Source organism: Pantoea phytostimulans, assembly GCF_046118715.1.
In the GTDB taxonomy this organism is placed as follows: Bacteria; Pseudomonadota; Gammaproteobacteria; order Enterobacterales; family Enterobacteriaceae; genus Pantoea; species Pantoea phytostimulans.
The window spans coordinates 2536334-2591886 of record NZ_CP173698.1 but is presented as its reverse complement, the minus strand read 5'-3'; the positions used below and the strand labels follow the sequence as shown (position 1 = coordinate 2591886).

Below are 55553 nucleotides of genomic sequence, written 5' to 3'. Positions count from 1 at the left end.
ACGAAACTTTAATCGCCGACATAGTGTTGACCGAGCGCACCACTGTTTTGCTGCCGTGATTCACCATGCTGGTGGCTTCCGATACCAGCGACATCGCCTGGCGTAAACTGTCCGCCGTGTGTTCCACCGTCGCGCCAAACTGTTCCATGCTGGCCGAGGTTTCTTCAACGCTGCTGGCCTGACGGCTTATCTGGGCGCTGATATCCTGGCTACTGGCGGCGATAGTGTCAGTACCATCGCTGATCTCTTGCGCCGCGCCGCGCACCTGCGCCACAATTTTTTCTAAACCGTCACCAATGCCGTTAATGGCCGTGATCAACTGACCCACTTCATCACGTCGCGACGTATCAAGATGAACCTGCAGATTGCCCGCAGCGTATTGCTCTGCAAGATGGATAACCTGTTGTAATGGGCGAGTAATGGCGCGTCGGCTGTACCAGGCAAAACCAAGCGCGAAGATCACCACCAGAACCAGACCGGTGATCATAAACAGATTGCGGCTATGGGTGATAGGAGCCAGCAGGCTGGCGCGGTTGACTTCACCCACAATCACCCAATTCCAACCAGGCAACTGCTGCCAGGCAAGCATCTTATTCTCGCCCGCAATTTCTGCTTCACGGATACCTTGTGGTTGAGTGACCAGCTGCTGCAGAAGCGCTTTATCCCAAGCGGGCTGCTGGCCTTCACGCTGCTTATCAAACAGGTATTGGCCCTGCAATTTGCCTGACGTGCCATTTAGCACGTAAAAGTGGCCGCTTTCGCCGAGTCGACGCGCCAGTATTTTTTCACGCATTAAGGCGTATTCTTTATCAATCTGTACGCCGACAAACAGAATGGCAACGACCGTACCGCTGCTATCTTTCACCGGCTGATACTGCGTGATATAGCGATGACCAAACAGCGTGGCGAGACCGCGATAAACCTCACTCTGATTCACACTTTTCCACGCGGCGCTGGTGCGATCCAGCTGAGTACCGATTGCGCGACTGCCATCTTCCTTTTTCAGTGAGGTCGAAATACGCACGAAGTCATCGCCATCACGCACAAAGATGGTGGAAACCGCAGCAGTGCGCTCGGTGAAATCATCCACTGCCGTTTGATCAAGGTTAAGCGTCTTCAGTCCGGCTCTCAGCGTCGGGGTCGAGAAGTTACCCACCTGAATACGAGCACTGTCGTCGCGGCTAAAATTTTTAGGCAGGAAACTGGCGAAAAGTTGGGTGTAGCTGCTGACCTCTTCGGTCAGTGTGGCGTTAAACATCGTCGCCATTTCGCTGATGCCTTGTACCTGGTTATGCATATCGTCCATTGCCAGACTTTCCAGCTGACGAGATGCGTTATGACTTTGCGTGAGAGTCAGGACAAATAACAGCAGCGCTACACTAAGAGACGTCAGTACAGACAGCTTTATTCCAAGGCTCAGGCTGCTGAGAGAGAGACGCTTCATAAATTACCTTTGATTATGATAGGAGGGTACAAGATCAACGGCAGGTAAGAAGAAAAGTTTAGGACGCATTGATCTAGATCAAGGGTGGGCTGATTAATATTTTTATTGGCAGAATGTACACGTCAAAGCAGGTTTTGCCCCTTACTCAGGAGAGCACATGATTGAACTCACCACGGAAACATTGGCCGGTATTGAATGCCTACACGCAGCACCCGCAGGGCAGCGCCACGCCAGGCTGCCGACCGTGCTGTTTTACCACGGCTTTACGTCGTCTAAAGAGGTCTATGCCTATTTCGCCGTAGCGCTGGCTCAGGCTGGTTTTCGTGCGGTAATGCCAGATGCGGATATGCATGGGGCGCGCTACCACGGTGATGCCGAGTCTCGAATGAGCCACTTCTGGGACATCCTGAAACAGAACATTGATGAAGTCCCTCAACTGGAAGCCGCGCTGCGCGAGAATGACTTGATTAGTCATGATCGCTTTGCGGTCGCAGGGGCATCGATGGGAGGAATGACAGCATTAGGTGCAATGGCGCGTTATCCGCAGATTCACAGCGTCGCCTGTATGATGGGGTCGGGCTATTTTATGCAGCTCAGCAATACGCTGTTCCCGCCGCTGGTGGCGCGCACGACAGAACAAAAGGCGCAGTTTGCCGAACGCATGGCTCCGCTAGCGGGTTACGATCCTTGCGGACAGTTGGATAAGCTGGCTAATCGGCCGTTGCTGTTGTGGCATGGTGAAGCTGATGAAGTGGTGCCTTTTGCTGAAACCACAAGGCTTGACACGGCCCTGCGCGAACAAGGCCTGGACGCTAATTTGACCTCGCTGTCCGAAAAACATATCGGCCACAAAATCACGCCCTCAGGCCTGACCGCGCTAGTGAGTTTCTTTAAACACCGGCTGTAAATGAAATTGGGCTGGTAGCACGCTGCCAGCCCGTTACGTTACAGGGCATTAGTACGAATTCGATAACCGCTCCGCTGCGCTGATGGTGACGTTGGCATTGCTATTGCCTGGCGTATCCAATCGATTAACGTAAACATAGCCTGAAGCCGCTTTGCTACTGTTACTTCTCATCTGCTGCGCACAGTCAGCACTGCTGGCAAGGGCGGGTGGAGACAGGAAGAGACCCAGTAAGGTGGCGATGACGAACGTTTTCATGCTCGACTCCTCACTACAGGGAAAACACTCTGGCAGGACGCCGACAAAAAGGCCGCGACGTCTGAATAAAGTTTAGTGGCTGGTCATTATGTCGCCAGTCGGCCTTTTGATGCTCTTCTTCAGCTAATTTGAACAATTCTTATACAACCCGTTGTATTAGCAGAGATAGCACAAAAGGTATCGGTATTTGGCACGCTCTGTACGATTTGTTGAAATGTGCTCTTGAGTTTAGTGGGGGACATCAGTATGATTACGCGTCAATTTTTCAGCCGCATTCTCAGGCTGTGACCCATGAAAATTGGGGCACGGTCTATAACGTTCCTTGCTTCCACGGGCCGCGGTTGACCCAGACAGGAGGCTGAATAATCCGTAAGGAGCAATTTCGATGCGTCATTACGAAATCGTATTTATGGTCCATCCTGACCAGAGCGAACAGGTTCCAGGCATGATCGAGCGTTACACTGGTGCTATCACTGGTGCAGAAGGCACGATCCACCGTTTGGAAGACTGGGGCCGCCGTCAGCTGGCTTACCCGATCAACAAACTGCACAAAGCACATTACGTTCTGCTGAACGTAGAAGCTCCGCAGGAAGTGATCGACGAGCTGGAAACGAACTTCCGCTTCAACGACGCCGTTATCCGTAGCATGGTTATGCGCGTTAAAAACGCGGTAACTGAAGCATCACCGATGGTTAAAGCGAAAGATGAGCGTCGTGATCGTCGCGAAGATTTTGCTAACGAATCCGCTGATGACTCAGATGCTGGGGATTCTGAAGAGTAATCCATCGTGACGGCTAATCGACTGCGTTTGTCTGGCACCGTGTGCAAGACACCGGTTCGAAAAATAAGTCCGTCAGGAATCCCGCATTGTCAGTTTGTGCTTGAGCACAACTCAGTGCAGGAGGAAGCCGGGTTTCACCGGCAAGCCTGGTGTCGGATGCCGGTGATTATCAGCGGCAGCACCCATCAGGTGATTACTCAACATATAACGGTCGGCACGCAACTCATTCTCGAAGGTTTCATTAGCTGCCATCAGGCGCGAAATGGCCAGAGTAAAATGGTGTTACATGCCGAGCAGATTGAATTGATAGATTCTGGAGACTAGCCAAATGGCACGTTATTTCCGTCGTCGCAAGTTCTGCCGTTTCACCGCGGAAGGCGTTCAAGAGATCGATTATAAAGATATCGCAACGCTGAAAAACTACATCACTGAAAGCGGCAAGATTGTCCCAAGCCGTATCACTGGTACTCGCGCTAAATACCAGCGTCAGCTGGCTCGTGCTATCAAGCGCGCGCGTTACCTGTCCCTGCTGCCGTACACTGATCGTCATCAGTAATCGGCAACTGTCCATTAACGACTTTAAGAGGATAAGGTAATGCAAGTTATTCTGCTTGATAAAGTAGCAAACCTGGGTAACCTGGGTGATCAGGTTAACGTTAAAGCGGGCTACGCTCGTAACTTCCTGGTTCCTAAGGGCAAAGCTGTCCCTGCTACCAAGAAAAACGTTGAATTCTTCGAAGCACGCCGCGCAGAACTGGAAGCGAAACAAGCTGACGTTCTGTCTGCAGCGACTGCACGCGCTGAGAAAATCAACGCACTGGACACCGTTACCATCGCGTCTAAAGCAGGCGACGAAGGTAAACTGTTCGGTTCCATCGGTACCCGCGACGTTGCAGATGCAGTAACTGCAGCTGGCGTTGAAGTGTCTAAGAGCGAAGTTCGTTTACCGAACGGCGTTCTGCGCACCACCGGTGAGCACGAAGTGGACTTCCAGGTTCACAGCGATGTATTCGCGAAACTGATCGTGAAAGTAGTGGCTGCGTAATTTATTACCCAGCAACGCAAAACGCCGGCCTTGTGCCGGCGTTTTTGTTTATTGCGCGCGAAGAAAGCTGCCATCTGGCTGACGCGTAAACAGCACCGGGCCATTTGCACTCTCAACCGTCAATCCTGTCACTGCGCCTTGCGCATCTTGTCTTATCTTCACTTGTTGTCCACTTTGTAAAGCGCTCAGCGGCTGATCGTTGCCCTCGACACGCGCCATGGCAAAGACATCATTCACCGGCAAATTATTATCGCGAAACAGCTGCGCCAGCGTCTGGCCTGATGCCACGGTATAGCTGCGCCACGCACCTTGTGAATCACTTTTCGGTGGAGTTTGCTGCTGTGAAGGTGCTGCCTTGTTTTCGTAGATATCCGCCTGCATCGGCGTCTCTTGCTCAGAGGATGAGGTCACAGGACGTTCCACCGGATATTTTGGCGTACTGCTCGGCCAGAGAAACGCCAGCAGCATTAGCAGCAGGGCAATAACAATGCCACGGCGATGCGGGGCAGGTAGTGGGTCCATCCAGCGAATCGTGTCTGTCAGGTGCCAAATACGATGCAGCCAGTTAGGTAAGCGGGATGACGCGTCTGAAGCCATTCGTGGTTCCTCCTCTCCGGCGGATTGCTGTGGCTTGCGTTGATGCAGCCAGGTTTGCAGCCGGGATAAAATACGCGGTGCGTGCGTCCTGCGGCGTCGTGGGGCGATCTGGCCCATGTTCTCTCTCTTCATTATGTGCCACAGACAAGAGAAGCCTTGTCTGTTGTGATATACCTTTCATCTTTTCAACTTGCATATGCAGTGGATCGAATACCCAGGCTGCTTGCTCCCGGATATTCTCTGCTTGCTGCTTTCCTGCAATTCGAACGTTCTGAGATACAGTATGGGCAATGTGGACGCGAAGTGCCCGCCAGCATTGATAAATTTGACCTGCGTATTGTTTCTCTTTCATCGCGAAAAGTCATCCGCGATGCAGGGCATTTTACGCCAGCGGCCTGCGCTGCTATGCTGCCCGCTCGAATTTTTTACCAGAGTGAAAGGAACGAAGATGACAACCCCTTCTTTCGACAGCGTCGAAGCACAAGCAAGTTATGGTATTGGTTTACAGGTTGGCCAGCAGTTGCTGGAATCTGGTCTGCAAGGGTTGCAACCAGAAGCACTGCTCGCGGGCCTGCGCGACGCGCTGGAAGGGAATTCACCGGCGGTCCCGGTAGATGTGGTACATCGCGCGCTGCGTGAAGTGCATGAGCGTGCGGAAGGCGTACGTCGTGAGCGTACAGAAGCAATGGCAGCACAAGGTCAGACGTTCCTGGCTGACTACGCACAGCGTGAAGGCGTGAGCAGCACCGAATCAGGTCTGCAGTTCAGCGTAATCACTCAAGGTGAAGGCCCAATCCCATCTCGTCAGGATCGCGTACGCGTTCACTACACCGGTAAACTGATTGACGGCACCGTGTTTGACAGCTCAGTCGCACGTGGCGAGCCAGCGGAATTCCCGGTTAGCGGCGTGATTGCAGGCTGGATTGAAGCATTGACCCTGATGCCGGTCGGCTCAAAATGGGAACTGGTTATTCCTCACAACCTCGCTTACGGCGAGCGCGGTGCGGGCGCATCCATCCCACCTTTCAGCACGTTAGTGTTTGAAGTCGAGCTGCTCGAAATCCTGTAATACCCAAGGGCGGCAATCATGCCGCCCTCTCTGTTTTACTTCTTCTGCTGCTGCAAATTCACCTGCCAAATCGCAAAGCCAATCTCATCACTGCCTTTCTGCTGCATCGGATATTGCGCATGCTGTTTGATAAAGCCGTTGGCTTTTTCTCCCGGCGCAGTCTCAAAACGGATATCGACGGACGCAGTGGAAGCAATCGGTGCCAAATGCCAATTGTTATCGGCCTGTGGCTTAACCTCTCCATGCTTCTTGGTCTCTGCGCTGATATAAGCCGCCACCACTGAACGGTTCTCATCCGGTGAAGCAAAAGCGATGTACTTATCGCCGGTTCCGGCAAATTTGCCACCATACGCACGGTAATTGTTGGTCGCTACAAGGAAAGTCGCCTTCGGATCAACCGGTTTGCCATGCCAGCTAAGCTGCTTGATACGCGAAGCCTCAGGGTGAATCATCTGGCACTCCGCGTCATATCGCGCAGGTTGCGTCACATCAATCTGATATTCCACGCCATCGATCACATCAAAATTGTAGGTGCGGAAATCCCAGTTGATCAGTGATTGTGGCTTGCTGCTGGCGGGATCAATTTGATTGAACTGGCCAGCTGAGCACTCCAGCCACTCTTTTACCTGCGCGCCGCTGACCTTCATCACCACTAACGTGTTGGGATAAAGATACAAATCCGCGGCATTGCGGAAGGTTAGCGCTCCTTTTTCAACTTCAACATAGCTTGCCGGATCGTTTTTACGTCCACCCGCTTTAAACGGTGCAGCAGCAGAAAGCACCGGCAGACGTTCTAAGTCAGGATCGCCCTGAATAAAATGTTCTACATAGGCGCGCTGTGCATTGTTAACGATCTGCACGGTGGGATCGTCCTGCACCAACGACAAATAGCTGTACATCACATCTGCTGATTTACCGATCGGCTTGGCAACAAACTCTCGTGTAGCACGGTGCGCATCCGCCAGCACGCTAACCAGCGCCGGATCTTCAGCCACCAGCGATTTTTTCTGCGCGATGTCGTAAATGGGACGCGCCTGCGCTTTACCGCTGCTCACCTGCCAACGCCCATCGTCATTGTTCAGCACCAGATCGACCACACCAAGATGATCGCCCCACATGCCCGGCATCACCGCAGGAATGCCGTTCAGGGTTCCGTTAGCGATATCGGCGCCTTTAATGTTGGCGAAATCTTTGTCTGGGAATACGGCATGTGCGTGCCCAAACAGAATGGCGTCTATGCCTTCGACCTGGCTGAGATAGTAAACCGAGTTTTCCGCCATGGCATGATAAGGCTCGCTACTCAGGCCAGAATGCGGAATGGCAATAATCACTTCCGCGCCTTGCTTACGCATTTCAGGAATGTAACGACGAGCCGTTTCGGTAATGTCGTCTACCCGCACTTTGCCTTGAAGATTCGCTTTATCCCACACCATGATTTGCGGCGGAACAAAGCCGATATAACCTATTTTCACTGTTTGCCGTTTTCCATCGCGATCGACGACATCAGTGGATTTGATCAGATAAGGCGTAAACAGTGGCTTGCCGCTCTTACTATCGATCACATTGGCGTTAACGTAAGGAAAGCGGGCACCAGCAAGGGCTTTTTTCAAATAGGGCAAACCGTAGTTGAACTCGTGATTACCCAGGTTACCCACGCTGTAGTCCAGCGTATTGAGCGCTTGATAAACGGGATGGATCTCGCCCGCTTTAAGCCCTTTCGCGGCCATGTAATCGCCAAGCGGGCTGCCCTGAATAATATCGCCATTATCAACCAGCACGCTGTTTTTAACTTCCTGACGTGCAGCATGAATCAGCGATGCGGTACGTACCAAGCCAAACTTCTCGGTGGGCGTATCTTTGTAGTAATCGAAGTCCATCATATTACTGTGCAAATCGGTGGTTTCCAGTACGCGCAAATCCACGGTTGCTGCCGATAATGCGCTGGAAATTCCAAGCGCCAGTAACGTTATGCCAGGCTTAAACATGTAGGCTCCTGCTCCCAAAAGATCGAAGCTCTCAAAATAATGTAAAAGCTTGATCAAGGGTCATTTTAAAACGTGATGGATGTAACGCTTTCAGGCTTTGGAAGGCGGCTCGCAGAATTCAGATTTTGCCGCCACGTGGCAAGCATAGCGATGCTGTATGAACTATGATATTGATATATCTATGAAATGCTCCGCTGCATGCCGAAAAGTCGGCGCAGATAGCGGAACTGTTGACATGTAATCGGTCTGGCGTTGAGTCATACGCGCAGCAGCCGCATAAAACGAGGTGAAAAATGTTAGAGCAAATCTGCCAACTGGCGCGTGAAGCGGGCGATGCCATCATGCACGTTTATAATGGCGCGGCACCGCTTGACGTTTCTCACAAATCCGATGACTCGCCTGTGACGGCGGCAGACATCGCCGCACACAACGTCATTATTCAGGGTTTAAAACAGCTCTCTCCTGATGTGCCGGTATTATCAGAAGAAGATCCGCAAGGTTGGGATGTTCGCCAGCATTGGCAGCATTACTGGCTGGTCGATCCGCTGGATGGCACCAAAGAGTTTATCAAACGCAACGGCGAGTTCACCGTCAACATTGCACTGATTGAGCAAGGTAAACCGGTGATGGGGGTGGTATATGCGCCCGCGCTGGGCGTGATGTATTCCGCCGCAGAAGGTAAAGCCTGGAAAGAAGAGGGCGGTCAGCATGTGCAAATTCAGGCGCAGGATGCACGTCCGCCGCTGGTGGTGGTCAGTCGCTCACATGGCGATGATGATGAGATGAAACAATACCTGAAACAGCTGGGCGAGCACCAAACAGTTGCTACCGGTTCTTCATTGAAATTCTGTTTGGTCGCAGAAGGTAAAGCTCAGCTTTACCCGCGTTTTGGGCCAACCAATATCTGGGATACCGCAGCGGGTCACGCAGTAGCGATGGCGGCGGGTGCGCATGTTCACGACTGGCAGGGTAAAACACTGGATTACGCGCCACGTGAATCTTTCCTCAATCCGGGTTTCCGTGTGTCCCTGTTCTGATAGGCAAAACGGGAGGTTTTCCTCCCGTTTATTAACACTGCTTATTCTTTTAACAACGTTTTCAGCAATATCATTACCTGCCGCAACTCTTGCTGCGTGAGCGCTCCATCTTTTACAAATCGAACCTGTCCCGTCTTATCTACGACCACAATCGCCGAACTGCTTTCTTCAAGCTGCCAGGCTTTTTGAATATTACCTTTACTATCAATAATAAACTGCGACCACGGATACTGCTGTTTGTTGCTGTGAATGCTGCTGCGCACAAACATGCCGGTGCCCGGAATTGCATCATCGGTATTGACGATGGTGGTGGTTTGATAACGATCGTGCGGAAATTTCGCGGCTTTGATCGCTTCTATCAGCGCAGCATTCTTTTCCTTTGCTGATGAACGACCGGCAATATGCTGAATCACGCGTACTTTGCCGATCAGCTGTGCACTGTTCCAACTTTTATAGCTAAACTCATTTTGATGCCAAAGCAGTTCGCCTTTGTCGTTAATGCCTACTGCGGGAACGCGCTCGCCCTGTTTGATATCGTGAGCAAGTGCGCTAACCGGCATTATCAGGGTTAAAAATATCGCCGCCCATGTTGTCCGCATAAACACATCCTTAAGTGATCAGACCAGTTAGTCATTTTATTGCAATAGTAGGCAGTGATGATGCAGCTGTCGCGGCAAAGTGTCAGGTTTGTTATCAACGCCACAATTCCTTAACGACTGAAGGTTTATACTGGGTTGTGTCACGGCAGTAACAGAGTGTTCTGTAATGGTGTGTCAACTCAGTAAATAAATTCAATTTTCGGAACACGAGTAACGCACAGTGTTCTATAGTTTATTCGCAATTTGCGCTTCAAGGGCTCGTACCGATTTTGGCAACGGCGAAGCGTGTTTATAAAAATTTAGGAGTTAGACAGAATGAAGATCTTCCAGCGCTATAATCCGCTGCAAATAGCGAAATACGTAAAAACGCTGTTCCGAGGAAGGTTGTATATCAAGGACGTTGGCGCGTTCGAGTTCGACAAGGGAAAAGTGTTGATTCCCCGCGTCAAAGACAAACAGCATCTGAGCGTAATGTCAGAAATTAACCGTCAGGTTGTTCGTCTGAAGCTTGAGTTCAACTAATCAAAAAAAATAGCAGTAAGCAGTATGCAAAAGAAAGGGCGCCAACGGCGCCCTTAATATTTTTACTCTTCAGTGGTTTTTGTGAGGTTCAAGACCGGCGGGCGTTCCTCTATCCGCGTCACTAATAGCTGATCGATGCGATAGCTATCGATATCCACCACTTCAAACTTGAAGCCAGCAAATTTCACGAAATCGGTACGTTTCGGGATTTTGCGCAGCATGAACATCATGAAGCCGCCAATGGTTTCGTAGTTACCGGACTGCGGAAAATCGTCGATATGCAGCACACGCATCACATCATCAATTGGCGTACCACCCTCAACCAGCCATGAATTCTCATCACGCGCCACAATTTGCTCTTCCATGCCTTGGCCAACCAAATCGCCCATCAGCGTGGTCATAACGTCGTTTAACGTGATGATACCGACGACTAACGCGTATTCATTCATGATCACGGCAAAATCGTCACCAGCGGTTTTGAAGCTTTCCAGCGCCTCCGAAAGCGTCAGCGTGTCTGGCACAATCAACGCCGAACGAATTTGCAGCCCGCTGTTCAGCGTCATGCTTTGGTTGCCCAACACGCGTAGCAGCAGTTCTTTGGAGTCGACGTAGCCAACGATGTGGTCAATGTCGCCGCTACAGACTAAAAACTTAGAATGTGGATGTTCCGCGATTTTGGTTTTCAGGCTGTTCTCTTCTTCATTCAAATCAAACCAGACGATATTTTCGCGTGAGGTCATTGAAGAAGGAACGGTACGTGATTCCAGTTCAAACACGTTTTCAATCAGTTCGTGTTCTTGCTTACGCAACACGCCCGCCAGTGCACCGGCTTCAACTACCGCATAAATATCATCAGAGGTGATGTCATCTTTGCGCACCATCGGTAGCTTGAAGATGCGAAAGAAGACGTTAGCCAAACCGTTAAATAAAAACACCAGCGGGCGCAGGATCATTAAACAGAAGCGCATGGGGTTGATGATACGCAAGGCAACGGCTTCCGGCGCAATCATGCCGACGCGTTTTGGCGTCAGGTCGGCGAACAAAATAAACAGGCTGGTGACAATGGTGAAGGAGCAGATAAAGCTGAGCTGCTCGGCGAGATCCGGGGCAACAAAACGGCTAAACAAACTGTTGAAAGCGGGAGAAAAAGCCGCGTCACCGACGATACCGCCGAGAATAGCCACCGCATTCAGACCAATTTGCACTACGGTGAAGAACATTCCGGGCGTTTCCTGCATCTTTAACACACGTTGTGCATTAATGTTGCCTTCATCGGCGAGCAGTTTCAGTTTGATCTTACGGGCGGCGGCCAGCGAGATTTCCGAGAGGGAGAAAAAAGCACTGATTACGATCAGCAAAAGAATGACAAGCAAGCTATCTAACATATGAGATCCAAAGGGTTATCCACTTGTCATTTTTGGCCTGGGCAGCGCGAGGTAAGATCGTACTTCATGTACTTACCCATCGATCTGGGCTATCCGTGCCAAAAATGTCTGCGCCAATTCGACAAAGAAAATCACTGTCGGGGCAGAAATGAAAACAGGCGATATGCCTGTGGTGGCTGATTATAGCAGCAGCCACAATGTTGCCGCCAGAGGGCGAATAGCAGCATAAGCGGGAAGTGTCAGGCGAAACCGGGAACAGAACCGTAAGATTAATCTGAGTGAGGCACCTGAACAAGCCGATCGGCCGCACGGTTGTTGTATCGATCCCGGCATTTACCGACAATAGTCGGCGATTTGACTTAGATGTCGCCTTTACGCCACCGTTAGCAAAAAAGTGTGGCTATGATGATGGTGTTGCCTTGCCGTAAGAGCAGGCAAAGAAGATTAATGAGTGCCCTGCGGAAAAGGGGCCGGCATGATTAACAGGAGTACCCGTGCCACGATTTCATATTTATTGTATGGCCAGCCTGCTGCTTGCCGCGCCTTCCCTTGGGGCTGCGACAGTACGATTGCAGGTAGAAGGGTTAACCGGGGATTTGCAAAAAAATGTCAGAGCGCGCTTGTCCACCATTGGCAGCGATGAGGTCTCAAATGATGGCCGTTTCCGCGCGCGCGTTTCGGAAGCGGTAAAAGAAGGGCTGCGTGCACTGGGTTATTATGAACCCGATATCGATTTTGAATCACGTCCGGCACCTGCACAGGGCGGCCGCCCAGTATTGATTGCCCATGTGAAGCCGGGAGAGCCGGTAAGAATCGGCGGCAGCACCATTGTGGTTGAAGGCGATGCCAGAAACGATGCCGATTACAAAGCCTGGGTTGAACAAGGCCGCCCGAAAGTCGGCACCCAGCTGAATCACGGCCAGTATGACAAATTCAAAAGCGGTTTTTCCAACCTTGCTCTTCGTAACGGTTACTTCGACGGTGATTTCAAACAGAGCCAGCTCGGCATATCTGTAGAACGGCGTGAAGCCTTTTGGGATATCGATTACGACAGCGGCCCGCGCTATCGTTTTGGCGACGTGACGTTCGAAAAATCGCAAATCCGTGACGAATACCTGCGCAATCTGGTGCCCTTCAAAAAGGGCGATTACTACAGCTCACGTGATTTAGCCGAACTCAACCGTCGTCTTTCTGCAACCGGTTGGTTTAATTCCGTGGTGGTGGCGCCAGAATTTAATGAAGGCCGAAAAACCAAAGTGCTGCCGCTGAGCGCGGTGGTGTCGCCACGTACCGAAAATACCATTGAAACCGGTGTTGGCTATTCCACTGACGTCGGTCCCCGTCTGAAAGGCACCTGGAGAAAACCCTGGATAAACGATCGGGGTCATAGCCTGGTAGCCAGCGCCTATGTGTCTGCACCGGAGCAGCAGCTCGATCTCAGCTATAAAGTTCCCCTGCTGAAAAGTCCGCTGGAGCAGTATTACACCTTCTCGGGCGGGTTGAAGCGTACCGATCTCAACGACACGCAATCTGATACATCAACGTTAGCCGTTTCGCGTAACTGGGACAGCAGTTCCGGTTGGCAAAGAGCGGTTAACTTGCGCTGGAGCCTCGATCACTTTACCCAAGGCAGCGTCACTAACACCACAATGTTGCTCTATCCGGGCGTTAGCGTGAACCGCACCCGTTCGCGTGGCGGCCTGATGCCAACCTGGGGCGATTCACAGCGCTATTCCGTGGACGTCTCTGACACAACCTGGGGCTCAGACGTAGATTTCCTGATCCTTCAGGCACAAAACGTCTGGATCCGTACCTTGGGCGATAATCACCGCTTTGTCGCACGCGGTAATGTTGGCTGGATTGAAACCAACGATTTCGAAAAAGTGCCGCCCGATCTGCGTTTCTTTGCGGGGGGCGATCGCAGTATTCGCGGTTACAAATACAAAGATATCTCTCCGCGTGATGATGACGGCAAGCTAACGGGCGCATCAAAAATGGCGACAGGATCGCTGGAGTATCAATACAACGTGACAGGAAAATGGTGGGGTGCGGTCTTCGTCGATTCTGGTGAAGCCGTTAACGACATCAAACAGAGTAATTTCAAAACTGGCGCAGGTGTTGGCGTGCGCTGGTCATCGCCGGTAGGGCCGATTAAGTTCGACATTGCCCGACCGATTGGCGATCGCGAGGAACATGGTTTGCAATTTTACGTAGGACTGGGGCCTGAACTATGAAGCTGTGGAAAAAGGTCCTGATAGGTATTCTGATCTTTCTGGTGCTGTTAGTGGGTGGTGTGGCATTTCTGATTGGCACCACACCAGGTTTACATCTGGTGCTAAATGGCGCATCACGCTGGGTGCCGGGCTTGTCGATCAAACAGGTCGAAGGCGGCTGGCGTAATCTGTCGATTAACGGTCTGCGTTATGAAATGCCCGGCGTCAGCGTTGATGCTGGCAATATCCATTTAGCGGTGGATTTAAATTGCCTGCTGCACTCGTCGGTGTGCGTTAATGACGTCACGCTCAAAGATATTAGCGTGGTGGTCGACAGCAAAAAAATGACGCCATCCAGCGCGCCACCGCCAGAAGAAGAGGGCGGTAGCACCAATCTCAGCACGCCTTATCCGATCACCTTGCGCCATCTTGGCCTGCACAACGTCAATGTCAAAGTGGATGATACAGCGATTTCGCTGATGGATTTCACCACCGGCTTGCAGTGGCAGGATCGGGCGTTAACGTTGAGTCCAACCCATATTCAAAGCCTGCTGATCGCCTTACCAAAAGCGGCGAAAGTGGCTAATGAGCAGGTGATTCAGCCCAAAGTTCAGCAACCGCAGCCAGATGAGAAACCGCTGGGTGAAACGCTGCAGGCGATGTTTGCCAAACCGCTACTGCCAGAGCTACCCGATTTTCAGCTGCCGCTGGATATTGATGTGCAGACGATCCTGGGCGAACAGCTGCGCATTACTGGCGACACCGATATTTCCGTTAAACGCCTGCTGGTAAAAGCGAAAACCACCGATCGCCAGATGCAGCTGCACACGCTGGAGGTTGATTCTAATCTGGGGCAGCTCAACGGCAGCGGTCAGGCTACGTTAGCGGATAACTGGCCGGTGGATTTCTCGCTCAACGGCACGGCAAACGTGGATCCGCTTAAAGGCGAAAACATCGTATTGAAGCTAAACGGGGCGATGCGTGATGAATTGACGTTAGCGCTGAATTTATCCGGCCCGGTGCGTGCGCAACTTGATGCGACCACGCAACCAGCGGTAGCGGGTTTACCCCTTTCGCTGAAACTTACCAGCCCACAGTTGCGTTGGCCGTTAACCGGTCCGGTGTTGTATCAGGCTGACAATCTTGATTATCAATTCAAAGGCAAAGCCACTGATTACGTGATGTCGCTGCGTACCGCAGTGAAAGGCGAAGCGGTGCCACCAGCAACGATCTCGCTCGACGGCAAAGGCAACGTGCAGCAGTTTAGTCTGGATAAATTGCGTGTCGCCGCGCTGCAAGGCAACGTCGATCTCACCGCGCTGGTGGATTGGAGCAAAGCGATCAGCTGGCGCAGTGAATTGACCTTGTCAGGAATTGATACTGCAAAACAGTATCCCGATTGGCCGGCGAAGCTGGATGGTAAGATCGCTACGCGCGGCAGCCTGTATGGCGGAACCTGGCAAGTCAGCGTGCCGCAGTTGCAGTTGAAAGGAAACGTGAAGCAAAACGCAGTAACCGCAGACGGCTCACTGAGCGGCAACAGCTACAATCAATGGACGGTGCCCGGTATCAAGCTGGCATTAGGCCGCAACCATTTAGACGTAAAAGGTGCGCTAGGCGATACGGTAAACCTTGACGCAACCATTGATGCGCCACAGCTCAATAATGCCTTGCCGGGCTTAGGCGGCGTGGTGAAAGGCACCCTTAAAGCACGCGGAACATTGCAGGCGCCACAGGTATTGGCTGACCTCAATGCCACCGGTTTGCGTTGGCAACAGTTGCAAATCAACCGCGTTACGCTGAATGGCGACGTGCGTTCCAGCGATCAAATCGCGGGTAAGCTGCAATTACGCGTTGAACAGCTTAAACAGGATGCCTTGAGCATTAACCTGTTGACGCTGAACGCCGACGGTAACGAAAAGCAGCATCAGCTCAAACTCGATGTTCAGGGTAAACCGGTTTCCGGTCAGCTGGCGTTGAGCGGCAGCTTTGATCGCCAGCAGCAGCGTTGGAAAGGCTCACTGAACAACACGCACTTCGACACGCCAGTAGGCGAATGGCGACTGACACGGGCGATGGCGATCGATTATCTCAACGCCAAACAAACCGCCACCATTGGCGCGCATTGCTGGCAGAACCCCAATGCGCAGTTGTGCGTGCCGGAGCCGATTGAAGCGGGCCCGAGCGGAAAAGCGCATGTGGTGCTTAATCGCTTTGATCTGGCCATGATCAAACCGTTTATGCCCGATGCGACCAAACTCAACGGCGTGTTCAGCGGTGATGTGCGCGTAAACTGGAGTGCTGACGGTAGCTTGCCAACCGGCACAGTGGCATTGAAGGGTAATGGCGTCAAAGTTGAGCAGGATGTGCAGGGCAACACGCTGCCAATTGCCTTCGATACGCTTAATCTAAATGCCGCACTGCGCAACGGTCGCGCGCAGCTTGACTGGCTGATTCGCATCGCGAATAACGGTCAGCTCGATGGCAATGTCCAAATCAACGATCCTGAAAATCGCCGTACGCTGGGCGGTAACGTCAACATTCGCAATATTTCGTTGGCGATGATCAATCCGGCCCTGATGCAGGGCGAGCAGATCAAAGGCAAGCTCAACAGCAGTTTACGCCTTGGCGGCAGCGTGCAGCAGCCGCAGGTGTTTGGTCAGCTTGGCCTGCAGGATGTCGATGTTGATGGCAGCTTCATGCCCGTTGATCTCACTGCGGCGAACCTAAACCTGGTGTTCAATGGCATGAGTTCAACGCTCAATGGGTTGATCCAAACCGCGCAGGGTAACATCAACCTGAATGGTAATGCTGACTGGAGCCAGCTGGATAACTGGCGCGCCCGAGTCGCCGCGCAGGGTAGCCGCATACGCGTTACCGTGCCGCCAATGGTGCGCATGGATGTCTCACCGGATCTGGTATTCGAAGCCACACCTGCTGCTTTCAGTCTGGATGGACGTGTTGATATTCCCTGGGCGCGTATCACGGTGCAAGAAGTACCTGAAAGTGCGACCGGCGTTTCATCCGATGCAGTGATGCTGGATGAAAACCTCAAACCTATTCAGCCGAAAACCGCCTCGATTCCGATCAACAGTAATCTGGTTATTAACGTCGGCAACGATGTGCGGCTTTCTGCTTTTGGCTTGAAAGCGAAACTGAACGGCGATCTGAAACTGGTGCAGGATAAGTCAGGATTGGGATTAAACGGACAAATCAATATTCCCTCTGGTCGTTTCCATGCGTATGGTCAGGATCTGATTGTGCGTAAAGGTGAGTTGCAGTTTGCCGGACCACCCGATCAACCTTACGTCAACCTTGAAGCCATTCGTAACCCGGAAGCCACAGAGGATGATGTCACGGCGGGCCTGCGTGTTACTGGTCTGGCGGATGAGCCGAAAGTCGAGGTCTTTGCTGATCCGGCGATGTCCCAGCAGGAAGCGCTTTCTTACCTTTTACGTGGTCAGGGACTCAACAGTGATGGTGACAGTAATGCACTGACTTCAGCATTGGTTGGCTTAGGGGTTGCACAAAGTGGGCAGGTTGTGGGTAAAATCGGCGAGACATTCGGTGTCAGCAACCTTGCCCTTGATACCGCAGGTGTTGGCGACAGCCAGCAGGTGCAGGTCAGCGGTTATGTGCTGCCGGGTCTACAAGTAAAATACGGTGTTGGCATTTTTGATTCACTGGCGACGTTAACCTTGCGTTACCGCCTGATGCCCAAACTCTATCTGGAAGCCGTGTCCGGCGTGGACCAGGCTCTCGATTTGCTCTATCAGTTTGAGTTTTAGCAATGCGAATAATTGTTTACGGCAGTTTAAGGCGCAAACAGGGAAACAGTCATTGGATGACGAACGCGCAATGGCTGGGTGATTACCCGATTGAGGGCTTCGAGCTCTACAGTCTTGGTCATTATCCCGGCGTCATCCAGGGCAATGGAACGGTACACTGCGAAGTGTACCGCATCGATGCTTCCACTCTTGGCGAGCTGGATGCGCTACGTACCAAGGGTGGAGAGTACAAACGTCATCTCATGCAGACGCCGTTTGGCAGTGCATGGCTTTATGTTTATCAACGCTCGGTGGCTGGACGCCAGCGTATCACCAGCGGCGACTGGCTAAAGCGCGATGAGGAACCAGAAGCCTAAACAAAAACACCGTCCAGTTGGACGGTGTTTTTTTATGGCTCGGCAACAGAATTATTTCTTCTGAGCGCGCTCATAAGAGGCAATGATTTCTGCTTTCGCAGCTTCGGCGTTATCCCAGCCGTCAACTTTCACCCATTTGCCTTTTTCCAAATCTTTGTAGTGCTCAAAGAAGTGGGTGATCTGTGCGCGCAGCAGTTCTGGCAGGTCGTTCACATCTTTGATGTGATCGTACTCTTTAGAGAGTTTGGTGTGCGGAACCGCAACCAGTTTGGCATCTTCGCCAGACTCGTCGGTCATTTTCAGCACGCCAACTGGACGGCAGCGGATTACGGAGCCTGGTACCAGTGGATATTGGGTCGGTACCAGCACGTCAACCGGATCACCATCCAAAGATAAGGTGTGGTTGATGTAGCCGTAGTTGCACGGATAGAACATGGCGGTAGACATAAAGCGGTCTACAAACAGGGCACCAGACTCTTTATCAACTTCATATTTGATCGGATCGGCATTGGCCGGGATCTCAATGATTACGTAGATATCTTCTGGCAGGTCTTTACCTGCTGGCACCTGGTTCAAACTCATCGGGCATTCCTTCAGTAGTCGTATGTTGAGTGTCGGCTATTATAGCCAACTGACTCTGAAAGTATGCCCCCTTTTTGGCGTTTCGGAATGCGCCTCAACGCTACTTCTGCGTGACAAACAGCGAGACAATGCCCGCAGCTATCAGTGGTCCGACCGGTACGCCGCGAAAGAAGGCTACGCCAATCACTGTGCCAATGAGCAATCCGCCAATAATGGTAGGGTTCAGACTCATTAAACTCACGCCACGTCCACCGAGCCAGGCAACAAAAATGCCCACCACAATCGCCACAAGTGATTGCCAGTTAGCAAAAGATTTAATCAGGCTTGAGGCGGGCAGTGAACCGCTGGCCAGCGGGGCCATCACAGCAACGGTAAGAATAATAATGCCCAACGTGATGCCCTGTTTTTCCACATAGGGGAAAAATTGTGCCAGGGGCGTAATTTTGATCACCAGTAAAATCAGAATGGAAATCGTCACGGCGCTGTTGTGGACGAAATAACTGAGGACGGCAAGGCAGATTAAAATAAAAGTCGAGGCATAAGCAGCCATGTTTTCTCCCTGAAAATGGATGAGTGTGCCAACCCATGTCAGCACATACGCGATTTTACCGCGTCCATTTATCAACAATCATCAGGGTTGGCGCAACTCCCATTATTCATTGATTGCAGCAACATCGCCTGATTACGCACCACACTGACGCTTTGCGCGCTGAGCGACACCGTGCCCAAGGTGCCCTGATCGCGATAACGGCTGCGACCGGCGTCCAGCCAACTGTCGCGATAAGTTAGCCAATTACGCTGTGCAGCACGTAATTTGGCTTTAGGCTCACCACTCAATTTTTTCATCAGTTTCCCATACTGATTATTCAACTCTTTGTCCCAGGCTTGATTTGCATCGCCGTAGCATTGCGTCATTGCTGAGGTTGTGGATGCGCCTTCCATGCAGTGATCCAGCGTATCGTCAATCGCGGATTTCTGCGCCATCGCGCTGCTGCTAACGAGAGTCAGCGCCAAAGGAAGCCATTTTTTCATTGTCATTCTCTTTCTAAATGATGAGGCAGAGTTCAGCTTGATTGATGTATCTGTGATGGTCAAGCAGCTGACCATCTATCAAGGTTAAAGTTTCGCCACGTAATAGCCGATACCTTTCCCGTTTTAGGGCTTTTGGATTTTTTTGCCTTTACTACACACATGGAATCTATCGAGATGAAACAGTTATCACTACGCACCGGGTTGCTGGCTATGCTGGCATTTATGACACTGCTGCTGTTGGCGGTGAGTTTTATGGGAATTGTGGCAATCAACAAAGGGAACCGATCGCTGGATGTAATCAATCGCATTCAGGGCATCGAATTGAACAATCTTTACCAGAGCAATGCTGAGCTGATGCGCGCCCGCACTTTAGCGGCGCTGGCCGTGCGAAAAATTGAAATTGGTTTGCTGGACGAGGGCGCAGTCGTGACGAAACAGGCGCAAGCCGATGTCATCGATTCGCAAAAAAGTCTAAAACAGTTTATTGATGCGGGCACTGTTACTGAGCACGGCAAAAAACTGGCTGATGCGGTGGTCTCAAGCTACAAAGCCTATCTGGATCAGGGCATTACACCGATGATGAGCGCGCTGGATAAACAGTACAACGACGAATATTACCAGCTGCTGGAAGGCGATCTCCCTACGCTGGCGGACAAATACAGCAAAGCGGTGGCAGATTTTGGGCAATACGCCAATGGCGTCACCGCTGCGCAGCTGGAGCAGGCGGCCTATAACGAAACCAAGATGAAAGTGCTGATCGCCGTCGCGGTGGCGCTCTCGCTGCTGCTGTTGGTGTTGGCCTGGCAGCTGTTGCGCCGCATGTTGTTGCAGCCGCTGAACAGCGCCATCTTGCATCTGGAGCAAGTGGCGGTTGGCGATTTGTCGCACACCTTGCCGCTGGCGGGTAACAACGAATTAGGGCGTCTGAATAATGCACTGGCCGAGATGCAGCAAGCGTTACGTACCTCTGTAAATCAGGTGCGTGAAGCCAGCATGCAAATTGACGTTGGCAGCCGGGAGCTGGCGGCAGGCAATGTTCATCTCTCGCAGCGTACTGAGGAATCTGCAGCCTCGCTGGAGCAAACCGCCGCCAGTATGGAGCAGTTAACCGCTACTGTGCGCCTCAACGCCACCAATGCGCAGCAAGCGAACCAATTGGCCAAGAGCGTTTCTGATACCGCCGATCGCGGCGCGGAAGTGGTGAGTTATGTGATGGAGAAGATGAGTGAAATCACTGAAAGTGCCCATCGCATTGGTGACATTCTTAGCGTGATTGATGGCATCGCCTTCCAGACCAATATCCTGGCGCTGAATGCGGCGGTAGAAGCCGCACGTGCGGGCGAACAAGGACGAGGCTTTGCCGTCGTTGCCAATGAGGTGCGCACGCTAGCACAACGCAGTGCTAATGCGGCGAAAGAAATTCGTACCTTGATCAGTGATTCGCAGACGCGCGTTAAAGAAGGCAGCGATATGGCGACCAAAGCGGGCGAAACCATGGATGAGATTTCGGGCGAAGTGATGCGCGTGACAGCATTGATGAAAGAGATTTCGCTGGCATCTGAAGAGCAGAGTCGCGGTATCGAGCAGGTTAATCAGGCGGTGACGCAAATGGATGAAGTGGCGCAACAGAATGCGGCGCTGGTGGAGCAGGCAACGGCGGCAACGCAATCGCTTGAGGCACAATCTGAACATCTACAGGCAACGATGGCGCAATTTCGATTGCAGGAAGCCTGATACAAAAAAGGGCGCGATCATCGCGCCCTTCATGATTAACCTTGACGGCAATCTGGGAATTCGCGCAGGAAGCGCTCCACATCATTGACCATCGCTTCATTGCCACAGTAGAACGGGCAACGCTGGTGCAGTGTGACAGGAGGAATGTCCAGAATACGGTTTTGACCATCGCTGGCTTTACCGCCTGCTTGCTCCGCGAGAAACGCCATTGGGTTGCATTCGTACAGTAAACGCAGCTTACCTTTGGTATGACTGGCCGTGCTCGGGTAAAGGTAGATGCCACCTTTCAGCAGGTTACGGTGGAAATCCGCCACCAGCGAGCCGATATAGCGTGAGGTATAAGGGCGCTTGGTCTCAATATCTTCTTCCTGACAGAATTTAAGATACTTTTTCACACCCTGTGGGAAACGAATGTAATTCCCTTCGTTGATAGAATAGGTGTAACCCTTTTCTGGGTAGGTCATGCGTTCGTGGCTCAGGCAGAACACGCCGAGCGACGGATCGTAAGTAAACGCATGCACGCCACAACCGGTGGTGTAAACCATCATGGTGGATGAGCCGTAAACCACGTAACCCGCAGCAACCTGCTTGTTTCCTGGCTGCATGAAGTCAGCTTCGACAACGGGCGTGCCGGGCTCGCTCACGCGGCGATAAATCGAGAAGATGGTGCCGACAGAAACGTTAACGTCGATGTTGGAAGAGCCATCCAGTGGATCCATCAACACCACGTACTTACCGTTCTCTTCACCTTCAAAAATAACGAATTCGTCTTCTTCTTCAGACGCGATACCAGCAACAATGCCACGTGCTTTCAATGCTGCTTTCAGTTTTTCGTTGGCGAACAGATCCAGTTTCATCTGCTGTTCACCCTGAACATTTTCAACACCACTTGCGCCCAGAATATCCACTAAGCCGGCTTTGTTAATGTCGCGGTGGATGATTTTGGCCCCAAGCTTGATCGCTGAAATCAATGCGGTCAGTTCGCCTGTGGCGTGCGGAAAGTCGTGTTGCTTCTCGACGATAAATTCGCCTAACGTTTTCATAACACATTCCCTGAATCTTCGATGGAGTGGCAGCATGCGTAACAAACCACCAACGTATGCGTACGCAGTTTAGCCGATTGAACTTTAAAAACCATAGTCCTAATCCGTTTCTTCCGTCTGCGACCGGCGTTACACTGTGCGCCGAACTTTTAGGTAATGGACTTTGATATGCGCATTCACATCCTTGGGATTTGTGGCACTTTTATGGGCGGATTGGCGATGCTGGGGCGTTCGTTGGGTCATCAGGTGACGGGATCAGACGCCAACGTTTATCCACCAATGAGCACGCTGCTTGAGCAGCAAGGCATTGAATTAACAGAAGGTTACGATGTCGCCCAGCTCGATCCGGCACCGGACCTGGTGATCATCGGCAATGCGATGACGCGCGGCAATCCTTGTGTGGAAGCGGTACTGGAACGTAACATTCCTTACCTCTCCGGCCCGCAATGGTTGCATGATTTTGTCTTGCGCGATCGTTGGGTGCTGGCTGTCGCCGGAACCCATGGGAAAACCACCACAGCCGGCATGGCAGCGTGGATTCTTGAGTCTTGTGGCCTCGAACCGGGCTTCATTATCGGTGGCGTACCGGGCAACTTCGATGTGTCGGCAAAATTAGGAAAAAGTCCATTCTTCGTGATTGAAGCGGATGAGTACGATTGCGCGTTTTTCGACAAGCGTTCCAAGTTTGTTCATTACTGCCCACGCACCTTGATCCTGAATAACCTCGAATTCGATCACGCCGATATCTTTGACGATCTGAAAGCGATCCAGAAGCAGTTTCATCATCTGATCCGCATCGTGCCGGGCCAGGGCAAGATCCTGCTGCCAGAACACGATAATAACCTGAAGCAGGTGATGGCGATGGGTTGCTGGAGCGAGCAAGAGAGCGTTGGCGATAATGGTCATTGGCAGGCGAAAAAGCTGAAACCTGATGCGTCACACTGGGAAATCTATCTCGATGGCGCAAAAGTAGGTGAGGTGAACTGGGCGCTGGTTGGCGAACACAATATGCATAATGGTTTAATGGCGATCGCTGCCGCCCGTCATGTCGGTGTAAAGCCAGAAGATGCGGGCCAGGCGCTGGACAGCTTTATTAATGCCCGCCGTCGCCTTGAGCTGCGCGGTGATGTTAATGGCATCAAAGTGTACGACGATTTTGCTCACCACCCGACGGCTATTCTGGCAACGCTTGCCGCGCTGCGCAGCAAAGTCGGCGGTACGGCACGCATTCTGGCGGTGCTGGAGCCGTGTTCCAATACCATGAAAATGGGCGTGAATAAAAACGAGTTAGCCCCTTCGCTGGCACGCGCCGATGAAGTCTTCTTGTTCCAGCCGCATCACATTCCGTGGCAAGTCTCAGATGTCGCAGAAGCCTGCATGCAACCGGCACACTGCACGGCAGATATTGATACGCTGGTGGAAATGGTGGCAAAAGCTGCACAACCCGGTGATTCGATTCTGGTGATGAGTAACGGCGGATTTGGTGGGATACATCAGAAACTGCTGGATAGGTTACAAAAATAGCGTCTTAGCTCAATAAAAAGAAAAATGGCGGGTTTATTAACCCGCCATTTTTTTAACCTTCAGCTAACTCACGCAAGTACTGGAAAATCAGTCGTGCGGATTTAGGCGGCTTGTTAGCGGCTTTCTCTTTCTGCGCATTACGGATCATGCTGCGCAGCTGCTGACGATCAGCATGGGGATAGAGCGCAATCACATCTGTCATTGCGTCATCGCCTTGTTCGATCATACGGTCACGCAGCGCTTCCAGCTTATGGAACAGCGCAACCTGCTGGTTGTGGCGGTTCTTCAGCTTATCCAGCGCCTGGCGGATCGGTTCTACGTCCATGCTGCGCATGATCTTACCGATTAACTGCAATTGACGGCGGCGACCTTCTTTCTTAATTCGCCCCGCCAGTTCGATCTCGGCACGCAAACGCTCATCCAACGGAATCTTATCGAGGGCATTTTTGCCCAGATCGACCAGTTCGGCACCCAGGCGTTTTAGCTCTTCAGCATCGCGTTTAATTTCGCTCTTACTGACCCAAATAATCTCTTCATCTTCTTCTTCCTGATTATCTGGCACATCGTCGAGCCACTCATCGGGCTGTTTGGTCATTTCTGGGCTCCCAAAAAAAAGAGGCTAATCCTACCAGTTTATCGGGTGACTGCGAAATTGTTCTCTGACTCTGATAGACTCAAATTATTCAACCATAAGATTAGACGGCAGGTCGATGAACGTATCTACTCAAGTTGCAGAACAGCGTAAAGTGTTGGAACAGGCGATTGCACAGGCGCTCGAACTGGCTAAAGCAAGTACTGACAGCGCAGAAGTGGCGGTAAGTAAAACGACCGGCATCGGTGTCAGCACGCGCTACGGTGAAGTGGAAAATGTCGAATTCAACAGCGACGGCGCGCTTGGCATCACCGTTTATCATCAAAATCGTAAAGGTAGCGCTTCATCGACTGACCTCAGCCCAGACGCTATCAAGCGTACTGTGCAGGCAGCGATTGATATTGCGCGTTACACGTCCCCCGATCCCTTTGCCGGTCCGGCTGATGCCGATCTACTGGCCTATGACGCACCGGATCTCGATCTTTACCATCCGTGGGAGATCGATGCCGATCGCGCTATTGAGCTGGCCGCGCAGGCGGAACAAGCCTCGTTACAAGCGGACAAGCGCATCACCAATACCGAAGGTGGCAGCTTTAACAGCCACGTCGGGATCAAAGTTTTTGGCAACAGCCACGGCATGCTGCAAAGCTATTGCTCAAGCCGCCATTCGCTCTCCAGCTGTGTGATTGCTGAGCAGGATGGCAACATGGAGCGTGATTACGCTTACACCATTGGTCGCGCTTTCGAGGATCTGAAAAGCCCTGAATGGGTCGGTGCAGAATGCGCACGGCGTACGCTGTCGCGTCTGGCACCGCGTAAACTTTCTACCATGAAAGCGCCGGTGATCTTCGCCCCTGAAGTCGCGACCGGCTTGTTTGGTCATTTGGTTGGCGCTATCAGCGGCAGCAGCGTTTACCGTAAATCCACTTTCCTGTTGGATTCACTGGGTCAGCAAATCCTGCCTGAATGGCTCACCATTCATGAGCAGCCGCATCTGCTGAAAGGGCTGGCTTCTACGCCGTTCGACAGCGAAGGCGTGCGCACCCAGGCGCGTGACATCATCAAAGAAGGTGTGCTGCAAACCTGGCTGATGACCAGCTATTCCGCACGTAAGTTAGGTTTAACCAGCACCGGTCACGCGGGCGGCATTCATAACTGGCGCATCGCCGGACAGGGCCATAGCTTTGACGATTTACTGAAGCAAATGGGTACTGGCTTAGTGGTAACCGAGCTGATGGGGCAAGGCGTGAGCGCCATTACCGGCGATTACTCACGCGGTGCCGCAGGATTCTGGGTGGAAAATGGTGAGATTCAGTATCCGGTAAGCGAAATCACCATCGCCGGTAATCTCAAGGATATGTGGCGCAACATGGTCACTGTCGGTAACGATATCGAAACCCGCAGCAATATTCAGTGCGGCTCGGTATTACTGCCTGAGATGAAAATTGCCGGGCAATAAAGACATCGATTCCTGAAAGCAGCCAATTGGCTGCTTTTTTTTGACCACAATAAAAAGGAAAAAACGATGCGTAAGCATGTGATTGCAATGTTGTCTCTCTCTCTGCTCTTCTCCAGCGCCAGCCTCTACGCGGCTGAGTTGGAACACGATATGGACACGCTGAATGCCAATCTTAAAATCGTCAAGAAAACTGACGATGCGCAGGAGATGCAAAAAGCGTTAAGTGAAATGCGTTCGGCGGCGCAGGATGCGAAGAAATCAACGCCAGAAAAACTGGAAGGCCAACCGGCTGACAGTGCACAGATCAAAGATTTCCATGCGGGTCTGGATTCGCTAATTGCTCAGATCGACGTGGTGAACGAGCTGGCAAAATCAAACAATATTGATGGCGCCAAAACGGAAGCAAAAAAGCTGGACGATATTCGCACGGCTAACCATAAGAAGTTTCGCTAATTCCTGTGCCGGTCGTCTGACCGGCTTTTTTTTGTCATAACTTTTGCTTATTTCCTCACGGTTCAACAGGTTGCCAATCGAATTCACCTGCATGACTTACGCATAATCATCGCTTCCTTTCTGCACATCACGCATAACGCGACCTTTATCACACTAAACACGCACCCTGCGATCTGGCGCACTGTGCTCACGTCGATTTCCACTTCCATCTGGAAAAGATGCGTCTCCAAAGCTTGCCTGCTTCCACGTAATTTATTTTCAACGCGAATTATCCGGTTTCAACAGGAGTAGCAAGGTGAGTAAAAACGGCGTCCAGGTGCAAGACGCACCACCGGAGGAAGTCCAGCAGCTGGCAGACAAAGTGCTGCAGCAGATCGCTGTGATCTATGCGCAACACGGTATTCAACCCAATGCGGTTCAGCAGCAAATGCTGGTTTCTCACGTACGTGCGATGGCATCACGCTCGTTAACCGGCGAGCCGCTGCCAGAGGTTGAAGCTGACTTGTTTGAGGATATCTCTCCAGAAACCATGCAACTGTCGCAGCAGGTGGTGGATCTGTTTGGCAATTTGCCGCGCGAAGAGGCGTGGTTACTGTCCGTTCATATCGAAGTGGCACGCACCCATTAATTCACCTGGCTTCACCAAAGACGGTGAAGGCTCGAAGAAAACGTTACGGGCAGAAACATCCGGCCCAGGCAGACATAACCCGAGGAACACAACATGGTAACTGTAGTGATTGGCGATCGTTTAGGTAAAGGTCAGAAAGTGGCGGCAGGCATTGAGAAAGCCGGTGGCCGGGCGGTGGTTGTTCCTGGTGTTGCGGCAGATATGAAGTTAGGCGACGTCATGAAAGCGGAAAACGCTGATTTTGGCATCTCCTTCTGTGGCAGCGGCGGCGCAGGTGCCATCACCGCACAGAACAAATATGGCTACAAAGCGAAGCACGGCATGCGTTCGATTGACGAAGGCGTTACCGCCATTAATGAAGGTGCAACCGTTTTAGGTTTTGGCTTCATGGACAAAGAAGAGTTAGGCGAGCGCTTAGTGCAGGCGTGGAACAAGAAATACGGCAGCTAACCATGAAAGAACAATACGTTACTCAGGTGACGGTGCAGGGTAAAGGCGAGACCAAAGCGAAAGCATTCGCCGATGCGCTGAGTCACGTGCAGAACCAGGTTCTGCGCGCGACGCAAAAGATTCTGTTGCGCATTGAGCCCGAAGATGTGCGGGTTTTACGTGCGCAGGAAAGCGTTAAAAACGAAAAATTCCTGTTTTTCTTTTTGGCGCGCCAACGGCGGAGCTACAGCGTTGAACTGGAGATTACCGTCAGCGTTACCGTGATCGATACCGAACAGGTTGCGTTCACGGCGGCTCCCTAAATTTACCCGTCAAATTCCAGGTTGCAGAGGTGTTAGCTTCGCGTCCCACTCCTTTACTGAGTCAACGCGTGGAGGTTCAGGCTGGCCGCCTTTAAGTAACGCAGAGTATTTGGGTAAGTGACGACAACAAAGGTAAAAAAATATGTTTTTAATCATTTTGTTTAAGTCGTTGATCATTGGTGGATTAGTGGGGGTAGGCGTTGGCGCGGGTGCGGCACGTATGTTCCATGCGCCCACTACGCAGGGCATGGGCGCTTTTCGTACCTTAGGCGAGTTGAACTCGTGTGAGGGCGATCCCGCTTCCCACTTCTCCTTTGGTCTCGGTTTTTTCTTTAACGCCTGGGCTTCTTCCGTTGCGGCGGGTTCCTTCACGCAAGATGTTGATCATCGCATCATTCCAAACTGGGGCGCGGCAGCGTTGATGGTGAAGAATCGCAACGTGGCAGAAACGCTGCACGATCCGAAAAAAATGGCTATCGCCTGCGGCATTATCGGCATGATCGTGGTGGCCTTTCTTAACTCAACCGCATCGGCGGTGCCCGCGGCATTGCAGGTCACGGCGGTAAAAGTATTAGTACCTGCAGCCAATCTGCTGGTGAACACCGTGATGCCGGTGATCTTCTGGCTGGCAGCCATCGATGCGGGCAAGAAATCGGGCTTTTGGGCCACGATTTTTGGCGGCCTGGCGCAGCTGATCATGGGCAATGCTGTACCGGGGTTGGTGCTGGGTATTCTGATTGGTAAAGGGGTAGAAGAGAGCGGCTGGAACAAAGTTACCAAAGTCATGATGTTTGTCATCGTTCTGCTGTTCGTGCTCAGCGGCTTCTTCCGTGGCTTCGACATGAAGCTGCTGCAATCTTTCCAGTTAGGCATTCCGGGCTGGCTCGATTCCATTCACAACTCCATGAGTGGCAAATAAGATGAACGAAAATAAAAGCTTCTGGTACGCCGATTGGTCCTTCCCGATTTTTGTCGGTCTGCTCTCTTCTGGCGTCTTCGCCGGTACGCACATGTATTACCTTTACGGGATCGGTGCGTTCAACGAAGTGGCGTTTGTCTCGATGCTGCGTGCCGGCATGGAAACCGGCGTCTACGGCGCGGTGGCGGCGTTTGGTGCCAGCTTCTTGTTCGCTCGCATTATTGAAGGTTCGCTGGTGGGCATTCTCGACATCGGTGGTGCGATTCAAACCGGCGTTGGCCTCGGCGTTCCGGCGCTGTTGCTGGGCGCGGGCATTGTGTTTCCAGTGGCGAATTTTGCAGCTTCGCTGGTAACCGGTTTGGTGATTGGCCTGGCGATCGGCTACCTGATCATTCTGGCGCGTAAATTCACCATCAATCAAAGCGACTCTACTTACGGTGCGGACGTGATGATGGGTGCCGGTAACGCTTCTGGCCGCTTTCTCGGCCCTTTAATCATTCTTTCTGCCATGGCGGCGTCGATTCCTATTGGATTGGGTTCGCTGCTGGGCGCGTTGCTGTTCTATCTCTGGAACAAACCGATTACCGGTGGCGCGATTCTCGGCGCGATGATTTTGGGTGCCATTTTCCCGATTGCGCTTTGATGCATCAGGCGGCTCGTCAGCGGGCCGCCGTTAAGGAGTAACCATGTTCGACTTGATTATTCGTGACGCGCGATTAAGCGATGAGCAGCGGGTCGATATCGCCGTGCTGGACGGAAAAATCGCCGCCATTGGTGATGTGCAGGGCAAAGCGAAAAGCGAACGCAATCTGGCGGGACGCTATTACCTCAGCGCAGGGTGGATCGATTCCCACGTTCACTGTTATCCCAAATCACCGATATACCATGATGAAGCCGATGCCATTGGCGTTAACCACGGCGTGACCACGGTGATTGATGCGGGCAGCACCGGCGCACAACACATTGACGACTTCTACCAGTTGACGCGTGCGGCACAAACTCAGGTTTATGCCCTGATTAATATCGCGCGTACCGGTATCGTCACCCAGAACGAACTCGCGGACATGACGCAGATTGATGGCCCCGCGGTTGAGCAAGCCGTGGCGCGCCTGCCCGATTTTATTGTTGGTTTGAAAGCCCGGATGAGCAGCAGCGTGGTGGGTGAAAACGGCATTCAACCGTTGATCAAAGCCAAGGCGATTCAAAAAGCGGTTGGCGATCTGCCGCTAATGGTACACATCGGCAATAACCCGCCCGATCTCGACGAGATTGCCGATCTGCTCACTTCTGGCGACATCATCACCCATTGTTACAACGGCAAGCCCAATCGCATTTTAACGCCGCAGGGTGAACTCAAGGCAGCCGTGAAAAATGCTCTGGCTCGTGGTGTGCGGCTGGATGTGGGGCACGGCAGCGCCAGCTTCAGCTTTGACGTGGCGCGGGTGGCCATTGCGCAGGGCATTTTACCCGACAGCATCAGCTCTGACATTTACTGTCGCAATCGCCTGAACGGCCCCGTGCATAACCTGGCGCACGTGATGTCGAAATTTTTCAGCGTGGGCATGACGCTGCCGCAAGTGATCGACTGCGTAACCTGGAAAGCTGCGGATGGCTTACGCCTGACGCACAAAGGACGCCTTGAGGTCGGTTTTGACGCCGACCTGACCATTTTTACCGTCAAAGAGGAAGCTCACCCGTTCGTCGATTCAGAAGGCGAACGGGTTGAGGGCGAGAAACATCTGATTCCGCTAGCCGCTGTTGTGGCTGGAGAGTGGATCCTGACTGAAGAAGGGAAAGCCAATGTCTCTACTATATGAAAAATATGGCCTTAAGCAGGTCATCAACGCCTCGGGGCGCATGACGATCCTTGGCGTTTCTACGCCATCAGCCGATGTCATTGATACGGTTAAGTATGGCCTCGATCACTACTTCGAAATGAAAGATCTGGTGAACAAGACCGGTGCTTATATTGCCGGTTTGCTGCAGGTTGAAGATGCTGTGGTGGTGTCTTGTGCTTCAGCTGGTATTGCGCAGAGCGTGGCAGCGGTTATTGTCAAAGACAACGACTGGCTGTTGGATAATCTGCATGCCGCGCCGCTTAACGTGCCGCACGACATCGTCGTACCCAAAGGGCATAACGTGAATTATGGCGCGCCGGTGGGCAGTATGGTGGCGTTGGGTGGCGGTAAGCTAGTGGAAGCGGGCTACAGCAATGAGTGCTCGCCTGAACAGCTGGCAGCAGCCATCACGCCGCAAACGGCAGCGATCCTCTATGTTAAATCCCATCACTGCGTGCAAAAAAGCCATCTCAGCGTTGAGCAGGCCGCCGTGGTAGCGCGTAAGCATGGTGTACCGTTAATCGTTGATGCCGCCGCTGAAGAGGATTTGCAGTGCTATTACCAGTTCGGTGCAGATCTGGTGATCTATAGCGGTGCAAAAGCCATTGAAGGCCCTACCAGCGGGCTGGTGATTGGCAAAAAGCATTATGTGGAATGGGTAAAACGCCAGAGCAACGGCATTGGCCGCGCAATGAAAGTCGGCAAAGAGGGCATTCTTGGCCTGACACAGGCGATTGAAAACTACCTGACACACGAGAAAACCAGCGGTGCGCAGATGGTAGAAAAAATGACGCCCTTCATTGAAAATCTCAACACCCTCAGCGGCGTCACAGCGCGTGTGGTGTGGGACGCCGCTGGACGAGATATTGCGCGCGCTGAAATCAAATTTGATGAGTCAGTGATCAACCAGCGCACCGGCGATCTGGTTCAGGCGCTGAAAACCGGCGACATTGCCATTTACTTCCGCGGCTATAAAGCCAACGAAGGCATCATCGAAGCTGATGTTCGCAGCGTCAGTGCCGAGCAGTTACAGGTTATTTTCACGTCTATTCAGGCACTGTTAAACGAGGCAAAAAAAGCATGACGCTGACACCCAATTTTTATCAGGATCGTTTGTGCCTCAACGTACTGGCAGGATCGAAAGAGAATGCGCGCGCCATTTGGCAAGCGGCAGAAGGGCATGTTTTGGTCGGTGTGCTGTCGAAAAACTACGCCAGCAATGAGGCGGCGATAGCCGATATGCGCGAGTACGCGGCGCTGATTGATAACGCGCTGTCAGTGGGATTAGGGGCGGGCGATCCTCATCAATCCATGATGGTGAGCGAGATTTCCGCAGTGCTGCAACCGCAGCACGTCAACCAGGTTTTCACCGGTGTGGGCACCAGCCGCGCCCTGTTGGGGCAATCACAAACTGTGGTAAATGGCTTGATTTCACCGACCGGAACGCCAGGTAAAGTCAAAATCTCTACCGGGCCGCTCAGCGCGCAAAGCAGTGATGGCATTGTGCCGATTGAAACAGCTATCGCGCTGCTGAAAGACATGGGCGGCAGCTCGGTGAAATATTTCCCGATGGGCGGATTGGAGGCTGTGGATGAGTATCGTGCGGTGGCAGAAGCCTGCGCCAAACACGATTTCTGGCTGGAACCCACCGGCGGCATCGATCTGGAAAACGTAGAAGAGATCCTGCGTATTGCGTTAGACGCAGGCGTCAGCAAAGTGATCCCACACGTCTACAGCGCGATCATTGATAAAGCCAGCGGCGAAACGCGCGTAGAAGATGTGCGCCAGCTTCTGGCGATATGCAAGAAACTGTTGGCCTGACGATCAATCTCGCGCCTTCACACACAATATGAGGGCGTACAGCAACATGGACGTTGGATTTTTCATAACCGTAAGCTAACGTTTTGGAAGCCTTTTTTCCAACTGCTGCAACAGGGACAATATTGTGAGATTTCCCAATCAACGCCTTGCGCAACTGTTTGACGCCTTGAAAAACGAAACGCTGCCGCAGGATGAGCTGGCGCGGCGCTTTGCCGTTTCAACGCGTACTGTGCGCACCGACATCACCGCGCTCAATGCGTTACTGGAGCAGCATGGCGCACAGTTTGTCCTGAATCGCGGAGCGGGCTATCAGCTAAAAGTGGACGATGCGCAGCGTTTCCAGCATCTGCAACAGCAAACCCGTTCGCCGTTGCGGGTGCCGCGAACTTCACCAGACCGGATTCGCTATCTACTGACTCGCTTTCTGACCGCCGCCTATTCACTCAAGCTAGAGGATCTGGCAGAAGAGTGGTTTGTCAGCCGCGCCACGCTTCAGAACGATATGGCTGAAGTCCGTGAATGGCTGGGGCGTTATCACCTCACCATTGAAAGCAAGCCGCATTACGGTATGAAGCTGTTTGGTAGCGAGGTCGCGATTCGTACCTGCTTAACTGACCTGCTGTGGCAAATCGATCAGGAACAACCCGACAGTCCGCTAGTGACAATTGAAGCGTTGAACCGCGGCATTTTGGCGAGCCTACAGCCGATGCTGCAACGCTGTTTTGCCTGTCACAACATTCGCCTCAGCGATGAAGGTGAGCGCTATTTGCGGCTTTACTGCGCGGTAGCGGTACGGCGGATCAGTGAAGGTTATCCGCTCAACGATCCTGGCGCGGAAGATATTGGCGATGAAGTGCGTGAAGCAGCACATGATCTGATTAATCAACTGCGCCCGCTGGTAAGCAAACCTATTTCTCCGGCGGAAGAGAACTGGCTACGGGTGAATATTGCGGCGCGGCGAATTCAGGATGTTGCGCCCAGCGCTATCAATGCCGATGATGCCGACGCGCTGGTGGATTATCTGCTCAGCTACATCAATAACCATTACAACTTCAACCTGCAAAGCGATGAACAACTGCGCGCCGACCTGCTTACGCATATCAAAACCATGATTACGCGGGTGCGCTACCAAATTCATATTCCTAACCCGCTGTTAGATAACATCAAGCAGCATTATCCAATGGCCTATGATGTGACGCTGGCGGCCGTAACCAGCTGGGGGAAATATACGCCTTACGTCATCAGCGAAAATGAAATTGGCTTCCTGGTACTGCATATCGGCGTAGGGCTGGAGCGACATTATGACGTGGGATATCAGCGTCATCCGCAAGTGCTGCTGGTCTGCGATAGCGGCAATTCAACGCTACGAATGATCGAAGCGATGCTGATGCGTAAATACCCGCAGTTGCAGGTGACGGCACGTTTATCACAGCGGGAATATGAGGCGCGCACGCGCATTGACGAAGATTTTGTCATTTCGACCATTCGTCTCAGTGAGAAAGAGAAGCCGGTGGTGGTGATGTCGCCTTTTCCCACCGGTTTTCAACTTGAGCAGATTGGCAAACTGGTGCTGGTGGATCGCACGCGTCCCTATATGTTAGAGAAATTTTTTGATGCCCAGCACTTCTTGATCGTTGATCGTCCGATGACACAGTCGCAGCTCTTCGGTCAACTCTGCAAACAGTTAGAAGCGGAAGGGTTTGTTGATGCTGAATTTTACCCGTCGGTAGAGGAGCGTGAAGCGATTGTCAGTACCATGTTGGGTGAAGGCATTGCGCTGCCACACTCGCTGGGTTTACTGGCGAAGAAAACCGTTGTCTATACCGTATTGGCTCCGCAAGGCATTGCGTGGGGCGATGATACGGCGTATGTGATTTTCCTGCTGGCGATCAGTAAAAGCGAATATGAAGAGGCGATGGCAATTTATGATCTGTTCGTGACCTTCTTGCGTGAGCGTGCGATGACCCGATTACGTGACAGCGCTGATTTTGGCAGTTTTAAAGCGGTCGCGATGGATTGTTTAAGTCGTTTGTAGGTATGCGAGAGCGGGATGCTGAGCGCATCCCTAAAACTATCCGTTCTTTTTTGCCAGCAAGCGTGGGATTTCACGTAAACACCAGGCTTTTGCTTCGCCCATGCTGTCGCGTCGCCACGCCATGATGATATCCACTTCACGGGTATATTCCGGGCTCACTACGCGCAGGCGTCCTTCGGCAATATCTTGCTCTACCAGCGGATAAGGCATAGTCGCAACACCCAGCCCTGCCAGCAAGGCGCGCCGTTTATCATCCATGCTGCTTACCGTGAGGCGCTGCTGTTTATCCAGCAATTGCACGGTTAAAACCGGGCGCTCACGTGCGGTATCCGCCACCGCAATACCGCGATATTTCACTCGCGTGACTTCTGATTGCGGTTCTGGCTCGTTGTGAATCGGGTGGTCTGCGCTGGCGACATAGACACTCATCATGGTGTAGAGCTTGCGGGTGTTGATTTCAGTCGATGCCCGGAAATGGAGATCCGGTGCAATCACGATGTCTGCCCGGCCTTGCTCCAGTCTTTCCCACGCGCCTGCTAACACTTCAGTCACTAATGAGATCTGCGTATTGGCTTTATCTGCCAGCTTTGTCACCAGCGGAAACAGCGCTTCTGTCCGCACCAACGCTTCTGTCACGATGGTTAAGTGCGTTTCCCAACCGCGCGCTAACGCTTCAGCATCGGTGGTGAGTTTGTCTGCCGCTTCTAGCAGCACACGGCCGCGCTCAAGCAGCATGCGTCCGACATTAGTGAATTTGGTACGGTGACCTGAACGGTCAAACAACACCACATCCAACTCTTCTTCCAGCTTCTGCATAGTGTAACTGAGAGCAGAAGGGACACGTCCTAGCTCATCAGCCGCTGCAGCGAAACTTCCACGTCGATCAATCGCATCCATCACACGCAAAGCTTCAAGGGTTAACGCACGTTCTTTGGACATCCCGGTTCTCTTTCAGGAAATTTGAACATGCTGGGCAGATTAACTGGCTAACAATCCGGCGTCCAGCCTTTTACCATAAGTGTATAAAGTCTGCGGCCGCCTTTTGTCGCAGGACGCTGGAGGTAAACATGATTACGACACGCAGTGCATCCGCTTGTGGTCTGGCCGATTTCGGTTGGTTGCAGGCGCGCTACAGTTTCTCTTTTGGACACTATTTTGATCCCAAGTTGATGGGTTATGCCTCGTTACGCGTTTTGAATCAGGAAGTGCTGGCACCCGGCGCTGCTTTTCAACCGCGTACCTATCCGCAAGTCGATGTGCTTAACATTGTGTTGCAGGGCGAAGCGGAATACCGCGACAGTGAAGGCAATCACATCACGGTGCGCGAGGGGGAAGCCTTACTGCTCTCTACGCAGCAAGGCGTCAGCTACAGTGAAATCAATGCCAGCAAAGACCGTCCGTTAACGCGCATGCAGCTGTGGCTGGCAGCCTGCCCGGAGCGTGAAAGTCCACGTATGCAGAAAATAGTGCTGCCGGCAGGACAAAGCACGCATCTGCTGGCCTCACCAGACGGTGTTGAAGGCAGCTTGCAGCTGCGCCAGCAGGTGTGGATTCATCAGATTGAACTGGCTCCGGGTGAGCAGCATCAATTGCCGCTGCATGGTCCTCGCGCTTATCTGCAATCAATTCATGGCTCGCTCTCTGCTTCAACGGGTGCAGATCATCAGGAAAAACTGAGCTGTGGTGATGGGGCGTTTTTGCAGGAAGAACATCAAATCAGGCTAGAAGCGACCACGCCGACGCGGGCGCTGGTGATTGATATCCCTGTATAAAGAGTGGGTATAAAAGCCTGCTTAAAGCGTTGGTGTAAGATCTCTGCTATAAAATTCAGGCATAAAAAAGGGCGGCCAGTGGCCGCCCTTGCTGTTTTTTTAATTTACTTCAGCATCGTGAAGGCGGTCGTAACGTGCTTCACGCCACTGACGCGGCTGGCAACATCGGCTGCGGCCTGCGCTTCTTGTGGTGTAACCAGACCTAATAAGAACACTTCACCGTTTTCAGTCGTGACTTTCACGTTTGAGGATTTCACCTGATCGCTGCCTAACAACTGCGAACGGATTTTAGTCGTAATCCAGGTATCAGAAGATGAAGTGCCGAGCGTGACTTTCTGGCCAATGCGAATTTCGTTATAAACCTCAGTCGCGCCATCTACGCCCATGGTGATCTGTTTGGCGCGGTTAGCAATTTCCTGCGTAGGCGATTGGCCGGTCAGCAAGACTTTGCCCTGGTAAGCCGTTGCAATAATGCGTGCATCAGATTTGATCTGTTGATCTTTCGCCAATGCGTTAGTAACGCGTAATTCCAGCGTGCCATCATCAACCTGGGTTCCTACTGAGCGCGGATCAGTAGCGGTTTTGGTTGCAACAGCGGCGCTACCCGCGACGACAGCGACACAGCCCTGCAACATCATGGCGGTTAAAAGAATGGCTACAGCGTTCAATGCTTTCATTATTATTGCTCCTTCAGTCATTCCTGGTGTGGAAACAGTGTGTTGTCGATAAGATCGCACAAACAGTTGAGGGTCAACATATGCATCTCCTGAATACGTGCGCTTCGATGTGACGGAATGCGAATTTCCACATCATGCGGCCCCAACAATCCAGCAAGCTCACCGCCATCATAACCGGTAAGCGCAACGATAGTCATATCACGCGTGACGGCCGCTTCCACCGCTTTAACAATGTCGCGTGTATTGCCACGCGTAGAGATGGCCAAAAGCACATCACCCGCCTGACCCAGCGCGCGTACCTGCTTGGCGTAGATCTCATCGTGAAGACGATCGTTAGCAATGGCCGTTAACATGACGTTATCTGCGCTCAACGCCAACGCGGGCAGGCTTGGGCGCTCGGTTTCGAAGCGATTGATCATGCTGGCCGCGAAATGTTGAGCATTAGCCGCAGAGGCACCATTACCACAACTCAGGATTTTGTTGCCGTTTAACAACGATTGCACCAGAGTCATTGCCGCACGAGAAATCGCATCGGGCAGCGCTTCGGCTGCGGCAATTTGGGTTTGAATACTTTCAGTAAAACACGCTTTAATTCTTTCCTGCACACGACCACCTGGCTCTAAACGTCTGCATTAAAGGCATTCGGCAACCATTCAAGCGCCGTGCCGGTAATAGCAATGATGTCGAAACGGCAATTCACTGTTTCAAAACTGCCGCCACGTTGCGCCAGCCAAAAAGCAGCAGCACGTAGCAGCTTATGTTGTTTCTGGCGGGTAACGCTGGCAAGGGCACCACCAAAACGCGCATCGCGCCGATAGCGCACCTCAACAAATACCCAGCAATGTCCGTCGCGCATTATAAGATCAAGTTCACCACCGCGACTGTGAACATTGCTGGCTACCCATTTTAACCCGGCCCGCTCAAGGTACTGGCGGGCGCGTTGTTCTTGCTCGGCACCAATCTGTCGGCGGTTTAGTTCACCGACCTGATTTCGCCCTGGCGGTACTGGTTCCATGTCAACTTCCTGTTGATCACACAATCCGTGTCGGCGCTGAGTTTGCCTGTATTGCCATCCAGCGCAAATCCAGGCACCTGACGCATCTGGTTAAAGTGATTCGCCAGCTTCCAGGCATCAATGCCCATGGCATACAGGCGCACCAGAGAATAATCATTATTAAACGATTTTGTCGCCTGCTGCATTAAGCCCGGATTAGTACCCGAAAGCAGCGGAATATCACTAAACTGCAAACCATCCATCTCCAGACGGAAATCTGGGCCTGCGCCCGCCTGGAAGCTGCGTGAGCTGGCGTACAGCGAAACGCTGCTGCGGCTGCCGGTGCGCATGGAGATCATCGGTTTGATCAGTTGCATTTCTTCTTGCGTTGAGACGATATACACCGAATCAACATTGCCGCCACCGCTGGTAGAGGCCACATCCGGCGTGCTCGATTGCGGTACCGGAATGGTTAATCCCGCAATGGCAATCCCTTGCGGCTGGTCTGGCGTCACGTTAATCGGCGTGCCGCTTAAGGCAATGCCTGCGCCGCTGTTAATGCCCTGTTTCAACTCAGAAACGGAACCAAAGCGCTGCTGCATTGCAGTGCTACCGCCCAGCGTTTGCCACTCTTGCGCAAAGGCTTTAGTCACGCGATCGCCAAAGCTGTTACGCGGCACCAGCAGCAAAGGCTGGCGTTTGCCCTGATCCCAGATATGGTGCGCGGCATCACGCGCTTCGTCTTCAGGAGAAAGCGCAAAATAACAAATATTCGGATGGTTCTGGATCTGCTCGGGTTCGTTAAGCGCCAGCACGTTTAAAGGTGTTTGACTATTGGCGACCGCTTCAACGTTACTTTTCAGCAAGGGGCCGACCACAAGGGTGGCACCATCCTGCTGGGCTTGCTGTAACAGCTGCTGAATCGGCTGGCTGCTGGTGTCATAGACCTTGACCTGAGCGTTGCTGGCGGGATCGCTGGCAACAGCGGGCTGCGCTTGTGGCTGCGTCTCAGCGCTATTCTGCTGGTCTGCCGGCGTGGCTTCTGGCGCTGAAGGGCTGACAACCGCATTCGGATCAGCGTTGGGCTGGGCAGCGGCGTTAGGATCGGTGGATGTAGGTTGGGCTGGAGCCGGCTGCGGTGCAGCAGTCAGGACGCCATTTTTCGCGTCGTTAAAGCCTTTTTGAATCGCATTGGCAAATACCTGTGCCTGACCATTCAGCGGCAGCATCAGGGCAATGGTGCTGGTTGAGGCTTTAGTGAAGTTCTGCGCCTGAGTAAGTTGCGTCGGAAGATTTTTCGCCGCTGGGTTTTGCGGGTAGCGCGTCTGCCAATCTTTGATACCGGCTTTCAGCATTTCAGCATCTTGCGTATTGGCACGCCAAACCGCCAGTAAATCGAGCCAGCCTTGCAGGACGTTTTCATCAGCGTTGATAACCAGGTTATTTGCCTGTTGCTGAGGCATTTGCGTCAGCGCTTGCCACATCGCATCAATGTTGTTTTGATGATCGGTCCCGGAGAGCAAGGGCTCTTGTGCAATGTAGTTACGCAGCAGCGCCAGAGAAGGTTGGCCTTGTGAGGCGGCAATTTGCAAACCGTAATAGCGCGCCAGCTCATCCTTAGACAGGGCATCGGTTTTTACCTGGCCCAGCAGCTGTAACGCATCGTTCCTATTTTGTTGCGCGATCTGATATTGCGCTTTCAACAGCAGCAACTCTTGTTGTTGGATATCCGAGAGCTGCGAGGGGAGTTGATTCAACTGTTGGTTAGCTTGCGGATACTTTCCTTCCTTCAACAAGGCGCGGATTGCAAGTAATTGCCAGTCGGTCTTGCTATCATCGCTGCTTTGCTGCGCTTGCTGTAGATAGTAAGCGGATGCGCCCGTAGCGGGGCCTTGAATATTAACGGTTGGGGCTTGCGGACCTTGACCACTACACGCGGCTAAAATTAGCGCTGCAAGAAGGACAGGCACAAAGCGTCCTGCTTTATGACGAACGATTTTTGAAGGAAGCATACTGTATCCAGTGATGTTTTTTTCAAGATGCTCAATATTAAATCGGCAATTCGGATGAAACAATGAAACAACACGATCGGGCAGACATTTCTGCCAGCACGCTCTACATCGTTCCAACCCCGATTGGTAATTTGGGTGACATCACCCAGCGGGCGCTGACGGTGCTTTCGAGCGTCGATCTGGTCGCTGCGGAAGATACACGTCATACCGGGCTGTTGCTACAACATTTCGCCATCAATGCGCGGCTCTTCGCACTTCACGACCACAACGAGCAGCAGAAAGCCGAACTGCTGCTGGCGAAGCTGCAGGAAGGTCAAAGCATAGCATTGGTCTCCGATGCCGGTACGCCACTGATCAACGATCCCGGTTACCATCTGGTGCGCCGTTGTCGTGAAGCGGGCATTCGTATTGTGCCGCTGCCTGGCGCCTGCGCGGCGATAGCAGCATTAAGCGCTGCGGGATTACCGTCCGATCGTTTCTGTTACGAAGGATTTCTGCCGGCTAAAACCAAGGGCCGCTGCGATGCGTTGCGCGCTGTGGTAGAGGAGCCGCGCACGCTGATTTTCTACGAATCGACCCATCGCCTGTTAGACAGCTTGCAGGATATGGTCACGGAACTGGGTGCAGATCGTTACGTGGTGCTGGCGCGTGAACTGACAAAAACGTGGGAGTCGATTTATGGTGCACCAGTCGGCGAACTGCTGGCGTGGGTGAAAGAGGATGAAAATCGCCGTAAAGGCGAAATGGTGCTGATCGTCGAAGGCCATAAAGCGGATGAGGAAGCCTTGCCGGCAGATGCACTGCGCACTTTAGCGTTATTGCAAAAAGAGTTGCCGCTCAAAAAAGCGGCGGCGTTAACCGCTGAGATCCACGGTGTGAAGAAAAACGCACTCTATCGCTTCGCGCTAGATCAGCAAGAGGCGTGACAAACGCGGGCGAATGTCCTATCATCCGCCGCCGAAGCTGACTAGACAGTCGCCGCTTTGTCGTCGTCCTCACTTGTGGGGAGACGGGCAAAGGGGAGGAAAGTCCGGGCTCCATAGGGCAGGGTGCCAGGTAACGCCTGGGAGGCGCAAGCCTACGACCAGTGCAACAGAGAGCAAACCGCCGATGGCCCAGTAATGGGATCAGGTAAGGGTGAAAGGGTGCGGTAAGAGCGCACCGCGCGACTGGCAACAGTTCGTGGCACGGTAAACTCCACCCGGAGCAAGGCCAAATAGGGGTTCACAAGGTACGGCCCGTACTGAACCCGGGTAGGCTGCTTGAGCCAGTGAGTGATTGCTGGCCTAGATGAATGACTGTCCACGACAGAACCCGGCTTAACGGTCAGCTTCGACTTTTTACTAAAAACCCCGCTTCGGCGGGGTTTTTGCTTTGTGCAGCTGGCAGATGAATGCCTGTCCACGACGCTTTTTATGAAAGAAGGCGGCTTAACGGTCAGCTTCGACTTTTTACTGAAAACCCCGCTTCGGCGGGGTTTTTGCTTTGTGCAGCCGGCAGATGAATGCCTGCCCACGACGCTTTTTATAAAAGAAAGCGGCTTAACGGTCAGCTTCGACTTTTTACTTAAAACCCCGCCTCGGCGGGGTTTTTGCTTTGTGCAGCCGGCAGATGAATGCCTTTCCACGACGCTTTTTATAAAAGAAGGCGGCTTAACGGTCAGCTTCGACTTTTTACTAAAAACCCCGCTTCGGCGGGGTTTTTGCTTTGTGCAGCAGGCGGGCAGATGAATGCCTGCCCACGACGCTTTTTATAAAAGAAAGCGGCTTAACGGTCAGCTTCGACTTTTTATTGAAAACCCCGCTTCGGCGGGGTTTTTGCTTTATTACTTAACTGCACTGTTATCCGCGGCCATGCGGCTCATCCCAATCAAAGGCAGGGCCGACAGAAATCACACCATGCGGATTAATGGTCTTATGGCTGCAGTAATAATGATGGCGAATATGCGGCAGGTTGACCGTTTCGGCTATGCCAGGCATTTGATAAATGTCGCGTAGAAACCCGTTCAGATTAAGAAAATCACTGATCCGGTGGCGATCGCATTTGAAATGGGTGACATAGACAGGATCGAAACGCACCAATGTCGTCCACAAGCGTAGGTCCGCTTCTGTTAACTGATCGCCCGTTAAATAACGATGCTGACCCAGAATCTGTTCAAGACGCGATAATGAGTGGAACAAAGCCGTGACCGCTTCATCGTAAGCTTGCTGTGAAGTTGAGAAGCCCGCTTTGTAAACACCGTTGTTAACCGTGTCGTAAATCCAGCCATTCAGTTCATCAATCTTTTCACGTAATGCAGGCGGATAATAATCGCCAGCGCGCGCACCAACGCCGTCGAACGCGCTGTTAAACATGCGGATGATATCGGCAGACTCGTTACTGACAATGGTATTCTGCTGTTTATCCCACAGCACTGGCACAGTAACACGCCCGGTGTAGTGTGGATCGGCATGCAGATAGAGCTGATAAAGAAATTCGTTCTGATAAAGGCTGTCACCGGTTGTGTCCGGGAACCCATCATCAAAGGTCCAGCCATTTTCTAGCATCAGCGGATGAACCACCGACACATCAATCATATTTTCCAACCCTTTTAAGCTACGCATTAACAAAGTGCGATGCGCCCATGGGCAGGCCAGTGAAACATATAAGTGATAACGGTTGCGCTCGGCTGCAAAGCCCGCTTTACCGCTGGGGCCGGCGCTGCCGTCTGCTGTAACCCAGTTACGCCACGCGGATTCTGAACGTTTGAATCGTCCGCCGGTTGACTTGGTGTCGTACCAGGTGTCATGCCAGACACCTTCAATTAATTGGCCCATATCGCCTCCCATGCAAACAGGGCGAGGAAAAGTCCCCGCCCTGCTAAGTATATGTGGCATTTCGCCGTTGGTAATATTAGCGCGCTAATGCAGGCTGCGGCTTTTTGTTAAGGAGACGGTCAATGCTGTAAGCGCCTGGACCGACTAAACCTAATACCAGGAAACCACCGGCAATTGACAGGTTTTTCATGAACATCAACTGGTTAACACCTTCTGCAAAATTACTGTGGAACATAAATGCAGTCAGAATGGTGAAGCCAGCAGTGAACAGCGCAGTAAAGCGAGTCAGGAAACCAAACAGAATCGCCAGGCCACCACCAAATTCAAGCAAAATCACCAGCGGCAGCATAAAGCCCGGGACGCCCATCGCTTCCATATATTGTTGTGTACCGCTGTAACCCACGATTTTGCCCCAACCTGCAGTAATGAACAGAATGGTCATCAGGATGCGAGCCAGCAATAAACCTTTATCTTCGAATTTTTTCATCATTTACTCCAACGCTAAAAAATGGCAGGGCATAAGTGCCTGCATCGATTTTTCCCGCTGAAAGCACGTTTGCAGTTCAGTGGGCTGATGGAGGGAGATGATAGTCGCGCAGAGAAAAGGTTGTAAGCGAGATATACTGTCGATGTTTTTCAGAAATTCTGATGAAGTGAAGCCAGCCCTAAAAAGGGCCAGCTTTAACAGAGGTTAACGCTGTGGAAGAGCCGTTTTAAGCATGCGCCAGGTGCTCCATAAACCGAAGCCCCGTTTGGCCCAACGCAAAATTTTATTCGGACTGCGCACAGACCAGATTGCCAAAGCGCTGCTGCCCACTGCCAAATAACGTCGCAGGCCGAGGAAAGTTTGCCAACCACGATCATAATGCGCCGTGCCGTAAAGCCAGTCACGGCGCCCTGCGCTCAGGTCCAAACGCTGTTGCTGCACCTGATTAAGCAGTTCATGGATGCGTTTCTCACGCTCGCGACGACTCATCAGCGATCCTCCTCAAGCAATACCCGGTCAGTTTCCAGCTCTTTGCGCGTATGGTGCAACAGCGTAGATTGACGTGATTTGCGCAAGGTCCAGATTCCGATGATTAGCGCCAGTGCAAACAGCACCGCAGTAGTGATACCAATCGCCATCAAGCGATATTGTGCATCAACCGCCCAGATAATCAGAACCATCAGGCTCATCAAACCAAAAGCGGTAAACAGCATCGTTAAGCCAACCATGATTAATAACTGAATCAGGTTTGCTTTCTCTGCTTCAAGTTCCACCACTGCAAGACGAACGCGCGTCTCAACCATGCTAACCAGCGTAGTAACGATGCGCTGGCCAATGTTGATGACCCCTTTGCCCGGGCCGTGGTTCTGCTGTGATTCAGCCATAATTAACGTCGAGAGATGAGGATGCCCAGCGCGACGCCAATGGCTGCACCGATACCCACACCATGCCAGGGATTTTCACGCACATAGCCTTCGGCTTTCTGTGCTGCTTCGCGCGTAGTGGCTGCCAGGCGCTCGCCTGATTCACCAAGACGCTCACGTGAACTGTCTAAAGCGACGCGCGCTTTACTGCGTAGCTTATCCAGTTCACCTTTCGATTTTTCTGTGCTGCTGCTCAGCACTTCTTCCAGGGTGTCAGCTAAATTTTTCAGTTCGGCACGCAAATGTTCAGACGTTGTATCTTTTGACATGAAATACTCCTTTAACATCAGTAGATTGAATACGGTTAATAAGGCTCCGCCTGCAACTTTTTCAGTTCATGGCGTGCTTCTTCCAATTTTTCTTCACGTTTAACAATCTTATCCTTGTCGTCGCCGTCCTGGCGCTCTTCCTTGAGTTCACGTTCACGTTCGGCGACTTTCTGTTTCTGCGTATTGATTCTTTCAAGATGCGCAGCTTCAAGTTTTTTGTCGGTACAGTTTGCGCGAACTTCCGTTAACGCGCGTTCCAGACCATTAACGCGGCGCTGATTGTTGTGCTTCTGCGCCACATCGATTTCAAGCTTGATATCCTGCTCTTTTTGCTGACACAGCGACTCCGCAGCCATCAACGATCCTGAAAGAGAAAAGAGTGCGAATCCCAGCAGTAATTTATGTTTCATCAGGCTGATTACCTTCCATTGTGACTTAACCTGCGACCTACCGGACAAGAGGAGACCCAGGCTGTCTTTACACTAGCCATCGGTTAAGCATAGACATCAGCGGGAAAAAGTTCAAAGAACACCGGGAGATACAGAAAATTCCAGACCACAATGCGATCTTGCCGTGCAGTCTGGATTCTTGAAGGGGAGAAAGATGGCGTGATCAGGCCAGCGACAGGCGCTCGGCCTGATCGTGTTGCGCGACGATGAAACCTTGCGGCAGCAGGCGACGTAATACTTTTTGCGCTGCCAGACTTTGCTCTTCACTGTCGAAATGAATCACCAGCGCATCACCCGAAGGCGTAATGCTTTTGATGCGAATACCTTGCGCAGTCAGCTGCTGGTACAGATAAAAACCATCAGGCAAAGGTGCGCCAGCGTGGGATACGCGAATCTGTACTACCGTTTCATGGCGCATTAGCGTGGGAACCAAACTTAACGCGATCAGCGCAAAAGCACCGCCGACTAGCCAAGGTAGCCAGCGTTTAGGAAAACCTTTCAGCATGTTCATTACTCGGCTTTCCCGTTTTGATTGGCCTGACGTTTACGCCATAAAACGACTAAAGATCCGACTAAACCAATCACCAGCAGCACCAGCGGCAGCATCATCAGGAAGAACATCAGTTCATCTTCATAACGGCGGAAGATTGGCGTTTTACCTAAAGCGAAGCCCAGCACAGTAAGAATTACCACCCACAAAAATGCGCTCACCCAATTGAAAAATTGAAAGCGCGTATTGCTCAGGCCAGAAAGACCCGCGATGGTGGGTAACAAAGTCCGAACGAAAGCGATAAAGCGACCGATAAGCAGCGCCGATAAGCCGTGACGATGAAACAAACTGTACGCACGTTGATGATATTGCGCGGGAAGGTGCGACAACCATTTTTGTACGGTGGGCGTATTACCGAGCCAGCGGCCCTGAATGTAACTTACCCAACAGCCAAGGCTCGCGCCGGTGGTCAAAACCAGAATGGTCAGCGGAAAACTCATTGTTCCTTTGGCGATCAAGACACCGACTAAAATCAGCAGACTGTCACCGGGCAGAAAAGCGGCAGGCAATAAACCGTTTTCCAAAAACAAAATCATGAACAAAACGCCGTAAATTGCCCAGACCAGCGTGGGATCGGAAAGGGTTTCATAATCCTGTTGCCACAAGGCATGCAGCAACGCTTGCAAGATATCCATCAATCATTCCTGAACGTCATTGTTAAACATGTCCCCAAGGGACTTAAGCGCAGACCGGCGTTGAGTTATCGATTTTAGGAGCGCAGCCTGAGCAGGATTTTCCGGATCCTTCCGAAATTGATTGTTAAATCAGCGACTTTATAAAGCCCTGTCGCAAAGGGTAAGAAAAGGGCGATAACTGTAACAAAAATCATGCACACGAGACAGGAGAAACTGCCCGACGACCCGGAGTTTTACCCTGTGAGACAATATGTAAAAAGTAGCTTTACACGACCTGACATTATTGCAGATTAACTGACCGATTTGAGCAGGATTTCAGCGGCTTTAACGCGGGTTATTGGAGCCATCTGGCAGGATCACCGGATTTTCACCAAACATGTAGCGGTCGACGTTAAATTCGAAATCATCAGCGGTGGCGTTAAACAACATTTGTTTAGTATTTTCCAAATGTTGCCACATCGCCAGTTTGCTGGCGGCGGGATCTTTGCGCATTAGTGCTTTCAGAATATGATCGTGATCGTCGCACCAGCTGATGATGCTGCGCTGATCGATGTGTTCATGGAGTTTGAGCCAATAAGGATTATGCAGGCGATGCAGCCACATTTTTTCGACAATTGCGGCGAGCGCACTGTTTTGCGTGGATTGCGCAATGCGAACATGGAACTGCATGTCCCATTCCGAGTCACGGAAATGGTCTTCCTGACGGGCTTTTTCCTGAATCGCCATCAATTCGATAATGTCCTGGCGCGTCACCTGTGTGGCCGCAAATTCCGCAACATTACTTTCGATGAGCTGGCGGGCCTGCAACAGTTCAAAAGGGCCAAAAGAGGCAAATTCCAGCTGGCTGGATGTTGTTACCCGATTCTGCTGTTGACTGGCGATAACGTGAATGCCTGAACCTTTGCGCACCTCAACATAGCCTTCAACTTCTAGCATGATAATGGCTTCACGCACCACGGTGCGGCTGACTTCCATCTCTTCTGCTATCAGGCGTTCGGCAGGCAATTTATCACCGATGGAGTAACTCCCGCTTTCAATGCGGCTTTTTAATTCGCTGGCCAGCTGTTGATAAAGACGGCGGGATTCGATGATGTCCATGACAAAGTCCAGAATGACAAATGGGTAAGTTGTTATACCACTTAGCGTCGGGCGAGGAAATGGGTGGGTTGGGCTGGCGTTAACCCGCTCAGCCCACCCGAGGGATTAACTGCGAGCGGTTGCAACAGCGGGTGCGCGCACTTTCTGCTCAAGTTCTGAGACCGGTTTATTTTTCAACACCGTCCAGATCACAATTGCACCCAACAAATCAAAGACTGCCAGCGCGGCAAACAGCGGGCTAAAGCCCAGCGTATCTGCCAGCGCACCCACCACCAAGGCAAACATCGTGCTGGCAGTCCAGGCTGCCATACCGGTTAATCCGTTAGCCGTGGCGACTTCATTACGGCCAAATACGTCTGAAGAGAGCGTAATTAACGCGCCTGAAAGAGCCTGGTGTGCAAAACCGCCGACACACAGCAGCGCAATGGCTGCATAAGGACTGGTGAATAAACCAATGGTTCCTGGGCCAATCATCAGGACCGCGCCCATCGTAACCACTAATTTACGTGACACGATCAGATTTACACCAAACCAGCGCTGAAACAGCGGCGGCAAATATCCACCAAGAATGCAGCCAAAATCAGCGAACAACATCGGCATCCAGGCAAAGAGTGCAATCTCTTTCAAATTGAAACCGTAGGCTTTGAACATAAACAGCGGGATCCAGGCATTAAAGGTTCCCCATGCCGGTTCAGCAAGAAAACGCGGCAGCGCGATGCCCCAGAACTGGCGGTTACGCACAATCTGCATCGCAGACATTTTGCGATTATTGCCGGTTTGATGCTGCGCCTCTTGGCCTGAAAGAATGTAATCACGCTCTTCCGCGCTGAGTTTGGTTTGTTGTTTGGGATGTTTATAAAATACCAGCCAGCAGAGCGCCCAGACCATGCTTAAAACGCCGGTGATAATAAACGCCATTTGCCAGCTGTGCGCCATGATCGCCCACACGACCAACGGCGGTGCCAGCATGGCGCCAATCGAAGAACCCACGTTGAAATAGCCTACCGCGACCGAGCGCTCCTTGGCAGGAAACCATTCGCTGCTGGCTTTAAGTCCCGCAGGAATCATGGCGGCCTCCGCCGCGCCTACCGCGCCACGTGCCAGAGCTAATCCGCCCCAGCTGCCCGCCATGGCGGTGGCGGCGCAGAAAATTGCCCACATGACGGCAAATACCGCGTAGCCAATTTTTGTGCCGAGTAAATCCAATACATAGCCAGCGACAGGTTGCATCAGGGTATAACAAGCCGAATAAGCGGCGATGATGTAGGAGTATTGTTGAGTGGTGATATGTAATTCAGTTTGCAGCGTCGGTGCTGCCACTGCGATGGTGTTTCTTGTCAGATAGCCCAGTACCGTGCCCAATGTAACGAGGCCGATCATGTACCAGCGTAGCCCTTTGATCTTACGCATTCTCTACCTCTTCCAGTTATGTATGCGGTCTTGCCGCTGTTGTTATCTGGAGCGGGACAACCCGTGATACAGCTCTGCTCACGCCCGCAGGTCGTATTAGCGACCTTTGTTTACCTTGCCTTTTAAGTGCATTCACTGAACAACGAATGACGGAGCGAGAGCCTAACTTGTTATACAACTTTAAAAGTTGAGAGCCATCACAAAAACCCTTTCAGGCCTGTGGGATACTTTAAACCCACGTCAAGACAGCCATTTAGCCTGCTGCCGGCGACAGAAGCGTCCATAAGCTCGGCTATTTACTGCCGTTTATGTGAGCGTGATCGCAAAGAATTCTGCTGTTGGCTAAAATTGGTATGATAACTTTGAGCCATGAAAGGTTCAGCCTAAGAGGAAGTAAGCATGTCGCGTTTTATGACCGAGGATTTTTTGCTGGATACCGAATTCGCTCGTCGGCTTTATCACGATTATGCGAAGGATCAGCCAATTTTCGATTATCACTGCCACTTGCCACCGCAGCAGATTGCTGAAAACTATCGCTTCGCTAATCTGTACGATATCTGGCTGAAAGGGGACCACTACAAATGGCGAGCGATGCGAGCCAACGGTGTGCCAGAGTCATTTTGTACTGGTGAAGCCAGCGATCATGAAAAATTTAATGCCTGGGCGCGTACCGTGCCGCACACCATTGGTAATCCACTCTATCACTGGACTCACCTCGAATTACGTCGCCCCTTCGGTATCACCGGCACGCTGCTTTCTGAGAAAACCGCCGACACTATTTGGCATCGCTGTAATGATTTGCTGGCGCAGGATGAATTCACAACACGCGGCATCATGAAACAGATGAATGTAAAAATGGTTGGCACTACCGACGATCCACTCGACGATCTGTCCCATCATCGCGCACTCGCCGATGACGCCAGTTTTGATGTCAAAGTGCTGCCGAGCTGGCGACCCGATAAAGCGTTCAATATTGAAGCCGAGACATTTTTACCGTGGGTTCAGAAGCTGGAGCGCATTGCTGACGTTAACGTGCAGCGTTTTGATGACTTGCTGCGTGCGTTGAGCAAGCGCCTTGATTACTTTGCCGCACATGGCTGCAAAGTCTCCGATCATGCTTTAGATGTAGTTTGTTACGCCGAGGCAGATGAAGCCACGCTGGATGCCATTTTATCGCGTCGCCTGCAGGGTACAGCCCCAAATCCACAGGAGATTGCACAGTTCAAAACAGCGGTGCTGGTCTGGCTGGGCGGCGAATATGCACGTCGCAACTGGGTGCAGCAATATCACATTGGTGCGCTGCGTAACACCAACCAACGTCAATTTGAATTGCTTGGCCCGGATGTGGGTTTTGACTCTATTAACGACCATCCAGTGGCTGAACCGCTGGCGCGTTTGTTAGGTGCGCAAAATCTCCATAACGCGTTGCCAAAAACCATTCTTTATTGCCTGAATCCACGCGACAACGAAGTGCTGGCCACCATGGCGGGCAATTTCCAGGGTGAAGGCGAAGCAGGAAAAATGCAGTTTGGATCGGCTTGGTGGTTTAACGATCAGCTCGATGGTATGCAGCGTCAAATGACACAACTCGCGCAAATTGGTTTGTTAAGCCGCTTTGTCGGCATGTTGACCGACAGTCGCAGCTTCCTCTCATATACGCGTCATGAATATTTCCGCCGCCTGCTGTGCCAGATGATAGGAAATTGGGTTGAGCGGGGCGAAGCGCCGGAAGATGAAGCGTTGTTAGGCCAAATGGTGCAGAACATCTGCTTCAACAATGCCCGCGACTATTTCGGCATTGAGTTAGGAGCATGATTATGCAGCGGCTGAATCGTAACGATTTTCCCGGCGCCCGCTATAGCGATCGCGTGATTCAATTCGGTGAAGGTAACTTTCTGCGTGCTTTTATCGACTGGCAAATCGACTGGCTGAATGAGCATCACGGCACCGATGCGGGGATTGTAGTGGTGCGGCCGCGCAACCGTGAAGTCAGCGACAGCTTGAATCAGCAGGAGGGTCTTTACACCACGCTGATTCGTGGCCTCAACGAGCAGGGCGAACAGGTCAGTGAAACACGCCTGATTCGTAGCCTGAATCGCGAAATCCAGCCTTACAAGCAGTACGACGATTTTCTGGCATTAGCTGAAAATGCGCAGATGCGTTTCGTGTTCTCCAATACCACCGAAGCGGGTATTGCGTTTGTCGAGTCGGATACGTTAACCGATCAACCCGCCTCAAGCTTTCCTGGCAAGCTCACTCAACTGCTGTGGGCGCGCTTCAGCCATTTCAGCGGTGCGAGCGATAAAGGCTGGTTAATCGTGCCGTGCGAATTGATCGACCACAACGGCGACATGCTGCGTGAAACGGTGTTGCGCTATGCCGATCACTGGCAGCTTTCGTCAGAATTTAAAGCGTGGGTCAGCGACCATTGTGCCTTCTACAACACGCTAGTGGATCGCATCGTGACCGGTTTTCCGCAGGAAAGTGCGCAAATTGAAGCTGAGCTAGGTTATGAAGATCGCTATCTGGTTGCGGGTGAAGTCTATTACCAGTTTGTGATTCAAGGCCCCGCCGCGCTGGTTGATGAGCTTAAACTGGATGTGCTCGCCCCGCAGGTGCGCAGAGTTGAAGACATCGCGCCCTACAAAGCACAAAAAGTGGCGATCCTGAATGGCGCTCACACCGCTATGGTGCCGGTGGCGTATCTGGCCGGGTTAGAAAGCGTGGGCGAAGCGATGGACGATGCCGCAATTGCGGGCTTTGTTGATCGCCTGCTGCGCGATGAAGTGATCCCGACACTGGATCTGCCGAGTGACGAGCTGCACACCTTTGCCGATGCGGTACAGCGTCGCTTCCGTAATCCGTTTATCCGCCATGCTTTGCTGTCGATTGCCCTGAATAGCATGACTAAATTCCGTACGCGCCTCCTGACGCCGCTGCTGACATCGCATCAGCAAACCGGCAACTGGCCGCCACGGTTGACCTTCGCATTTGCTGCGTTAATCGCTTTTTATCGCGGCGAGTCAGAAGAGAAAAGCTGGCCGTTGCAAGACGACACGCAATGGCTGCAATGCTTCGCTGAAGGCTGGACCGCATTGAAAGCGGATGAAATTTCTCCGGAACAACTGGTGCGCAACGTTTTAAGCAATGCGCAGCACTGGGGAGAAGATTTAACCCTGCAACCGGGACTGACCGCAGCGGTTACCCAACACCTGCAAAACATCATCGTTCACGGGATGCGTGAGGCGCTGAGCCAACTGAGATAACGCTATGCAAGACGCAATTAAAATTCATTCGCGCGACAATGTTGCCGTGGCGTTGCGCGACTTAGAAGCAGGCAGCACCGTTGAATTGTCTGATGTGGCGGTAACGCTGCAACAAGAGGTTGGACGAGGACACAAGTTTGCGCTGCAACCCATCGCGCAGCGCGATTTAGTGATCAAATATGGTCTGCCGATTGGTCATGCTACCCAGCCAATCGCCGAAGGCGAAGTGATCCATTCACAAAATTCGCGTACCAACCTCAGCGATTTGGATGAGTATGAATATCAACCTGAATTCGTTGATGTGCCGCCTCAGCCGGGCGACCGCGAGGTACAGATTTATCGCCGCGCCAACGGTGACGTTGGCATTCGTAATGAGTTATGGATATTGCCAACCGTCGGCTGCGTCAACGGCATTGCGCGTCAAATCCTGCAACGTTTTCTGAAGGAAACGCAGGACGCCGCGGATATTGATGGTGCGTTCCTGTTCAGCCATACCTTTGGCTGTTCACAGCTGGGACAGGATCACGACAATACGCGCACCATGCTGCAAAATATGGTGCGGCACCCCAATGCGGGCGCGGTATTAGTGATTGGCCTTGGTTGTGAAAACAATCAGGTTGATGCGTTTCGTGACACGTTGGGCAGTTTTGAAAGCGATCGCGTAGAGTTTATGGTTTGCCAGCAACATGACGATGAAGTGGAGGCCGGCCTTGAGCGTTTGCATGCATTGTATGAAAAAATGCGTCACGACCAACGTGAGCCAGGCAAACTCAGCGAGCTTAAGTTCGGCCTGGAATGTGGCGGCTCTGACGGCTTTTCGGGTATTACTGCCAACCCGCTGCTGGGGCGTTTCTCCGATCAGATGATCGCCAACGGCGGCACGACAGTGTTAACGGAAGTACCGGAAATGTTTGGTGCAGAGCGCATTTTGATGAGCCGCTGCCGCGACGAAAGCACTTTTGATAAAACCGTGGCGATGATCAACGATTTCAAGCAGTACTTTATTGATCACCAACAGCCGATTTATGAGAACCCTTCTCCTGGCAACAAAGCGGGCGGCATCACCACGCTGGAGGAGAAGTCGCTGGGTTGTACGCAAAAGGCGGGGCAAAGCCAGGTTGTTGATGTCTTGAAATATGGCGAGCGACTGAAAACGCCGGGTCTGAATCTGCTGAGCGCGCCGGGTAATGACGCCGTTGCCACCAGCGCGCTGGCCGGAGCAGGATGTCATATGGTGTTGTTCAGCACCGGACGCGGCACGCCTTACGGAGGATTTGTGCCTACCGTCAAACTCGCAACTAATACGCCGTTGGCTGAGAAAAAACCACACTGGATAGATTTTGACGCCGGACGGTTGATCCACGGCATGAGCATGGATGAGATGCTGGCAGATTTTGTCGATACCATCGTAACCATTGCGAATGGTCAGGCGACAAATAATGAGAAGAATGATTTCAGGGAATTGGCGATTTTTAAAAGCGGCGTCACGCTATAAAGCGTATAAAAATGGCGGCCTGAGTAGGCCGCCATCTGTTTTAAGCGCGACTTGGCGCGCGCTCCGCTTCAGACTGACAAACGGCCGCGGTAAATAAAATATCCGTTGAGGAGTTCAACGCCGTTTCGGCAGAATCCTGCAGCACGCCGATGATGAATCCTACGGCAACAACCTGCATGGCCAAATCGTTGGGAATACCAAACATATTGCAGGCAACAGGAATCAGCAGCAGTGAACCACCCGCCACGCCCGACGCACCGCACGCACACAATGATGCCACCAGACTCAACAGAATCGCGGTGGGTACATCCACGCTAATACCTAATGTATGCACCGCCGCCAGCGTTAGCACGGTAATGGTGATTGATGCACCCGCCATGCTGATTGTGGCGCCCAGCGGAATGGATATTGAATAGGTGTCTTCATCCAAACCCAGGCGTTTGGCGATAGCCATATTGACCGGAATGTTGGCCGCAGAGCTGCGGGTGAAAAAGGCGGTTACGCCACTTTCACGCAGGCAGGTAAACACCAGCGGATAAGGATTACGGCGGATTTTGCTGTAAACCAGCAGGGGATTGACGACTAATGCCATCAGCACCATACAGCCAATCAGCAGCGTCAGCAGATGCGCGTATTGCCACAGCGCACCGAAACCGGTGGATGCCAGAATCGACGCAACCAAACCAAAAATACCGATCGGCGCGCAGCGAATCACACAGCGCACCAGCCAGGTTGCTGCGTTCGATGCATCATTTAAAAACGCACGCGTGCTGGGCTGGCTGTGACGGAAAGCCAGTCCTAAACCGATCGCCCAGACTAAAATGCCAATATAGTTGGCGTTCATTAACGCCGTAATCGGGTTAGCTACCATGCTCATCAGCAGACCGCGCAGCACTTCAGTAATGCCTGATGGCGGCGTAATTTCGGTGGTGCCTACCGCCAGCGTCAGCGTTTGTGGCATCAAATGACTGAATATCACGGCGACAACAGCGGCAAAAAAGGTGCTGAGCAGATAAAGCATGACGATGGGCCTGATGTTGCTTTTTTGGCCCTGCTGATGGTTCGCAATTGATGAAATGACCAGCACCAATACGAGTAAAGGCGCTACGGCCTTCAAGGCGTTAACGAACAGATCGCCCAGTAGACCAACAGCTAAAGCGGCATCATGTGAAAACCAGGCCAGAGCAATACCGGCAATCAGCCCGATCATGATTTGTTTTACCAGGCTTCCTGCGAACAGTGCGGCCAGACGTGCGGAGAGTGTTTTCTGCATAGTTTTTTCTGTATTTGTCGCGGGATGTAGCTTTAGTCGCAATCTATCCTGCGGCCAAAACGGTTTGCCCGGCGGAGTATAAGGAAAAGATCTGTTGAGAAAAGAGATAATTCCGCCAATGTGGGCCATGTCGAATTTTTATTATGCTGGATAAAGGAAGTGTGACAGAGATAAGGAATGACTGATTTTACTGATGCAAAATAAAACAGGGGCAGAAGCTGCCCCTGTAGATAATTATTTCGAGATTTTCTTTTGGTCGTTTCTGTGGTTAACCCAGACGTTAACCAGCAGCGTTGAGGCGAGAATAGCGCCAATCACACCTAACGAGATGCCTACTGGGATATGGTAAAGATCAATAATCAACATTTTAATACCGATGAAGACCAGCACGATCGCCAGGCCATATTTCAGCATCGAGAAGCGTTCCGCCACGTTCGCTAACAGGAAGTACATGGCGCGCAGGCCCAAAATCGCAAACAGGTTAGACGTTAAAACAATAAACGGATCGGTGGTAACAGCAAAGATGGCCGGAATACTGTCGACCGCGAAGATGACGTCGCTCAGCTCAACCATAATTAACACCAGCAGCAATGGCGTTGCGAACAGCACCCCATTTTTACGGGTGAAGAATTTTTCACCTTCCAGCGACTCCGTCATTCGCAGATGACTGCGTAACCAACGCACCACCGGCTTCTCTCCGACGCCACCTTCATCTTCTTTTGCGAACGCCATTTTCAAGCCTGTAAACAGCAAGAACGCCCCGAAGACGTAAAGGATCCAGCTGAACTGCGTAACCAGCCAGCTACCCGCAAAAATCATGATAGTACGCAGAACGATGGCACCTAACACGCCGTAAATTAGCACTCGGCGTTGCAGGTTGGCGGGAATTGAGAAGTAGCTAAACAGCATCAGCCAGACGAAAACGTTATCTACCGCCAGCGCTTTTTCAAGCACATAACCGGTCAGGAAGGCGAGGGTTTGTGTATTCGCGACTTCGCGACCTGCGCTTCCTTCGAGATACCACCAAAAGGC

59 protein-coding genes and 1 other RNA gene (2 of these 60 running past the window's edge) are annotated in these 55553 nt (G+C 52.1%); 31 read left to right on the top strand and 29 right to left on the bottom strand.

Annotation, left to right across the window (positions count from 1 at the left end; all coding sequences use genetic code 11):
• Positions 1-1444 carry the 5' portion of a methyl-accepting chemotaxis protein gene (locus ACF2G4_RS12045; protein WP_215845483.1) on the bottom strand. The gene continues 488 nt to the left of window position 1, outside the view, so the window shows 1444 of its 1932 coding nt (coding positions 1-1444); its start codon is at positions 1442-1444; its stop codon lies off the left edge, out of view.
• A 157-nt stretch (positions 1445-1601) separates the two neighbouring features.
• On the opposite strand from ACF2G4_RS12045, the gene yjfP reads away from it, so the two are divergent.
• Positions 1602-2351 (top strand): esterase, encoded by a 750-nt coding sequence (gene yjfP, locus ACF2G4_RS12040; protein WP_409074884.1) that lies wholly within the window; start codon positions 1602-1604, stop codon positions 2349-2351.
• 48 nt (positions 2352-2399) lie between these two features.
• On the opposite strand, the gene ACF2G4_RS12035 is transcribed toward yjfP, so the two are convergent.
• Complete coding sequence (locus ACF2G4_RS12035; RefSeq protein ID WP_215845485.1) at positions 2400-2606, bottom strand: hypothetical protein; 207 nt, start codon at positions 2604-2606, stop codon at positions 2400-2402.
• Positions 2607-2991: 385 nt separating this feature from the next.
• Between ACF2G4_RS12035 and rpsF the strand changes: the two genes are divergently transcribed.
• The 4 genes from rpsF to rplI are packed head-to-tail and all read left to right on the top strand — an operon-like array spanning position 2992 to position 4432.
• The gene (gene rpsF / locus ACF2G4_RS12030; RefSeq protein ID WP_215845486.1) at positions 2992-3387 is read left to right on the top strand and encodes a 30S ribosomal protein S6; all 396 of its coding nucleotides are present in this window, start codon (positions 2992-2994) and stop codon (positions 3385-3387) included.
• 6 nt (positions 3388-3393) lie between these two features.
• Positions 3394-3711, top strand: a complete 318-nt coding sequence (priB, locus tag ACF2G4_RS12025) for a primosomal replication protein N (protein WP_215845487.1) — start codon at positions 3394-3396, stop codon at positions 3709-3711.
• A 4-nt stretch (positions 3712-3715) separates the two neighbouring features.
• Positions 3716-3943: a 30S ribosomal protein S18 gene (gene rpsR, locus ACF2G4_RS12020; RefSeq protein ID WP_000135199.1), complete on the top strand. Its 228-nt coding sequence runs from the start codon at positions 3716-3718 to the stop codon at positions 3941-3943.
• 39 nt (positions 3944-3982) lie between these two features.
• Positions 3983-4432: a 50S ribosomal protein L9 gene (gene rplI / locus ACF2G4_RS12015; protein WP_215845488.1), complete on the top strand. Its 450-nt coding sequence runs from the start codon at positions 3983-3985 to the stop codon at positions 4430-4432.
• A gap of 48 nt (positions 4433-4480) precedes the next feature.
• Here the strand turns inward: rplI and ACF2G4_RS12010 are convergent, their stop codons facing one another.
• Together ACF2G4_RS12010 and ACF2G4_RS12005 are read right to left on the bottom strand one after the other, a co-directional pair.
• Positions 4481-5029, bottom strand: a complete 549-nt coding sequence (locus ACF2G4_RS12010) for a LysM-like peptidoglycan-binding domain-containing protein (RefSeq protein ID WP_243078847.1) — start codon at positions 5027-5029, stop codon at positions 4481-4483.
• On the bottom strand, positions 4998-5381 hold the full coding sequence (locus ACF2G4_RS12005; RefSeq protein WP_332625840.1) for a hypothetical protein: 384 nt from the start codon (positions 5379-5381) through the stop codon (positions 4998-5000). The genes ACF2G4_RS12010 and ACF2G4_RS12005 overlap by 32 nt, the downstream gene beginning before the upstream one ends.
• Positions 5382-5477: 96 nt before the next feature.
• On the opposite strand from ACF2G4_RS12005, the gene fklB reads away from it, so the two are divergent.
• Positions 5478-6098, top strand: coding sequence for an FKBP-type peptidyl-prolyl cis-trans isomerase (fklB, locus tag ACF2G4_RS12000; RefSeq protein WP_243078849.1), 621 nt, complete (start codon positions 5478-5480; stop codon positions 6096-6098).
• Between the two features lie 35 nt (positions 6099-6133).
• Here the strand turns inward: fklB and ACF2G4_RS11995 are convergent, their stop codons facing one another.
• A complete protein-coding gene (locus ACF2G4_RS11995; protein WP_409074883.1) occupies positions 6134-8083 on the bottom strand; it encodes a bifunctional 2',3'-cyclic-nucleotide 2'-phosphodiesterase/3'-nucleotidase in 1950 nt (649 codons plus the stop codon).
• A gap of 293 nt (positions 8084-8376) precedes the next feature.
• On the opposite strand from ACF2G4_RS11995, the gene cysQ reads away from it, so the two are divergent.
• Positions 8377-9120 carry a 3'(2'),5'-bisphosphate nucleotidase CysQ gene (gene cysQ, locus ACF2G4_RS11990; protein ID WP_215845491.1) on the top strand — a complete coding sequence of 248 codons (744 nt, stop codon included), beginning with the start codon at positions 8377-8379 and terminating at the stop codon, positions 9118-9120.
• A gap of 41 nt (positions 9121-9161) precedes the next feature.
• Here cysQ and ACF2G4_RS11985 read toward each other — a convergent pair whose 3' ends face one another.
• Entirely contained in the window at positions 9162-9719 is a 558-nt protein-coding gene (locus ACF2G4_RS11985) for a YtfJ family protein (RefSeq protein ID WP_409074882.1), read from the bottom strand.
• A gap of 315 nt (positions 9720-10034) precedes the next feature.
• Between ACF2G4_RS11985 and ACF2G4_RS11980 the strand changes: the two genes are divergently transcribed.
• Positions 10035-10241, top strand: coding sequence for a DUF1107 domain-containing protein (locus ACF2G4_RS11980; RefSeq protein WP_215845493.1), 207 nt, complete (start codon positions 10035-10037; stop codon positions 10239-10241).
• 62 nt (positions 10242-10303) lie between these two features.
• On the opposite strand, the gene ACF2G4_RS11975 is transcribed toward ACF2G4_RS11980, so the two are convergent.
• Positions 10304-11626, bottom strand: a complete 1323-nt coding sequence (locus tag ACF2G4_RS11975) for a hemolysin family protein (protein WP_243078852.1) — start codon at positions 11624-11626, stop codon at positions 10304-10306.
• A gap of 518 nt (positions 11627-12144) precedes the next feature.
• Here ACF2G4_RS11975 and ACF2G4_RS11970 point away from each other — a divergent pair.
• The 3 genes from ACF2G4_RS11970 to ACF2G4_RS11960 are packed head-to-tail and all read left to right on the top strand — an operon-like array spanning position 12145 to position 17983.
• Complete coding sequence (locus tag ACF2G4_RS11970; RefSeq protein WP_243079095.1) at positions 12145-13860, top strand: autotransporter assembly complex family protein; 1716 nt, start codon at positions 12145-12147, stop codon at positions 13858-13860.
• Positions 13857-17627 (top strand): translocation/assembly module TamB domain-containing protein, encoded by a 3771-nt coding sequence (locus ACF2G4_RS11965; RefSeq protein WP_409074881.1) that lies wholly within the window; start codon positions 13857-13859, stop codon positions 17625-17627. Before ACF2G4_RS11970 ends, ACF2G4_RS11965 begins: the two co-directional genes overlap by 4 nt.
• Before the next feature lie 2 nt (positions 17628-17629).
• Positions 17630-17983 (top strand): gamma-glutamylcyclotransferase, encoded by a 354-nt coding sequence (locus ACF2G4_RS11960; protein ID WP_215845494.1) that lies wholly within the window; start codon positions 17630-17632, stop codon positions 17981-17983.
• Between the two features lie 51 nt (positions 17984-18034).
• On the opposite strand, the gene ppa is transcribed toward ACF2G4_RS11960, so the two are convergent.
• The 3 genes from ppa to ACF2G4_RS11945 form a co-directional block, all read right to left on the bottom strand.
• Positions 18035-18565, bottom strand: coding sequence for an inorganic diphosphatase (gene ppa / locus ACF2G4_RS11955; protein ID WP_215845495.1), 531 nt, complete (start codon positions 18563-18565; stop codon positions 18035-18037).
• Between the two features lie 100 nt (positions 18566-18665).
• Positions 18666-19115 (bottom strand): DUF441 domain-containing protein, encoded by a 450-nt coding sequence (locus ACF2G4_RS11950; RefSeq protein WP_215845496.1) that lies wholly within the window; start codon positions 19113-19115, stop codon positions 18666-18668.
• Positions 19116-19186: 71 nt separating this feature from the next.
• Positions 19187-19597: a lysozyme inhibitor LprI family protein gene (locus ACF2G4_RS11945; protein WP_332625836.1), complete on the bottom strand. Its 411-nt coding sequence runs from the start codon at positions 19595-19597 to the stop codon at positions 19187-19189.
• 174 nt (positions 19598-19771) lie between these two features.
• Here ACF2G4_RS11945 and ACF2G4_RS11940 point away from each other — a divergent pair, with 174 nt between their 5' ends.
• Positions 19772-21331: a methyl-accepting chemotaxis protein gene (locus ACF2G4_RS11940; RefSeq protein WP_215845498.1), complete on the top strand. Its 1560-nt coding sequence runs from the start codon at positions 19772-19774 to the stop codon at positions 21329-21331.
• 35 nt (positions 21332-21366) lie between these two features.
• On the opposite strand, the gene fbp is transcribed toward ACF2G4_RS11940, so the two are convergent.
• Entirely contained in the window at positions 21367-22374 is a 1008-nt protein-coding gene (fbp, locus tag ACF2G4_RS11935; protein WP_215845499.1) for a class 1 fructose-bisphosphatase, read from the bottom strand.
• Between the two features lie 168 nt (positions 22375-22542).
• Here fbp and mpl point away from each other — a divergent pair, with 168 nt between their 5' ends.
• Positions 22543-23898 (top strand): UDP-N-acetylmuramate:L-alanyl-gamma-D-glutamyl-meso-diaminopimelate ligase, encoded by a 1356-nt coding sequence (gene mpl, locus ACF2G4_RS11930; protein ID WP_409074880.1) that lies wholly within the window; start codon positions 22543-22545, stop codon positions 23896-23898.
• 52 nt (positions 23899-23950) lie between these two features.
• Here the strand turns inward: mpl and yjgA are convergent, their stop codons facing one another.
• Positions 23951-24493, bottom strand: coding sequence for a ribosome biogenesis factor YjgA (gene yjgA, locus ACF2G4_RS11925; protein ID WP_215845501.1), 543 nt, complete (start codon positions 24491-24493; stop codon positions 23951-23953).
• A 115-nt stretch (positions 24494-24608) separates the two neighbouring features.
• On the opposite strand from yjgA, the gene pmbA reads away from it, so the two are divergent.
• The 11 genes from pmbA to ACF2G4_RS11870 all read left to right on the top strand — a co-directional run bounded on the left by pmbA (position 24609) and on the right by ACF2G4_RS11870 (position 34395).
• Positions 24609-25949, top strand: coding sequence for a metalloprotease PmbA (gene pmbA / locus ACF2G4_RS11920; RefSeq protein ID WP_215845502.1), 1341 nt, complete (start codon positions 24609-24611; stop codon positions 25947-25949).
• A 66-nt stretch (positions 25950-26015) separates the two neighbouring features.
• Positions 26016-26402: a cytochrome b562 gene (gene cybC / locus ACF2G4_RS11915; RefSeq protein WP_215845503.1), complete on the top strand. Its 387-nt coding sequence runs from the start codon at positions 26016-26018 to the stop codon at positions 26400-26402.
• A 295-nt stretch (positions 26403-26697) separates the two neighbouring features.
• Complete coding sequence (locus tag ACF2G4_RS11910) at positions 26698-27030, top strand: glycine dehydrogenase (RefSeq protein WP_243078856.1); 333 nt, start codon at positions 26698-26700, stop codon at positions 27028-27030.
• Positions 27031-27123: 93 nt separating this feature from the next.
• Positions 27124-27480, top strand: a complete 357-nt coding sequence (locus ACF2G4_RS11905; RefSeq protein ID WP_031376389.1) for an SFCGS family glycine-rich protein — start codon at positions 27124-27126, stop codon at positions 27478-27480.
• A 2-nt stretch (positions 27481-27482) separates the two neighbouring features.
• On the top strand, positions 27483-27782 hold the full coding sequence (locus ACF2G4_RS11900; RefSeq protein ID WP_215845504.1) for a DUF4312 family protein: 300 nt from the start codon (positions 27483-27485) through the stop codon (positions 27780-27782).
• Between the two features lie 142 nt (positions 27783-27924).
• Complete coding sequence (locus tag ACF2G4_RS11895) at positions 27925-28701, top strand: DUF4311 domain-containing protein (protein WP_243078857.1); 777 nt, start codon at positions 27925-27927, stop codon at positions 28699-28701.
• Position 28702: 1 nt separating this feature from the next.
• Positions 28703-29344, top strand: coding sequence for a DUF4310 family protein (locus ACF2G4_RS11890; protein ID WP_215845505.1), 642 nt, complete (start codon positions 28703-28705; stop codon positions 29342-29344).
• A gap of 43 nt (positions 29345-29387) precedes the next feature.
• On the top strand, positions 29388-30518 hold the full coding sequence (locus tag ACF2G4_RS11885) for an amidohydrolase/deacetylase family metallohydrolase (protein ID WP_215845506.1): 1131 nt from the start codon (positions 29388-29390) through the stop codon (positions 30516-30518).
• On the top strand, positions 30502-31623 hold the full coding sequence (locus ACF2G4_RS11880) for a DgaE family pyridoxal phosphate-dependent ammonia lyase (protein WP_332625834.1): 1122 nt from the start codon (positions 30502-30504) through the stop codon (positions 31621-31623). Before ACF2G4_RS11885 ends, ACF2G4_RS11880 begins: the two co-directional genes overlap by 17 nt.
• Positions 31620-32360, top strand: coding sequence for a 2-dehydro-3-deoxy-phosphogluconate aldolase (gene dagF / locus ACF2G4_RS11875; RefSeq protein WP_332625833.1), 741 nt, complete (start codon positions 31620-31622; stop codon positions 32358-32360). The genes ACF2G4_RS11880 and dagF overlap by 4 nt, the downstream gene beginning before the upstream one ends.
• A gap of 124 nt (positions 32361-32484) precedes the next feature.
• A complete protein-coding gene (locus tag ACF2G4_RS11870; protein ID WP_243078859.1) occupies positions 32485-34395 on the top strand; it encodes a PRD domain-containing protein in 1911 nt (636 codons plus the stop codon).
• A gap of 36 nt (positions 34396-34431) precedes the next feature.
• On the opposite strand, the gene ACF2G4_RS11865 is transcribed toward ACF2G4_RS11870, so the two are convergent.
• Entirely contained in the window at positions 34432-35334 is a 903-nt protein-coding gene (locus tag ACF2G4_RS11865; protein WP_243078860.1) for a LysR family transcriptional regulator, read from the bottom strand.
• A 128-nt stretch (positions 35335-35462) separates the two neighbouring features.
• On the opposite strand from ACF2G4_RS11865, the gene ACF2G4_RS11860 reads away from it, so the two are divergent.
• On the top strand, positions 35463-36167 hold the full coding sequence (locus tag ACF2G4_RS11860; RefSeq protein ID WP_243078861.1) for a pirin family protein: 705 nt from the start codon (positions 35463-35465) through the stop codon (positions 36165-36167).
• A 104-nt stretch (positions 36168-36271) separates the two neighbouring features.
• Here the strand turns inward: ACF2G4_RS11860 and dolP are convergent, their stop codons facing one another.
• Genes dolP through ACF2G4_RS11840 form a run of 4 tightly spaced genes read right to left on the bottom strand, consistent with a single transcriptional unit; the run spans position 36272 to position 39850 of the window.
• Positions 36272-36844 carry a division/outer membrane stress-associated lipid-binding lipoprotein gene (gene dolP, locus ACF2G4_RS11855; protein WP_215845509.1) on the bottom strand — a complete coding sequence of 191 codons (573 nt, stop codon included), beginning with the start codon at positions 36842-36844 and terminating at the stop codon, positions 36272-36274.
• 17 nt (positions 36845-36861) lie between these two features.
• The gene (gene diaA / locus ACF2G4_RS11850) at positions 36862-37449 is read right to left on the bottom strand and encodes a DnaA initiator-associating protein DiaA (protein WP_215845510.1); all 588 of its coding nucleotides are present in this window, start codon (positions 37447-37449) and stop codon (positions 36862-36864) included.
• A 14-nt stretch (positions 37450-37463) separates the two neighbouring features.
• A complete protein-coding gene (locus ACF2G4_RS11845; RefSeq protein ID WP_243078862.1) occupies positions 37464-37859 on the bottom strand; it encodes a YraN family protein in 396 nt (131 codons plus the stop codon).
• Positions 37817-39850, bottom strand: a complete 2034-nt coding sequence (locus ACF2G4_RS11840) for a penicillin-binding protein activator (RefSeq protein ID WP_409074879.1) — start codon at positions 39848-39850, stop codon at positions 37817-37819. The genes ACF2G4_RS11845 and ACF2G4_RS11840 overlap by 43 nt, the downstream gene beginning before the upstream one ends.
• Before the next feature lie 62 nt (positions 39851-39912).
• On the opposite strand from ACF2G4_RS11840, the gene rsmI reads away from it, so the two are divergent.
• From rsmI to ACF2G4_RS11825, 3 genes are all read left to right on the top strand, one after another.
• Complete coding sequence (gene rsmI / locus ACF2G4_RS11835; protein WP_215845513.1) at positions 39913-40776, top strand: 16S rRNA (cytidine(1402)-2'-O)-methyltransferase; 864 nt, start codon at positions 39913-39915, stop codon at positions 40774-40776.
• A 33-nt stretch (positions 40777-40809) separates the two neighbouring features.
• An RNA gene (rnpB, locus tag ACF2G4_RS11830) (RNase P RNA component class A) lies at positions 40810-41188 on the top strand.
• Between the two features lie 38 nt (positions 41189-41226).
• On the top strand, positions 41227-41580 hold the full coding sequence (locus tag ACF2G4_RS11825) for a hypothetical protein (protein ID WP_409074878.1): 354 nt from the start codon (positions 41227-41229) through the stop codon (positions 41578-41580).
• 111 nt (positions 41581-41691) lie between these two features.
• Here the strand turns inward: ACF2G4_RS11825 and ACF2G4_RS11820 are convergent, their stop codons facing one another.
• The 10 genes from ACF2G4_RS11820 to ACF2G4_RS11775 all read right to left on the bottom strand — a co-directional run bounded on the left by ACF2G4_RS11820 (position 41692) and on the right by ACF2G4_RS11775 (position 48487).
• On the bottom strand, positions 41692-42666 hold the full coding sequence (locus ACF2G4_RS11820) for a glutathione S-transferase family protein (protein WP_215845516.1): 975 nt from the start codon (positions 42664-42666) through the stop codon (positions 41692-41694).
• 76 nt (positions 42667-42742) lie between these two features.
• Positions 42743-43153, bottom strand: coding sequence for a DoxX family protein (locus ACF2G4_RS11815; protein ID WP_409075973.1), 411 nt, complete (start codon positions 43151-43153; stop codon positions 42743-42745).
• 204 nt (positions 43154-43357) lie between these two features.
• Positions 43358-43642: a YqjK-like family protein gene (locus tag ACF2G4_RS11810; RefSeq protein WP_215845517.1), complete on the bottom strand. Its 285-nt coding sequence runs from the start codon at positions 43640-43642 to the stop codon at positions 43358-43360.
• Positions 43642-44037 (bottom strand): phage holin family protein, encoded by a 396-nt coding sequence (locus ACF2G4_RS11805; protein WP_215845518.1) that lies wholly within the window; start codon positions 44035-44037, stop codon positions 43642-43644. The genes ACF2G4_RS11810 and ACF2G4_RS11805 overlap by 1 nt, the downstream gene beginning before the upstream one ends.
• A gap of 2 nt (positions 44038-44039) precedes the next feature.
• A complete protein-coding gene (locus ACF2G4_RS11800; RefSeq protein WP_215845519.1) occupies positions 44040-44345 on the bottom strand; it encodes a YqjD family protein in 306 nt (101 codons plus the stop codon).
• A 35-nt stretch (positions 44346-44380) separates the two neighbouring features.
• A complete protein-coding gene (locus tag ACF2G4_RS11795) occupies positions 44381-44755 on the bottom strand; it encodes a DUF1090 domain-containing protein (RefSeq protein ID WP_215845520.1) in 375 nt (124 codons plus the stop codon).
• A 202-nt stretch (positions 44756-44957) separates the two neighbouring features.
• Positions 44958-45305: an EnvZ/OmpR regulon moderator MzrA gene (gene mzrA / locus ACF2G4_RS11790; protein ID WP_215845521.1), complete on the bottom strand. Its 348-nt coding sequence runs from the start codon at positions 45303-45305 to the stop codon at positions 44958-44960.
• Positions 45305-45979, bottom strand: coding sequence for a DedA family protein (locus ACF2G4_RS11785; protein WP_215845522.1), 675 nt, complete (start codon positions 45977-45979; stop codon positions 45305-45307). The genes mzrA and ACF2G4_RS11785 overlap by 1 nt, the downstream gene beginning before the upstream one ends.
• Positions 45980-46303: 324 nt before the next feature.
• Positions 46304-47077 carry a transcriptional regulator ExuR gene (gene exuR / locus ACF2G4_RS11780; protein WP_409074877.1) on the bottom strand — a complete coding sequence of 258 codons (774 nt, stop codon included), beginning with the start codon at positions 47075-47077 and terminating at the stop codon, positions 46304-46306.
• 105 nt (positions 47078-47182) lie between these two features.
• Complete coding sequence (locus ACF2G4_RS11775) at positions 47183-48487, bottom strand: MFS transporter (RefSeq protein WP_243078867.1); 1305 nt, start codon at positions 48485-48487, stop codon at positions 47183-47185.
• A 399-nt stretch (positions 48488-48886) separates the two neighbouring features.
• Between ACF2G4_RS11775 and uxaC the strand changes: the two genes are divergently transcribed.
• The 3 genes from uxaC to ACF2G4_RS11760 are packed head-to-tail and all read left to right on the top strand — an operon-like array spanning position 48887 to position 53248.
• On the top strand, positions 48887-50302 hold the full coding sequence (uxaC, locus tag ACF2G4_RS11770; protein ID WP_215845525.1) for a glucuronate isomerase: 1416 nt from the start codon (positions 48887-48889) through the stop codon (positions 50300-50302).
• A 2-nt stretch (positions 50303-50304) separates the two neighbouring features.
• Positions 50305-51753 carry a tagaturonate reductase gene (locus ACF2G4_RS11765; RefSeq protein ID WP_409074876.1) on the top strand — a complete coding sequence of 483 codons (1449 nt, stop codon included), beginning with the start codon at positions 50305-50307 and terminating at the stop codon, positions 51751-51753.
• Between the two features lie 4 nt (positions 51754-51757).
• Positions 51758-53248, top strand: a complete 1491-nt coding sequence (locus tag ACF2G4_RS11760) for a UxaA family hydrolase (protein WP_215845526.1) — start codon at positions 51758-51760, stop codon at positions 53246-53248.
• Between the two features lie 40 nt (positions 53249-53288).
• Here the strand turns inward: ACF2G4_RS11760 and sstT are convergent, their stop codons facing one another.
• The gene (gene sstT, locus ACF2G4_RS11755; protein ID WP_332625828.1) at positions 53289-54521 is read right to left on the bottom strand and encodes a serine/threonine transporter SstT; all 1233 of its coding nucleotides are present in this window, start codon (positions 54519-54521) and stop codon (positions 53289-53291) included.
• 234 nt (positions 54522-54755) lie between these two features.
• Positions 54756-55553, bottom strand: the 3' portion of a protein-coding gene (locus ACF2G4_RS11750) for a TerC family protein (protein WP_409074875.1). It continues 171 nt past the right edge of the window; only the last 798 of its 969 coding nucleotides appear in the window; the start codon falls outside the window, past its right edge; it ends in the stop codon at positions 54756-54758.

Excerpts from the sequence above, each read along its gene's own strand:
- yjfP (WP_409074884.1), top strand. The coding sequence starts at position 1,602 with ATGATTGAACTCACCACGGAAACATTGGCCGGTATTGAATGCCTACAC.
- ACF2G4_RS12035 (WP_215845485.1), bottom strand. The coding sequence starts at position 2,606 with ATGAAAACGTTCGTCATCGCCACCTTACTGGGTCTCTTCCTGTCTCCA.
- rpsF (WP_215845486.1), top strand. The coding sequence starts at position 2,992 with ATGCGTCATTACGAAATCGTATTTATGGTCCATCCTGACCAGAGCGAA.
- rpsR (WP_000135199.1), top strand. The coding sequence starts at position 3,716 with ATGGCACGTTATTTCCGTCGTCGCAAGTTCTGCCGTTTCACCGCGGAA.
- rplI (WP_215845488.1), top strand. The coding sequence starts at position 3,983 with ATGCAAGTTATTCTGCTTGATAAAGTAGCAAACCTGGGTAACCTGGGT.
- ACF2G4_RS12010 (WP_243078847.1), bottom strand. The coding sequence starts at position 5,029 with ATGGCTTCAGACGCGTCATCCCGCTTACCTAACTGGCTGCATCGTATT.
- ACF2G4_RS12005 (WP_332625840.1), bottom strand. The coding sequence starts at position 5,381 with ATGAAAGAGAAACAATACGCAGGTCAAATTTATCAATGCTGGCGGGCA.
- fklB (WP_243078849.1), top strand. The coding sequence starts at position 5,478 with ATGACAACCCCTTCTTTCGACAGCGTCGAAGCACAAGCAAGTTATGGT.
- ACF2G4_RS11995 (WP_409074883.1), bottom strand. The coding sequence starts at position 8,083 with ATGTTTAAGCCTGGCATAACGTTACTGGCGCTTGGAATTTCCAGCGCA.
- cysQ (WP_215845491.1), top strand. The coding sequence starts at position 8,377 with ATGTTAGAGCAAATCTGCCAACTGGCGCGTGAAGCGGGCGATGCCATC.
- ACF2G4_RS11985 (WP_409074882.1), bottom strand. The coding sequence starts at position 9,719 with ATGCGGACAACATGGGCGGCGATATTTTTAACCCTGATAATGCCGGTT.
- ACF2G4_RS11980 (WP_215845493.1), top strand. The coding sequence starts at position 10,035 with ATGAAGATCTTCCAGCGCTATAATCCGCTGCAAATAGCGAAATACGTA.
- ACF2G4_RS11975 (WP_243078852.1), bottom strand. The coding sequence starts at position 11,626 with ATGTTAGATAGCTTGCTTGTCATTCTTTTGCTGATCGTAATCAGTGCT.
- ACF2G4_RS11970 (WP_243079095.1), top strand. The coding sequence starts at position 12,145 with ATGGCCAGCCTGCTGCTTGCCGCGCCTTCCCTTGGGGCTGCGACAGTA.
- ACF2G4_RS11965 (WP_409074881.1), top strand. The coding sequence starts at position 13,857 with ATGAAGCTGTGGAAAAAGGTCCTGATAGGTATTCTGATCTTTCTGGTG.
- ACF2G4_RS11960 (WP_215845494.1), top strand. The coding sequence starts at position 17,630 with ATGCGAATAATTGTTTACGGCAGTTTAAGGCGCAAACAGGGAAACAGT.
- ppa (WP_215845495.1), bottom strand. The coding sequence starts at position 18,565 with ATGAGTTTGAACCAGGTGCCAGCAGGTAAAGACCTGCCAGAAGATATC.
- ACF2G4_RS11950 (WP_215845496.1), bottom strand. The coding sequence starts at position 19,115 with ATGGCTGCTTATGCCTCGACTTTTATTTTAATCTGCCTTGCCGTCCTC.
- ACF2G4_RS11945 (WP_332625836.1), bottom strand. The coding sequence starts at position 19,597 with ATGAAAAAATGGCTTCCTTTGGCGCTGACTCTCGTTAGCAGCAGCGCG.
- ACF2G4_RS11940 (WP_215845498.1), top strand. The coding sequence starts at position 19,772 with ATGAAACAGTTATCACTACGCACCGGGTTGCTGGCTATGCTGGCATTT.
- fbp (WP_215845499.1), bottom strand. The coding sequence starts at position 22,374 with ATGAAAACGTTAGGCGAATTTATCGTCGAGAAGCAACACGACTTTCCG.
- mpl (WP_409074880.1), top strand. The coding sequence starts at position 22,543 with ATGCGCATTCACATCCTTGGGATTTGTGGCACTTTTATGGGCGGATTG.
- yjgA (WP_215845501.1), bottom strand. The coding sequence starts at position 24,493 with ATGACCAAACAGCCCGATGAGTGGCTCGACGATGTGCCAGATAATCAG.
- pmbA (WP_215845502.1), top strand. The coding sequence starts at position 24,609 with ATGAACGTATCTACTCAAGTTGCAGAACAGCGTAAAGTGTTGGAACAG.
- cybC (WP_215845503.1), top strand. The coding sequence starts at position 26,016 with ATGCGTAAGCATGTGATTGCAATGTTGTCTCTCTCTCTGCTCTTCTCC.
- ACF2G4_RS11905 (WP_031376389.1), top strand. The coding sequence starts at position 27,124 with ATGGTAACTGTAGTGATTGGCGATCGTTTAGGTAAAGGTCAGAAAGTG.
- ACF2G4_RS11900 (WP_215845504.1), top strand. The coding sequence starts at position 27,483 with ATGAAAGAACAATACGTTACTCAGGTGACGGTGCAGGGTAAAGGCGAG.
- ACF2G4_RS11895 (WP_243078857.1), top strand. The coding sequence starts at position 27,925 with ATGTTTTTAATCATTTTGTTTAAGTCGTTGATCATTGGTGGATTAGTG.
- ACF2G4_RS11890 (WP_215845505.1), top strand. The coding sequence starts at position 28,703 with ATGAACGAAAATAAAAGCTTCTGGTACGCCGATTGGTCCTTCCCGATT.
- ACF2G4_RS11885 (WP_215845506.1), top strand. The coding sequence starts at position 29,388 with ATGTTCGACTTGATTATTCGTGACGCGCGATTAAGCGATGAGCAGCGG.
- ACF2G4_RS11880 (WP_332625834.1), top strand. The coding sequence starts at position 30,502 with ATGTCTCTACTATATGAAAAATATGGCCTTAAGCAGGTCATCAACGCC.
- dagF (WP_332625833.1), top strand. The coding sequence starts at position 31,620 with ATGACGCTGACACCCAATTTTTATCAGGATCGTTTGTGCCTCAACGTA.
- ACF2G4_RS11865 (WP_243078860.1), bottom strand. The coding sequence starts at position 35,334 with ATGTCCAAAGAACGTGCGTTAACCCTTGAAGCTTTGCGTGTGATGGAT.
- ACF2G4_RS11860 (WP_243078861.1), top strand. The coding sequence starts at position 35,463 with ATGATTACGACACGCAGTGCATCCGCTTGTGGTCTGGCCGATTTCGGT.
- dolP (WP_215845509.1), bottom strand. The coding sequence starts at position 36,844 with ATGAAAGCATTGAACGCTGTAGCCATTCTTTTAACCGCCATGATGTTG.
- ACF2G4_RS11845 (WP_243078862.1), bottom strand. The coding sequence starts at position 37,859 with ATGGAACCAGTACCGCCAGGGCGAAATCAGGTCGGTGAACTAAACCGC.
- ACF2G4_RS11840 (WP_409074879.1), bottom strand. The coding sequence starts at position 39,850 with ATGCTTCCTTCAAAAATCGTTCGTCATAAAGCAGGACGCTTTGTGCCT.
- rsmI (WP_215845513.1), top strand. The coding sequence starts at position 39,913 with ATGAAACAACACGATCGGGCAGACATTTCTGCCAGCACGCTCTACATC.
- ACF2G4_RS11820 (WP_215845516.1), bottom strand. The coding sequence starts at position 42,666 with ATGGGCCAATTAATTGAAGGTGTCTGGCATGACACCTGGTACGACACC.
- ACF2G4_RS11815 (WP_409075973.1), bottom strand. The coding sequence starts at position 43,153 with ATGAAAAAATTCGAAGATAAAGGTTTATTGCTGGCTCGCATCCTGATG.
- ACF2G4_RS11810 (WP_215845517.1), bottom strand. The coding sequence starts at position 43,642 with ATGAGTCGTCGCGAGCGTGAGAAACGCATCCATGAACTGCTTAATCAG.
- ACF2G4_RS11805 (WP_215845518.1), bottom strand. The coding sequence starts at position 44,037 with ATGGCTGAATCACAGCAGAACCACGGCCCGGGCAAAGGGGTCATCAAC.
- ACF2G4_RS11800 (WP_215845519.1), bottom strand. The coding sequence starts at position 44,345 with ATGTCAAAAGATACAACGTCTGAACATTTGCGTGCCGAACTGAAAAAT.
- ACF2G4_RS11795 (WP_215845520.1), bottom strand. The coding sequence starts at position 44,755 with ATGAAACATAAATTACTGCTGGGATTCGCACTCTTTTCTCTTTCAGGA.
- mzrA (WP_215845521.1), bottom strand. The coding sequence starts at position 45,305 with ATGAACATGCTGAAAGGTTTTCCTAAACGCTGGCTACCTTGGCTAGTC.
- ACF2G4_RS11785 (WP_215845522.1), bottom strand. The coding sequence starts at position 45,979 with ATGGATATCTTGCAAGCGTTGCTGCATGCCTTGTGGCAACAGGATTAT.
- exuR (WP_409074877.1), bottom strand. The coding sequence starts at position 47,077 with ATGGACATCATCGAATCCCGCCGTCTTTATCAACAGCTGGCCAGCGAA.
- ACF2G4_RS11775 (WP_243078867.1), bottom strand. The coding sequence starts at position 48,487 with ATGCGTAAGATCAAAGGGCTACGCTGGTACATGATCGGCCTCGTTACA.
- uxaC (WP_215845525.1), top strand. The coding sequence starts at position 48,887 with ATGTCGCGTTTTATGACCGAGGATTTTTTGCTGGATACCGAATTCGCT.
- ACF2G4_RS11765 (WP_409074876.1), top strand. The coding sequence starts at position 50,305 with ATGCAGCGGCTGAATCGTAACGATTTTCCCGGCGCCCGCTATAGCGAT.
- ACF2G4_RS11760 (WP_215845526.1), top strand. The coding sequence starts at position 51,758 with ATGCAAGACGCAATTAAAATTCATTCGCGCGACAATGTTGCCGTGGCG.
- sstT (WP_332625828.1), bottom strand. The coding sequence starts at position 54,521 with ATGCAGAAAACACTCTCCGCACGTCTGGCCGCACTGTTCGCAGGAAGC.